The 57,553-nt window shown below is 73.8% G+C and carries 52 protein-coding genes (1 of these 52 cut by a window edge); 41 read left to right on the top strand and 11 right to left on the bottom strand.

Annotated features, from left to right (window positions below; genetic code table 11):
* Positions 1 to 909, top strand: partial view of a RelA/SpoT family protein gene (locus ACFV3R_RS26305; RefSeq protein ID WP_385588068.1) — the end only. It extends 1,599 nt beyond the left edge of the window; the window shows 909 of its 2,508 coding nt (coding positions 1,600-2,508); its start codon lies off the left edge, out of view; it ends in the stop codon at positions 907 to 909.
* 358 nt (positions 910 to 1,267) lie between these two features.
* Here the strand turns inward: ACFV3R_RS26305 and ACFV3R_RS26300 are convergent, their stop codons facing one another.
* Both ACFV3R_RS26300 and ACFV3R_RS26295 read right to left on the bottom strand, forming a co-directional pair.
* The gene (locus ACFV3R_RS26300; protein WP_385588064.1) at positions 1,268 to 2,497 is read right to left on the bottom strand and encodes a DUF349 domain-containing protein; all 1,230 of its coding nucleotides are present in this window, start codon (positions 2,495 to 2,497) and stop codon (positions 1,268 to 1,270) included.
* A gap of 347 nt (positions 2,498 to 2,844) precedes the next feature.
* On the bottom strand, positions 2,845 to 3,693 hold the full coding sequence (locus tag ACFV3R_RS26295) for a peptidylprolyl isomerase (protein WP_385588061.1): 849 nt from the start codon (positions 3,691 to 3,693) through the stop codon (positions 2,845 to 2,847).
* 197 nt (positions 3,694 to 3,890) lie between these two features.
* Between ACFV3R_RS26295 and ACFV3R_RS26290 the strand changes: the two genes are divergently transcribed.
* The 4 genes from ACFV3R_RS26290 (at position 3,891) to ACFV3R_RS26275 (ending at position 8,402) form a co-directional block, all read left to right on the top strand.
* Positions 3,891 to 4,610, top strand: coding sequence for an MBL fold metallo-hydrolase (locus ACFV3R_RS26290; RefSeq protein WP_385588058.1), 720 nt, complete (start codon positions 3,891 to 3,893; stop codon positions 4,608 to 4,610).
* 13 nt (positions 4,611 to 4,623) lie between these two features.
* Positions 4,624 to 5,886 carry a histidine--tRNA ligase gene (gene hisS / locus ACFV3R_RS26285; RefSeq protein WP_385588055.1) on the top strand — a complete coding sequence of 421 codons (1,263 nt, stop codon included), beginning with the start codon at positions 4,624 to 4,626 and terminating at the stop codon, positions 5,884 to 5,886.
* A gap of 228 nt (positions 5,887 to 6,114) precedes the next feature.
* A complete protein-coding gene (locus tag ACFV3R_RS26280) occupies positions 6,115 to 6,768 on the top strand; it encodes a vitamin K epoxide reductase family protein (protein WP_385588053.1) in 654 nt (217 codons plus the stop codon).
* A gap of 92 nt (positions 6,769 to 6,860) precedes the next feature.
* The gene (locus ACFV3R_RS26275) at positions 6,861 to 8,402 is read left to right on the top strand and encodes a replication-associated recombination protein A (RefSeq protein WP_385588051.1); all 1,542 of its coding nucleotides are present in this window, start codon (positions 6,861 to 6,863) and stop codon (positions 8,400 to 8,402) included.
* Positions 8,403 to 8,478: 76 nt separating this feature from the next.
* Here ACFV3R_RS26275 and ACFV3R_RS26270 read toward each other — a convergent pair whose 3' ends face one another.
* Positions 8,479 to 9,240, bottom strand: a complete 762-nt coding sequence (locus tag ACFV3R_RS26270) for a DUF2470 domain-containing protein (RefSeq protein ID WP_385588049.1) — start codon at positions 9,238 to 9,240, stop codon at positions 8,479 to 8,481.
* Between the two features lie 186 nt (positions 9,241 to 9,426).
* On the opposite strand from ACFV3R_RS26270, the gene rpsD reads away from it, so the two are divergent.
* Entirely contained in the window at positions 9,427 to 10,038 is a 612-nt protein-coding gene (rpsD, locus tag ACFV3R_RS26265) for a 30S ribosomal protein S4 (protein ID WP_385588046.1), read from the top strand.
* 204 nt (positions 10,039 to 10,242) lie between these two features.
* Here rpsD and ACFV3R_RS26260 read toward each other — a convergent pair whose 3' ends face one another.
* Entirely contained in the window at positions 10,243 to 12,396 is a 2,154-nt protein-coding gene (locus ACFV3R_RS26260; protein WP_385588043.1) for an ATP-binding protein, read from the bottom strand.
* Positions 12,397 to 12,953: 557 nt separating this feature from the next.
* On the opposite strand from ACFV3R_RS26260, the gene ACFV3R_RS26255 reads away from it, so the two are divergent.
* The 15 genes from ACFV3R_RS26255 (at position 12,954) to ACFV3R_RS26185 (ending at position 28,425) form a co-directional block, all read left to right on the top strand.
* Entirely contained in the window at positions 12,954 to 13,403 is a 450-nt protein-coding gene (locus tag ACFV3R_RS26255) for a DUF948 domain-containing protein (RefSeq protein WP_385588168.1), read from the top strand.
* A gap of 8 nt (positions 13,404 to 13,411) precedes the next feature.
* Entirely contained in the window at positions 13,412 to 13,780 is a 369-nt protein-coding gene (locus ACFV3R_RS26250; RefSeq protein ID WP_385588041.1) for a hypothetical protein, read from the top strand.
* Positions 13,780 to 16,449 carry an alanine--tRNA ligase gene (gene alaS / locus ACFV3R_RS26245; RefSeq protein WP_385588038.1) on the top strand — a complete coding sequence of 890 codons (2,670 nt, stop codon included), beginning with the start codon at positions 13,780 to 13,782 and terminating at the stop codon, positions 16,447 to 16,449. Before ACFV3R_RS26250 ends, alaS begins: the two co-directional genes overlap by 1 nt.
* 3 nt (positions 16,450 to 16,452) lie before the next feature.
* The gene (gene ruvX, locus ACFV3R_RS26240) at positions 16,453 to 16,917 is read left to right on the top strand and encodes a Holliday junction resolvase RuvX (RefSeq protein WP_385588035.1); all 465 of its coding nucleotides are present in this window, start codon (positions 16,453 to 16,455) and stop codon (positions 16,915 to 16,917) included.
* A gap of 124 nt (positions 16,918 to 17,041) precedes the next feature.
* On the top strand, positions 17,042 to 18,970 hold the full coding sequence (gene mltG, locus ACFV3R_RS26235) for an endolytic transglycosylase MltG (protein WP_385588032.1): 1,929 nt from the start codon (positions 17,042 to 17,044) through the stop codon (positions 18,968 to 18,970).
* A complete protein-coding gene (locus ACFV3R_RS26230; RefSeq protein WP_385588029.1) occupies positions 18,951 to 19,790 on the top strand; it encodes a shikimate dehydrogenase in 840 nt (279 codons plus the stop codon). The genes mltG and ACFV3R_RS26230 overlap by 20 nt, the downstream gene beginning before the upstream one ends.
* Before the next feature lie 112 nt (positions 19,791 to 19,902).
* Positions 19,903 to 21,087 carry a chorismate synthase gene (gene aroC, locus ACFV3R_RS26225; RefSeq protein WP_385588026.1) on the top strand — a complete coding sequence of 395 codons (1,185 nt, stop codon included), beginning with the start codon at positions 19,903 to 19,905 and terminating at the stop codon, positions 21,085 to 21,087.
* A 5-nt stretch (positions 21,088 to 21,092) separates the two neighbouring features.
* Positions 21,093 to 21,620 (top strand): shikimate kinase, encoded by a 528-nt coding sequence (locus ACFV3R_RS26220; RefSeq protein ID WP_385588023.1) that lies wholly within the window; start codon positions 21,093 to 21,095, stop codon positions 21,618 to 21,620.
* Entirely contained in the window at positions 21,617 to 22,711 is a 1,095-nt protein-coding gene (gene aroB, locus ACFV3R_RS26215; protein WP_385588020.1) for a 3-dehydroquinate synthase, read from the top strand. Before ACFV3R_RS26220 ends, aroB begins: the two co-directional genes overlap by 4 nt.
* Positions 22,712 to 22,842: 131 nt before the next feature.
* On the top strand, positions 22,843 to 23,280 hold the full coding sequence (aroQ, locus tag ACFV3R_RS26210; RefSeq protein ID WP_385588017.1) for a type II 3-dehydroquinate dehydratase: 438 nt from the start codon (positions 22,843 to 22,845) through the stop codon (positions 23,278 to 23,280).
* A gap of 262 nt (positions 23,281 to 23,542) precedes the next feature.
* Entirely contained in the window at positions 23,543 to 24,463 is a 921-nt protein-coding gene (locus ACFV3R_RS26205) for an AAA family ATPase (RefSeq protein WP_385588015.1), read from the top strand.
* Between the two features lie 105 nt (positions 24,464 to 24,568).
* Complete coding sequence (locus ACFV3R_RS26200) at positions 24,569 to 25,678, top strand: aminopeptidase P family protein (protein WP_385588012.1); 1,110 nt, start codon at positions 24,569 to 24,571, stop codon at positions 25,676 to 25,678.
* 66 nt (positions 25,679 to 25,744) lie between these two features.
* Positions 25,745 to 26,311: an elongation factor P gene (efp, locus tag ACFV3R_RS26195; RefSeq protein ID WP_385588009.1), complete on the top strand. Its 567-nt coding sequence runs from the start codon at positions 25,745 to 25,747 to the stop codon at positions 26,309 to 26,311.
* Positions 26,312 to 26,313: 2 nt separating this feature from the next.
* On the top strand, positions 26,314 to 26,745 hold the full coding sequence (nusB, locus tag ACFV3R_RS26190; protein ID WP_385588006.1) for a transcription antitermination factor NusB: 432 nt from the start codon (positions 26,314 to 26,316) through the stop codon (positions 26,743 to 26,745).
* Between the two features lie 192 nt (positions 26,746 to 26,937).
* Positions 26,938 to 28,425, top strand: coding sequence for a pyridoxal phosphate-dependent decarboxylase family protein (locus ACFV3R_RS26185; protein WP_385588003.1), 1,488 nt, complete (start codon positions 26,938 to 26,940; stop codon positions 28,423 to 28,425).
* Positions 28,426 to 28,483: 58 nt separating this feature from the next.
* Here the strand turns inward: ACFV3R_RS26185 and bldD are convergent, their stop codons facing one another.
* Positions 28,484 to 28,984 (bottom strand): transcriptional regulator BldD, encoded by a 501-nt coding sequence (gene bldD / locus ACFV3R_RS26180; RefSeq protein WP_385588000.1) that lies wholly within the window; start codon positions 28,982 to 28,984, stop codon positions 28,484 to 28,486.
* A gap of 261 nt (positions 28,985 to 29,245) precedes the next feature.
* Here bldD and pyrR point away from each other — a divergent pair, with 261 nt between their 5' ends.
* The 14 genes from pyrR to ACFV3R_RS26110 all read left to right on the top strand — a co-directional run bounded on the left by pyrR (position 29,246) and on the right by ACFV3R_RS26110 (position 46,274).
* Entirely contained in the window at positions 29,246 to 29,839 is a 594-nt protein-coding gene (pyrR, locus tag ACFV3R_RS26175; RefSeq protein ID WP_385587997.1) for a bifunctional pyr operon transcriptional regulator/uracil phosphoribosyltransferase PyrR, read from the top strand.
* Between the two features lie 92 nt (positions 29,840 to 29,931).
* Positions 29,932 to 30,912, top strand: coding sequence for an aspartate carbamoyltransferase catalytic subunit (locus tag ACFV3R_RS26170; protein WP_385587994.1), 981 nt, complete (start codon positions 29,932 to 29,934; stop codon positions 30,910 to 30,912).
* Positions 30,909 to 32,195, top strand: coding sequence for a dihydroorotase (locus ACFV3R_RS26165; RefSeq protein ID WP_385587991.1), 1,287 nt, complete (start codon positions 30,909 to 30,911; stop codon positions 32,193 to 32,195). The genes ACFV3R_RS26170 and ACFV3R_RS26165 overlap by 4 nt, the downstream gene beginning before the upstream one ends.
* Positions 32,196 to 32,206: 11 nt before the next feature.
* On the top strand, positions 32,207 to 32,833 hold the full coding sequence (locus ACFV3R_RS26160) for a hypothetical protein (RefSeq protein ID WP_385588165.1): 627 nt from the start codon (positions 32,207 to 32,209) through the stop codon (positions 32,831 to 32,833).
* Positions 32,830 to 33,993, top strand: coding sequence for a glutamine-hydrolyzing carbamoyl-phosphate synthase small subunit (carA, locus tag ACFV3R_RS26155; RefSeq protein WP_385587988.1), 1,164 nt, complete (start codon positions 32,830 to 32,832; stop codon positions 33,991 to 33,993). The genes ACFV3R_RS26160 and carA overlap by 4 nt, the downstream gene beginning before the upstream one ends.
* Complete coding sequence (carB, locus tag ACFV3R_RS26150; RefSeq protein WP_385587985.1) at positions 33,986 to 37,297, top strand: carbamoyl-phosphate synthase large subunit; 3,312 nt, start codon at positions 33,986 to 33,988, stop codon at positions 37,295 to 37,297. Before carA ends, carB begins: the two co-directional genes overlap by 8 nt.
* 277 nt (positions 37,298 to 37,574) lie before the next feature.
* Positions 37,575 to 38,684: a quinone-dependent dihydroorotate dehydrogenase gene (locus ACFV3R_RS26145; protein WP_385587982.1), complete on the top strand. Its 1,110-nt coding sequence runs from the start codon at positions 37,575 to 37,577 to the stop codon at positions 38,682 to 38,684.
* Entirely contained in the window at positions 38,681 to 39,568 is an 888-nt protein-coding gene (gene pyrF / locus ACFV3R_RS26140) for an orotidine-5'-phosphate decarboxylase (RefSeq protein WP_385587979.1), read from the top strand. Before ACFV3R_RS26145 ends, pyrF begins: the two co-directional genes overlap by 4 nt.
* A 190-nt stretch (positions 39,569 to 39,758) precedes the next feature.
* Entirely contained in the window at positions 39,759 to 40,082 is a 324-nt protein-coding gene (locus ACFV3R_RS26135; RefSeq protein WP_385587976.1) for an integration host factor, read from the top strand.
* Between the two features lie 38 nt (positions 40,083 to 40,120).
* Positions 40,121 to 40,744, top strand: coding sequence for a guanylate kinase (gene gmk / locus ACFV3R_RS26130; protein ID WP_385587973.1), 624 nt, complete (start codon positions 40,121 to 40,123; stop codon positions 40,742 to 40,744).
* A gap of 36 nt (positions 40,745 to 40,780) precedes the next feature.
* On the top strand, positions 40,781 to 41,056 hold the full coding sequence (rpoZ, locus tag ACFV3R_RS26125; RefSeq protein WP_385587970.1) for a DNA-directed RNA polymerase subunit omega: 276 nt from the start codon (positions 40,781 to 40,783) through the stop codon (positions 41,054 to 41,056).
* 189 nt (positions 41,057 to 41,245) lie between these two features.
* On the top strand, positions 41,246 to 42,475 hold the full coding sequence (gene coaBC / locus ACFV3R_RS26120; protein ID WP_385587967.1) for a bifunctional phosphopantothenoylcysteine decarboxylase/phosphopantothenate--cysteine ligase CoaBC: 1,230 nt from the start codon (positions 41,246 to 41,248) through the stop codon (positions 42,473 to 42,475).
* Positions 42,476 to 42,805: 330 nt separating this feature from the next.
* Positions 42,806 to 44,014 (top strand): methionine adenosyltransferase, encoded by a 1,209-nt coding sequence (gene metK, locus ACFV3R_RS26115; RefSeq protein WP_385587964.1) that lies wholly within the window; start codon positions 42,806 to 42,808, stop codon positions 44,012 to 44,014.
* Between the two features lie 124 nt (positions 44,015 to 44,138).
* Positions 44,139 to 46,274: a primosomal protein N' gene (locus ACFV3R_RS26110; RefSeq protein WP_385587961.1), complete on the top strand. Its 2,136-nt coding sequence runs from the start codon at positions 44,139 to 44,141 to the stop codon at positions 46,272 to 46,274.
* Between the two features lie 232 nt (positions 46,275 to 46,506).
* Here the strand turns inward: ACFV3R_RS26110 and ACFV3R_RS26105 are convergent, their stop codons facing one another.
* Positions 46,507 to 47,031 carry a hypothetical protein gene (locus ACFV3R_RS26105; RefSeq protein ID WP_385587958.1) on the bottom strand — a complete coding sequence of 175 codons (525 nt, stop codon included), beginning with the start codon at positions 47,029 to 47,031 and terminating at the stop codon, positions 46,507 to 46,509.
* 289 nt (positions 47,032 to 47,320) lie between these two features.
* Here ACFV3R_RS26105 and fmt point away from each other — a divergent pair, with 289 nt between their 5' ends.
* The 5 genes from fmt to ACFV3R_RS26080 all read left to right on the top strand — a co-directional run bounded on the left by fmt (position 47,321) and on the right by ACFV3R_RS26080 (position 52,255).
* On the top strand, positions 47,321 to 48,253 hold the full coding sequence (gene fmt / locus ACFV3R_RS26100; RefSeq protein ID WP_385587955.1) for a methionyl-tRNA formyltransferase: 933 nt from the start codon (positions 47,321 to 47,323) through the stop codon (positions 48,251 to 48,253).
* Between the two features lie 132 nt (positions 48,254 to 48,385).
* A complete protein-coding gene (locus ACFV3R_RS26095; RefSeq protein ID WP_385587952.1) occupies positions 48,386 to 49,819 on the top strand; it encodes an RsmB/NOP family class I SAM-dependent RNA methyltransferase in 1,434 nt (477 codons plus the stop codon).
* A 47-nt stretch (positions 49,820 to 49,866) separates the two neighbouring features.
* Positions 49,867 to 50,538, top strand: a complete 672-nt coding sequence (gene rpe / locus ACFV3R_RS26090) for a ribulose-phosphate 3-epimerase (protein WP_385587949.1) — start codon at positions 49,867 to 49,869, stop codon at positions 50,536 to 50,538.
* A 234-nt stretch (positions 50,539 to 50,772) separates the two neighbouring features.
* Positions 50,773 to 51,762 carry a sugar-binding transcriptional regulator gene (locus ACFV3R_RS26085; protein WP_385588161.1) on the top strand — a complete coding sequence of 330 codons (990 nt, stop codon included), beginning with the start codon at positions 50,773 to 50,775 and terminating at the stop codon, positions 51,760 to 51,762.
* A gap of 67 nt (positions 51,763 to 51,829) precedes the next feature.
* Entirely contained in the window at positions 51,830 to 52,255 is a 426-nt protein-coding gene (locus ACFV3R_RS26080) for a barstar family protein (protein ID WP_385587946.1), read from the top strand.
* A gap of 175 nt (positions 52,256 to 52,430) precedes the next feature.
* Here ACFV3R_RS26080 and ACFV3R_RS26075 read toward each other — a convergent pair whose 3' ends face one another.
* The 5 genes from ACFV3R_RS26075 to gvpO all read right to left on the bottom strand — a co-directional run bounded on the left by ACFV3R_RS26075 (position 52,431) and on the right by gvpO (position 55,537).
* Positions 52,431 to 52,883 (bottom strand): gas vesicle protein K, encoded by a 453-nt coding sequence (locus ACFV3R_RS26075; RefSeq protein ID WP_385587943.1) that lies wholly within the window; start codon positions 52,881 to 52,883, stop codon positions 52,431 to 52,433.
* A 20-nt stretch (positions 52,884 to 52,903) separates the two neighbouring features.
* Positions 52,904 to 53,122, bottom strand: a complete 219-nt coding sequence (locus ACFV3R_RS26070; protein WP_385587940.1) for a gas vesicle protein — start codon at positions 53,120 to 53,122, stop codon at positions 52,904 to 52,906.
* On the bottom strand, positions 53,119 to 53,979 hold the full coding sequence (locus ACFV3R_RS26065) for a GvpL/GvpF family gas vesicle protein (RefSeq protein WP_385587937.1): 861 nt from the start codon (positions 53,977 to 53,979) through the stop codon (positions 53,119 to 53,121). Before ACFV3R_RS26065 ends, ACFV3R_RS26070 begins: the two co-directional genes overlap by 4 nt.
* Positions 53,976 to 54,497, bottom strand: coding sequence for a gas vesicle protein (locus ACFV3R_RS26060; protein WP_385587934.1), 522 nt, complete (start codon positions 54,495 to 54,497; stop codon positions 53,976 to 53,978). The genes ACFV3R_RS26065 and ACFV3R_RS26060 overlap by 4 nt, the downstream gene beginning before the upstream one ends.
* Before the next feature lie 113 nt (positions 54,498 to 54,610).
* Complete coding sequence (gvpO, locus tag ACFV3R_RS26055; protein ID WP_385587931.1) at positions 54,611 to 55,537, bottom strand: gas vesicle protein GvpO; 927 nt, start codon at positions 55,535 to 55,537, stop codon at positions 54,611 to 54,613.
* Between the two features lie 430 nt (positions 55,538 to 55,967).
* On the opposite strand from gvpO, the gene ACFV3R_RS26050 reads away from it, so the two are divergent.
* Positions 55,968 to 57,431, top strand: coding sequence for a GuaB1 family IMP dehydrogenase-related protein (locus tag ACFV3R_RS26050; RefSeq protein WP_385587928.1), 1,464 nt, complete (start codon positions 55,968 to 55,970; stop codon positions 57,429 to 57,431).
* Positions 57,432 to 57,553 lie beyond the last annotated feature (122 nt).

Genomic DNA, 57,553 nt, shown 5'->3' with positions numbered 1-57,553 from the left:
AACGGCCGTCTGGTGCCGCTGGAGTCCACCCTGGACAACGGCGACACCGTCGAGGTCTTCACCTCCAAGGCGTCCGGCGCCGGCCCGTCCCGCGACTGGCTCGGCTTCGTCAAGTCGCCGCGGGCCCGCAACAAGATCCGCGGCTGGTTCTCCAAGGAGCGCCGCGACGAGGCGATCGAGCAGGGCAAGGACTCCATCGCGCGCGCCATGCGCAAGCAGAACCTGCCCATCCAGCGGATACTGACCGGCGACTCCCTGGTCACCCTCGCCCACGAGATGCGCTACCCCGACATCTCCTCGCTCTACGCGGCGATCGGTGAGGGCCACGTCGCGGCCCAGGGCGTCGTGCAGAAGCTGGTGGAGGCGCTGGGCGGGCAGGACGAGGCGAGCGAGGACATCGCCGAGTCCACCCCGATCCGCCACCGCTCCAAGCGGCGTTCCAACGCCGACCCCGGGGTGGTCGTCAAGGGTGTCGACGACGTCTGGGTCAAGCTCGCCCGCTGCTGCACGCCGGTGCCGGGCGACCCGATCATCGGCTTCGTCACCCGCGGCAACGGCGTCTCGGTGCACCGCGCCGACTGCGTCAACGTCGACTCCCTCTCGCGGCAGCCCGAGCGCATCCTGGAGGTCGAGTGGGCCCCCACCCAGTCCTCGGTCTTCCTGGTCGCCATCCAGGTCGAGGCGCTGGACCGCTCCCGGCTGCTCTCGGACGTCACCCGCATCCTGTCCGACCAGCACGTCAACATCCTCTCGGCCGCGGTGCAGACCTCCCGTGACCGGGTGGCGACCTCCCGCTTCACCTTCGAGATGGGCGACCCCAAGCACCTGGGGCACGTGCTGAAGGCGGTGCGCGGCGTGGAGGGCGTCTACGACGTGTACCGGGTGACGTCGGCGCGTCGGCCGGCCTGAGGGGTCCTTGCCATATGCCCGCCCGGGCCGCGTGGTCTGGCACCGCACCTCGCGGCATTGCCAAAAAGCCCTGGTAGCTCCGCTACGAGGACTCTCCGGCGCCTTGCGATGCACGGCACCGGACCACGCGACCTCATCGGACGCTCATCTTGCAAGGACCCCTGAGGGCTGCGCCGGGCCGGCGGGCAGGGGCGTGCGAGGTGGCGGCGCGCTCGTCCGCCTCACCCGCCCGGGACGCACCGGAGCCCCGCCCGCCGGCCGGGCCCGCGGCACCGCCCGCCGGACCGGTCCGCAGACGACGGTCGGCCCCGCCGCGCGTGTTCCGCGCGGCGGGGCCGACCGTCACTGACGGGGGCCGTCAGCCCCCGAACTCCTCCAGACCCTTCAGCGCCTGGTCCAGCAGGGCCTGGCGGCCCTCGAGCTCACGGCTGAGCTTGTCGGCCTTGGCGTCGTTGCCGGACGTCCGTGCCGCGTCGATCTGCCGCTGCAGCCTGTCGACCGCGTCCTGCAACTGCCCCGTCAGACCGGCCGCGCGGGCCCGGGCCTCCGGGTTGGTCCGCCGCCACTCGTTCTCCTCGGCCTCCTGCAGGGCACGCTCCACCGCGTGCATGCGCCCCTCCACCTTCGGGCGGGCGTCCCGCGGGACGTGGCCGACGGCCTCCCAGCGCTCGTTGACCGAGCGGAACGCGGCGCGCGCGGCCTTCAGGTCGGTGATCGGCAGCAGCTTCTCGGCCTCCTCGGCCAGCTCCTCCTTGCGCGTGAGGTTCTCCTGCTGCTCGGCGTCGCGCTCGGCGAACACGGCGGCACGCGCCTGGAAGAAGACGTCCTGCGCGCCCCGGAAGCGGTTCCACAGGTCGTCCTCGTGCTCGCGCTGCGCGCGGCCCGCGGCCTTCCACTCCTGCATCAACTCGCGGTAGCGCGCGGAGGTCGCGCCCCAGTCCGTCGAGTTCGACAGCGCCTGCGCCTCCGCGACGAGCCGCTCCTTGGTCTTCCTGGTCTCCTCGCGCTGCGCGTCCAGCGAGGCGAAGTGGGCCTTGCGCCGCTTGGAGAAGGCGGAGCGGGCGTGCGAGAAGCGGTGCCACAGCTCGTCGTCGGACTTGCGGTCCAGCCGGGGCAGGCCCTTCCAGGTGTCCACCAGCGCCCGCAGCCGCTCACCGGCCACCCGCCACTGCTCGCTCGCCGCCAGCTCCTCGGCCTCCGCGACGAGCCGTTCCTTGGCCTCCTTGGCCTCGGCCGTCTGCTTGGCCTTCACGGCCTTGCGCTCCTCCCGGCGGCTCTCGACCGTGCCGAGGAGGTCGTCGAGCCGCTTGCGCAGCGCCTCCAGGTCGCCGACCGCGTGGTGCTCGTCGACCTGTTGGCGCAGGTGGTCGACGGCCGCCTGGGCGTCCTTGGCCGACAGGTCGGTGGTCTTCACCCGGCGCTCGAGGAGGCCGATCTCCACGGCCAGCCCCTCGTACTTGCGCTCGAAGTAGGCCAGTGCCTCCTCGGGAGACCCGGCCTGCCACGAGCCGACGACCTTCTCGCCGTCGGCGGTACGCACGTACACGGTCCCCGTCTCGTCGACGCGGCCCCACGGGTCGCTGCTCACAGCGCCTCCTCCACATGATGCCGACGCGGGGCGCGCACGCCCCCGGGCATCGTCCACGGTTTCCGTCCGGCGGGACCTCGGCCCCGTCCGGTTCCGACGGCCGGTGACGGGCGGTTGCTGCGCCCGCGGGTGGAGCCGTCGAAGCAAGGCACCCTACACAACGCCAATCTAGGCGAGAGGGAGGCCGCCTGTCCGCACCGGGCGGCCTCGGATTTCCCACAGCGCGCGGGGCGCGTCGCCGGGGGACGCGCCGGCGTGCGCCCGGCCGCCCGGGTGGCGCGCCCCGAACGGCACGAGGGGGCGCCGGTGGGACGGCGCCCCCTCGTGCAGCGGCCCGCGCCGCGGCGTCAGCCCTTGTCGACCGTCGCCTTGTTGATGACCACCGTCGCGTTGGGCGCGGTGTTCATCGTCTGCGGGTCGGCGGCGGCACCGGCCTTGGCGATCTTCTGGAGGACGTCCATGCCCTTGGTGATCTTGCCGAACGGCGTGTAGTCCGCCGGCAGCGGGCTGTCCTTGTAGACGAGGAAGAACTGGCTGCCACCGGAGTTGCGGCCCTGCTTGGTCTGCGGGTTGTAGGTGTTGGCCATCGCGAGCGTGCCGGCCGGGTACGTGCCGCCCTTGATCTCCTTGGCCTTCAGGTTCTCGTCCGGGATGGTGTAACCGGGGCCGCCGGTGCCGGTGCCCGTGGGGTCACCGCACTGCAGGACGTAGATCCCCTGGTCGACCAGACGGTGGCAGGGGCTGTGGTCCAGGAAGTGCTTGCCGGTGAGGAAGTCGAAGGAGTTCACGGTGTGCGGCGCGTTCTTCGCGTCCAGCGCCGCGTCGATCTCGCCGCAGGTGGTCTGCAGCTTCATCGTGTAGGAAGCCGACTTGTCGATGTTCATCGCCGGCTCCTTCTTCCACTGCGCCTTGGAGACCTTGCCCGCGGCGGGCTTGGCGCAGGGGTCGTGGACCTTCTTCGTCGCCGAGGCGGACGGCGTGGCCGAGGGGGCGTCCGCGGCCTGGTCCTTCGCCGAGTCGTCGACGAGGTGCCCCGCGGCCCAGGCCGCGGCGCCGCCCGCCAGCACGACTGCGAGGGCCGCCGCGATGATCACGTTGCGTCGCTTGGCGCGGCGCCGGGCCTCGGCCCGCCGCTGGAGCTGCCGCTCGTACTTCTGCCGGGCAAGCTGCTTACGCCGCTGATCGCTGCTGGTCACCGGGCGTTCTCCTTGTGTCCTGGGGGCATGCGCCGAACCGACCGGGTCGAGTTATGGGCCGTACCGTATACGGGTTCGCTGTGCTCGTGGTGCCGCCGGTAGGCTGAGGAGTCCTGAGAATCCCCCCGGCCCGCCCCTGCCGCACCGCGCACGGCACCCGGAGGGACAGACCGCCGACCGACAGGTAAGGGACGAACGTGCTGATTGCCGGGTTCCCCGCCGGGGCCTGGGGGACCAACTGCTACCTGGTCGCCCCCGCCGCCGGCGAGGAGTGCGTGATCATCGACCCCGGCCACCAGGCCACCGAGGGCGTCGAGGAGACACTGCGCAAACACCGCCTCAAGCCCGTCGCCGTCCTCCTCACCCACGGCCACATCGACCATGTCGCCTCCGTGGTGCCCGTCTGCGGCGCGCGGGACGTCCCCGCCTTCATCCACCCCGAGGACCGCTTCATGATGAGCGACCCGGAGAAGGCGCTGGGCCGGTCCCTCGGTGCGCAGCTCATGGGCGAGCTGACGGTGGGGGAGCCCGACGACGTGCGGGAGCTGACCGACGACACGCGGCTCCAGCTCGCCGGACTGGATCTCACCGTCGCGCACGCGCCCGGCCATACCAAGGGGTCGGTGACGTTCAGGATGCCCGAACAGGCGGACGTGCCGCCGGTGTTCTTCTCGGGCGACCTGCTCTTCGCCGGCTCCGTCGGACGCACCGACATGCCCGGCGGCGACCACGCCGAGATCCTGCGCTCGCTGGCCCGGGTGTGCCTGCCGCAGGACGACGTGACCGTGGTCCTGTCCGGACACGGCCCCCAGACGACCATCGGCCGGGAGCGCGCCACCAACCCCTACCTGCGGGAAGTGGCCGCCGGCCTCGGAGACGACGCCGGCGCCGGCGCCCCTCCACGACGAGGATTGTGACGAGACTTCTCCCGTGAGCACCTTCCAGGCCCCCAAGGGCACCTACGACCTGATCCCGCCGCACTCCGCGACCTACCTCGCCGTCCGGGACGCCATCGCCGCACCCGTGCGGCGCGCCGGCTACGGCTACGTCGAGACCCCCGGTTTCGAGAACGTGGAGCTGTTCGCGCGCGGCGTCGGGGAGTCCACCGACATCGTCACCAAGGAGATGTACGCCTTCGAGACCAAGGGCGGCGACCGGCTCGCCCTGCGCCCCGAGGGCACCGCCTCAGTCCTGCGCGCAGCCCTCCAGGCCGGTCTGCACAAGGGCGGGAACCTGCCGGTCAAGCTCTGGTACTCCGGCTCCTACTACCGCTACGAGCGTCCGCAGAAGGGGCGCTACCGCCACTTCTCGCAGGTGGGCGCCGAGGCCATCGGCGCGGAGGACCCGGCGCTCGACGCCGAGCTGGTCATCCTGGCGCACGACGCCTACCGCTCGCTCGGCCTGCGCGGCTTCCGCATCCTGCTCAACTCGCTGGGCGACGCGAAGTGCCGTCCCGTCTACCGCGCGGCCCTCCAGGAGTTCCTTCGCGGCCTCGACCTCGACGAGGACACCCGGCACCGCATCGACGTCAACCCGCTGCGCGTCCTGGACGACAAGCGGCCGGCCGTGCGCAGCCAGCTCGCCGACGCCCCGCTCTTCCGCGACCACCTCTGCGAGGACTGCCGCGCCTACCACGCGCAGGTCCGCGAGCTGCTGACCGCGGCCGGCATCGCCTTCGAGGACGACCCGACGCTGGTGCGGGGACTGGACTACTACACCCGGACCACCTTCGAGTTCGTCCACGACGGCCTGGGCTCGCAGTCCGCGGTCGGCGGCGGCGGGCGCTACGACGGCCTGTCGGAGATGATCGGCGGCCCGGCGCTGCCCTCGGTCGGCTGGGCGCTCGGCGTGGACCGCACGGTCCTGGCGCTGGAGGCGGAGGGCATCACGCTGGAGCTGCCCGCCAGCACCGACGTCTACGCCGTGCCGCTGGGCGAGGAGGCCCGGCAGGTGCTGTTCGCCCAGGTCACCGAGTTGCGGCGGGCGGGGGTCGCCACCGACCTCGCCTACGGCGGCAAGGGCCTGAAGAACGCCATGAAGTCCGCCAACCGCTCCGGCGCCCGGCTGGCGCTGGTCGCCGGTGAGCGCGACCTCGCCGAGGGGCTCGTCCAGCTCAAGGACCTGACCAGCGGCGAGCAGCGGCCGGTCGCCCTGGACGCGCTGGTGGACGAGGTGCGCAAGGCGCTCGACTGAGCGGCACCGCCACTGCCCGCGGGCCCGGCCGGAAACCTCCGGCCGGGCCCGTCCCGTGTCTCCCCGGGCCCCGGAGCCGTTGTCCGGGCGTGGGGTTTTCTTTGTCCACAGCCCCGGTGAGCACGCACCGGCTTGCGGCACAATGAAGAGCGCCGGGCGGTCGGCCCGCCGGGCGCACAGCCCCGCCCTGACAGCCCTGTGCACGAGTCCTCCCACGGAGACGGCGATATGACGACGACAGCGGTGGACGAGATGTCCTCCCTGGACGACGAAGGTCGGCCCGGCGAGTCCGCCGAGCCCGCACGACGGTTCGGCGCGGGCCGGGCGTACGCGCTGCTGCTGGTGATCACCGGTGCCCTCGGCATCCTGGCCGCGGCGGTCATCACCCTCGACAAGGAGGAGCTGCTGACCAACCCGAACTACCACCCGGCCTGCAGCCTCAACCCCGTCGTGTCCTGCACGGACGTGATGAAGAGCTGGCAGGCAGGTGTCTTCGGCTTCCCCAACCCGCTCGCCGGGCTGGTCACCTTCGGCTGTGTCGTCGGCATCGGCATGGGGCTGCTGGCCGGCGCCCGCTACGCCCGCTGGTACTGGATCGGGCTGAACACCGGCACCCTGCTGGGCACCGCGTTCTGCACCTGGCTGATGATCCAGGCGCTCTACGACATCAACGCCCTGTGCCTGTGGTGCTGCCTGACCTGGGCCGTGACCATCGCCATGTTCTGGTACACCACCGTCCACAACATCAAGCACGGCATCCTGCGCGTCCCGGCCGGGGTGCGCAGCGCGGTGGTGGAGTTCCACTGGGTGGTCCCGGTGCTGTGGTACGCGCTGATCGGTCTGCTGATCCTCACCAACTGGTGGTCCTTCTGGACGTCCTGACCGGCGCCGGGCACCACCGCCGTCCGCCTCCGGGCAGGGCGTACCCACCCGCCGGTCCCGGGGCTGTCGGTGGCGCCCGCTAGGTTGGGAGGGTGGAACCCGACCTGTTCACCGCCGCAGCCGAAGAACGTCAGAGCACCGAGCCGGGAGGCGCCCCCCTCGCGGTGCGGATGCGGCCCCGGACGCTGGACGAGGTGGTCGGCCAGCAGCACCTGCTCAAGCCCGGCTCGCCCTTGCGGCGGCTGGTGGCCGAGGCCGGCGGGGGACCGGCCGGGCCTTCGTCCGTCTTCCTGTGGGGCCCGCCCGGCACCGGCAAGACCACCCTCGCCCACGTCGTCAGCCAGGCCACCAACCGGCGCTTCGTGGAGCTGTCGGCGATCACCGCCGGGGTGAAGGAGGTACGCGCCGTCATCGACGGGGCGCGGCGGGCCTCCGGCGGCTACGGCAAGGAGACCGTCCTCTTCCTCGACGAGATCCACCGGTTCAGCAAGGCGCAGCAGGACTCGCTGCTGCCGGCGGTCGAGAACCGCTGGGTCACCCTGATCGCCGCCACCACCGAGAACCCCTACTTCTCGGTGATCTCCCCGCTCCTCTCCCGCTCCCTGCTGCTGACGCTGGAGCCGCTGAGCGACGAGGACGTCCGGGGCCTGTTGCAGCGCGCGGTCGCCGACGAGCGCGGCCTGGCCGGTGCCGTCTCCCTGCCGCAGGACACCGAGGACCACCTGCTCCGGGTGGCCGGCGGGGACGCCCGGCGCGCGCTCACGGCCCTGGAGGCCGGCGCGGGCGCGGCACTGGACAAGGGCGAGGCGGAACTGACCCTCGCCACCCTGGAGGAGTCGGTCAACCGTGCGGCGGTGAAGTACGACCGCGCCGGTGACCAGCACTACGACGTGGCGAGCGCGCTGATCAAGTCGATCCGGGGCTCCGACGTCGACGCGGCGCTGCACTACCTGGCCCGCATGATCGAGGCAGGCGAGGACCCGCGCTTCATCGCGCGGCGGCTGATGATCTCCGCCAGCGAGGACATCGGGCTCGCGGACCCCAGTGCGCTGCAGACGGCCGTGGCGGCGGCCCAGGCGGTGGCGCTCATCGGCTTCCCGGAGGCCCGCATCACCCTCAGCCAGGCCACCATCGCGCTGGCGCTGGCCCCCAAGTCCAACGCCGCCTACCTGGCGATCGATGCGGCCCTCGCGGACGTCCGCGCCGGCCACGCAGGCCCCGTCCCCGCACACCTGCGGGACAGCCACTACCAGGGCGCGACCAGGCTCGGCCACGGCCAGGGCTACCAGTACCCGCACGACCTGCCCGGCGGTATCGCGGCGCAGCAGTACGCCCCGGACGCCGTCCACGGCAGGCAGTACTACACCCCGACCCGCTACGGCGCCGAGGCGCGGTACGCAGACGTGACGGACCGGGTCCGGGCCCGGCTGCGCGGGGAGCCGCTGCCCCCGGCACCGACCCCGCCCGCGACCGCAGCCGCGACCGAGGCGCCGGTGGCAGCCCGGAGCCAGGCCCCCGCGGGGCCCGCCGCGGCAGGAGCGGAGCGAGCCGGCGGCGGTGAGGGCAGGGACCGGGACGCGGCGGCGGACCAGGGCCCGGCGGAGTCCGGAGCCCAGGCGGCGTCCGGGGAGTGACCACGGGGCGGGGAGTGACCGGTGGGCCGGGAGCGACGGCCTGCCCCGGCCTCACGTCGTGGCAGAGCCCGCCGCCTCAGGCCGTGGCAGCGGCCTCGAAGAGGCGGTGCATGGCGCGCCGCAGCCCGGTGAGGTCCGTCACCGGCTCGGGGAAGTCGAAGCGCGCGTCGAAGAGGGGCTGCCGGCCGTCGGTGAAGCGGACCCGTAGCCCGAGGCGGTCCAGAGCCACCGGCACGGCGTCGCCCTCCGTCCCGCACACCGCCCAGGACCGCTCGCCCAGCAGCGAGCAGAGGCTGCCGACGTCCTGGCCGTGGTGGGCGTACAGGTGCTGGAGGAGCTCCGCCTCGTGGGCGGCGAACGGGTCGGGGGCGGCCTCGGCGAAATCCTCGGGCTCCACGGTCTCCGCGCCCCACAGGTCGTCCACGGTGGCCTCGCCGACCTCCAGGCGCAGGATCGTCCAGGGCGCCACCGCCGCACCGCCGTCGACCGCGGCTTCGGGCACCATGTCCAGCAGCTCGCCGACCGGTGCGCGCTCGGCGAGCAGCTGTACTGCCTGCGCGCGCTCGGCCGCCGGGAGCGGGGTGAGCCAGCCGGCGATCCAGGCCCGCCCGCGGATGCGGTGGGGGACGGAGACCGGCGCGACGTCCGTGAGTTCCATCACGGCTGTGAGGTCGTCGTCCTTCGCGCGGAGGGCGGCGCGGGCCGCCGGGCACGAGGAGGGAACCACCAACAGCACGTCCGCGGAGGGGGTGAGGGCCCAGCAGCGGGGTCCGAAGGCCCCGTCGCAGCCGCCCGGGGAGGCGTCCTCGGGGACGCCGGGGACGCTCAGCGAACCCATACCATGGAATTCGAGGAGAGTTCGTACGCGCTCAGCGGCTGTCGGCTGCTGGGCGTCTTCCACGGGACGCGGCTGATCCGTCCCTGTGTACCCGGTTGCACTGGTCACGGAACTCCCTGGTCGAGACATGCGTCCTCCTCCGCGCTAAGGTAAGCCTCACCTAACTTACATGGAGGTCTGTTCCCCGTGAACCAGTCGCGTCCCAAGGTCAAGAAGTCGCGTGCGCTGGGCATCGCCCTGACGCCCAAGGCGGTCAAGTACTTCGAGACCCGTCCCTACCCGCCCGGCGAGCACGGCCGTGGCCGCAAGCAGAACAGCGACTACAAGGTCCGGCTGCTGGAGAAGCAGCGGCTGCGCGCCCAGTACGACATCAGCGAGCGCCAGATGGCGCGTGCCTACGACCGCGCTCGGAAGGTCGATGGCAAGACGGGCGAAGCCCTCATCGTCGAGCTTGAGCGCCGTCTGGACGCGCTCGTCCTGCGGTCCGGCCTGGCCCGCACCATCTACCAGGCGCGCCAGATGGTCGTGCACGGTCACATCTCGGTCAACGACCGCAAGGTCGACAAGCCGAGCTTCCGCGTCTCCCCCGGTGACGTGGTGATGGTCCGCGAGCGCAGCCGCGAGAAGCACCCCTTCCTCGTGGCCCGCGAGGGCGGTTACGCCCCCGACGGCGAGACCCCGCGCTACCTGGAGGTCAACCTCCAGGCGCTGGCGTTCCGCCTCGACCGCGACCCGAACCGCAAGGAGATCCCGGTCATCTGCGACGAGCAGCTCGTCGTCGAGTACTACGCACGCTGACCGAGCCAGGTTCCACCCCGCCGACGCAGTCAGCGACGGGTCACCTCCGGCCGCGCCCGCAAGCAGGTGGGCGCGGCCCGGTGGTCTCCGGGCCCGGCCGTGGGCCGGTCTCCGTGCGGCGCGGGCGCACCCGCGCCCACCCGGTCGGCCGCGTCCCGCACCTGCGTACGCCCCACGGTGCGCCGCCTCCCGTACCACCGGGCCTCACTTCCCCTTGGGGGCGTCCAGTCCGTCCGGCGCGTTCTGCTCCCGAGCCATTACCGGGCCGGCCGACCCGGCCTCCCGCGGACCCGAGAGGACCGCGCTGCACAGCACCCGCGCCACCGTCTCGTCCAGGTCCAGCCGTCGGCCCTCGGCCCGGCACTCCTCGTAGCGGCGCTCGCCCAGCCGTTGCAGCGCCCGGTCGCGGCAGAGCTGGTGCGGCCGGTTGAAGTAGCGCGAGCCGAACAGCGGCAACCCGACCGAGGGCCAGATCCGCTCCGCCGCCCCCTGGAGCACCGCCGCCTCCTCCGCCGCGGCCCGCTCGCCGCCCGGTGCGGCCACCCCGTCGTCCAGGGTCACCAGTGCCAGCAACTCGATGGCCAGCACCGCCCCCAGCAGGTCGTGGAAGGCGTGGTCGACGGTGAGGGACTCCACCAGCAGGGAGCGGGCCCGCGCCATCTCGCCCCGGGACCACGCGGCGAAGGCCAGGACGAACAGGGCGTAGGCAGCCGTCCAGCGCTCGCCGTGGTCCTGACAGACCTCCTGCACCTCCCGGCACAGCTGCTCGGCCCCCGAAAGGTCGTCCTGGAAGACCAGTGCCAGCGCCAACTCCACCTGCCCCATCAGGACGTTGCTGTTGAGCTCCCCGATGCGCCGGTAGTCGGCCAGCGCCTCCCGCAGCAGCCGCTCCGCCCCCGGCATGTCGTCGCTGAGCAGCGCCAGGCACCCGGTGCGGTGCAGGCCGTAGGCGGCGGCCCGCTCGTTCCCGCTGTGGAGCGCCGCCACCCGGCACTCCTCCAGCGCCGCCACCGCGCCGAGTGCGTCGCCCTGGATCACCGCCACGTAACCGGCCACCCACAGCGCCTTCAGCCGTGCCTCGTCGCGGTGTCCCCGCACCGCGAGCGCCCGGCCCAGCCAGTGGCGTCCCTCGGCGAGCCTGCCGCAGCCCACCCAGTGGAACCAGAGCGTCCCCGCCAGGTACTGGCCGAGGTAGGCCTCCTCCGCGTCCGCCAGGCAGTTCTCCATCGCGAGCCGCAGGTTGGGCATCTCGACGTCGACCCGGGCGGCGACCTCGGTCTGCCGCGGACCGAACCAGTCCAGCTCGCAGGCGGTGGCCAGCCCCACGTACCAGTCCCGGTGCCGTCGCCGCAGTCGCGCGTCGTCGTCCGTCAGCTCCAGCCACGAGGCGCCGTAGGCCCGGACGGTGTCCAGCATGCGGAACCGCAGCCCCGCTGGCCCGGTCGTCCGGGTCAGCAGGGACTGCGCCGCCAACTCCTCCAGGACCTCCAGCACTTCGTGCGCCGGCAGTTCCGCCCCGGAACAGACGTACTCCGCCGCCGAGAGGTCGAAGTCGCCGGCGAACACCGACAACCGCGCCCACAGCAGCCGCTCCCGCGGCTCGCACAGCTCGTGGCTCCAGCCGATCGCCAGCCGCATCGTCCGGTGGCGGGGGAGGGAGCCGGCGGCGCCGCCGGTCAGCAGCCGGAAGCGGTCGTCGAGCCGGTCCAGGACCTGGCGGGCGGACAGGGTGCGCAGCCGGCCCGCGGCCAGTTCGAGCGCCAGCGGCAGTCCGTCCAGCCGCCGGCAGATCTCCAGCGCCGCCGCGCGCTCCGGCCCCTGCGCCGGGAAGCCGGTCACGACGCGCGCGGCCCGGTCGGTGAGGAGTTCGAGGGCGTCCGCCTCCGCCAGCGGCGGCACCACCACGTCGACCTCGCCCGCGAGCCCCAGCAAGCACCGGCCCACGGCCAGCACCCGCAGCCGCGGCAGGCGCCGCAGCAGGTGGTCCGCCAACTCCGCGCAGGCCTGCGCCACCTGCTCGAACCCGTCGAGGACGAGGAGGACCTCGCGGCCGCGCAGATGGTCGACGAGCACCTCGGCGGGCGGCCGGTCGGTGTTGTCGGCCAGCCCCAGCGCCCTGGCCGCGGCGTGCGCCACCACCCCCGGGTCTCGGACGGCCGAGAGGTCGACGCGCCACACCCCGTGCGGGAACCGGTCCTGGACGCCGAACGCCGCCCACCGGGCCAGCCGTGACTTGCCGACGCCGCCCGGCCCCGTCAGCGTCACCAGGCGCGAACGTTCCAGGTCCTCGGCGAGCGCGGCGGTCTCGGCCCGCCGCCCCACGAAACGCCCGAGGGCCACGCCGAGATCGCCCGGCACGTGCAGGACCCGTCCCTCCGGTTCGCCGTCCGCCCCTTCGCCTGCCGCGTCCCCGCCGACGGGCGTCCCCGGCGTTTTGCGGCCGGGCTCCCGGTGCGTCGAGCGGCGGCTGCGGACAGCGGCCGCTCGATCGCCCTCACCGGCCCGCTCGCGCAGCCCCCCGGCGGGGGAGGCACGTTCCTGCGGACCGCCGTGGCGGGGCAGCGCGTCGTCGTCGGCCGGGGCCGGCGGAGCATCGGGGGGACATGCGGGCCTGGGAACGTGGCGCGGGGAGCGTCGCATGGCACACGGAGCGTACTCGCAGGTACGCGGACCGTACAATCGCGCGGTGGGGCGCCGCTGTTCCGGACCGCCGCGCGTGTGGTCGGCGGGGCCCGGCGCGGTAGGGTCGTCAGTCCTGGAACCTGTGGTGGAGGAGCGGGACGCGCGGTGGCCGGAAGGCTGCCGTCCGGCATCCGCGGGGGCGGCCTTCCGGTACCGGAAGCAGCTGCCGGCCCCGGTCCTTCCGCGGCGGTGTCCCGTCCCCGACGTCCCTCGAAGAGAAAGCGGTGCCCGACGTGACCGGTGGTGAGGTGGCCGGGATCCTCGTGGCCGTCTTCTGGGCGATCCTCGTGTCGTTCCTCGCCGTCGCGCTGGCGAGACTGGCACAGACGCTCAGGGCGACGACGAAGCTGGTCTCGCGCGTGTCCGAACAGGCCGTCCCGCTGCTGGCCGAGGCCTCGGCGACGGTGCGCTCGGCACACAGCCAGCTCGCCCGCGTCGACGCGATCACCGCGGACGTCCAGGAGGTCACCGCCAACGCCTCCGCCCTCTCCTCCACGGTCTCCTCCGCGTTCGGAGGCCCGCTGGTGAAGGTCGCGGCCTTCGGCTACGGCGTGCGCCGGGCGCTGGGCCGCAAGGACGCGTCCGGGCCGCCCGAGCCCCCACGAGAACGCCGCCGGGTGGTGGTGGGCCGCTCCGTGCCCGCCGCACGACGAGGGCGGCGCAACCGCCGAACCGAGGACTGATCACAGGCATGTTCCGCCGCGCTTTCTGGTTCACCACCGGCGCCGCCGCCGGCGTGTGGGCCACCACCAAGGTGCACACCAAGCTCCGCAGGCTCCAGCCCGACTCGCTCGCGGCACAGGCCGCGGACCGGGCACTGGCCGCCGGCGCGCGCGTCCGTCGATTTGCGGTGGACGTACGGACGGGAATGGCGGACCGTGAGGAACAGCTTCACGAGGCGCTCGGCCTGCGGGAGGCGGAGCCGGCACGCCGGTTGCCCGCACGCCCGCAGCCGGTGCCCGGTACCGCGCGACTCGGCTCCCACCAGGGGCCCCGCGGCATCGAGCGACACGAGAACACCGGTGAGACCACCGGCCGGAAGAGGAATGAGGACCACTGATGGAGTCGGCTGAAATCCGCCGCCGCTGGCTGAGCTTCTTCGAGGAGCGTGGGCACCTGGTCGTGCCGTCGGCGTCGCTCATCGCGGACGACCCGACCCTGCTGCTGGTCCCCGCGGGCATGGTGCCGTTCAAGCCGTACTTCCTGGGCGAGGTCAAGCCGCCCGCCCCGCGCGCCACCAGCGTGCAGAAGTGCGTGCGCACGCCGGACATCGAGGAGGTCGGCAAGACCACCCGGCACGGCACGTTCTTCCAGATGTGCGGCAACTTCTCCTTCGGCGACTACTTCAAGGAAGGTGCCATCAAGCTCGCCTGGGAGCTGCTCACCTCCTCGGTCGCCGACGGCGGCTACGGCCTCGACCCCGAGCGCCTGTGGATCACCGTCTACCTCGACGACGACGAGGCCGAGCGGATCTGGCGCGAGGTGGTCGGCGTCCCCGCCGAGCGCATCCAGCGCCTGGGCAAGAGCGAGAACTACTGGTCCATGGGCGTCCCCGGGCCCTGCGGCCCCTGCTCGGAGATCAACTACGACCGCGGCCCCGAGTTCGGCGTCGAGGGCGGTCCGGCCGTCAACGACGAGCGCTACGTGGAGATCTGGAACCTGGTCTTCATGCAGTACGAGCGCGGTGCCGGCGAGGGCAAGGAGGACTTCCCGATCCTCGGGGAGCTGCCCAGCAAGAACATCGACACCGGCCTCGGCCTGGAACGCCTCGCCATGATCCTGCAGGGCGTCCACAACATGTACGAGACGGACACCCTGCGGGCCGTCATCGACCGCGCCACCGAGCTGTCCGGCGTGCGCTACGGCGCCGCCGAGAACAGCGACGTCTCGCTGCGCGTGGTCGCCGACCACATGCGCACCTCCGTCATGCTCATCGGCGACGGTGTCGTCCCCGGCAACGAGGGCCGCGGCTACGTGCTGCGCCGCATCATGCGCCGCGCCGTGCGCAACATGCGGCTGCTGGGCGCCACCGGCCCGGTCGTCGGCGAACTCGTCGACACCGTCGTCAAGACCATGGGCCAGCAGTACCCCGAGCTGCTGACCGAGCGCCGGCGCATCGAGACGGTGGCGCTCGCCGAGGAGAACGCCTTCCTCAAGACGCTGAAGTCCGGCACCAACATCCTGGACACCGCCGTCAGCGACACCAAGGCCGCCGGCGGCTCCGTCCTCCCGGGCGAGAAGGCCTTCCTGCTCCACGACACCTGGGGCTTCCCCATCGACCTCACCCTCGAGATGGCCGCCGAACAGGGCCTCTCGGTGGACGAGGAGGGGTTCCGCCGCCTGATGAAGGAGCAGCGCGAGCGCGCCAAGGCCGACGCCCGTGCCAAGAAGTCCGGCCACGTCGACCTCTCCGCCTACCGTGAGGTCGCCGACGCAGCCGGCACCACCCACTTCACCGGCTACAGCTCCACCGAGAACGAGGCAGCCGTCGTCGGCCTGCTCGTCAACGGCGCGAGCGCCCCCGCCGCCGCCGAGGGGGACGAGGTCGAGGTCGTCCTGGACCGCACCCCGTTCTACGCCGAGGGCGGCGGCCAGCTCGCCGACACCGGCCGGATCAAGCTGGACACCGGCGCCGTCGTCGAGGTCCGCGACGTGCAGCAGCCGGTCCCGGGCGTCATCGTGCACAAGGGCGTCGTGCAGGTCGGTGAGGTCGTCCTGGGCGCCACCGCCTACGCCGCCATCGACGTCACCCGCCGCCGCGCCATCGCCCGCGCCCACAGCGCCACCCACCTCACCCACCAGGCGCTGCGCGACGCCCTCGGGCCGACCGCCGCCCAGGCCGGCTCGGAGAACTCCCCGGGCCGCTTCCGCTTCGACTTCGGCTCGCCGACGCCCGTGCCGGGCGCCGTCCTCACCGACGTCGAGCAGAAGATCAACGAGGTGCTGGCCCGCGAACTCGACGTCCGGGCCGAGGTCATGTCCATGGACGACGCCCGCAAGCAGGGCGCCATCGCCGAGTTCGGCGAGAAGTACGGCGACCGGGTCCGCGTCGTCACCATCGGCGACTTCTCCAAGGAGCTGTGCGGCGGCACCCACGTGCACAACACCGCCCAGCTCGGCCTGGTCAAGCTGCTCGGCGAGTCCTCCATCGGCTCCGGCGTGCGCCGCGTGGAGGCCCTGGTCGGCGTGGACGCCTACAAGTTCCTCGCCCGCGAGCACACCGTCGTCTCCCAGCTCACCGAGCTGGTCAAGGGACGCCCCGAGGAGCTGCCGGAGCGCATCTCCGGTGTGCTGACCCGGCTGCGGGACGCCGAGAAGGAGATCGAGCGGTTCCGCGCCGAGAAGGTGCTCCAGGCCGCCGGGGGCCTCGCCGCCGGCGCCCGCGACGTGCGGGGGGTGGCGCTCGTGGCCGCCCAGGTCCCCGACGGCACCACCGCCGACGACCTGCGCACCCTGGTGCTCGACGTCCGCGGCCGCATCCCGTCCGACCGTCCGGCCGTCGTCGCCCTGTTCAGCGTGGCCGGCGGTCGTCCGCTGACCGTCGTCGCCACCAACGAGACCGCCCGCGAGCGGGGCCTGAAGGCCGGCGACCTGGTCCGCGCCGCCGCCAAGGCCCTCGGCGGCGGAGGCGGCGGCAAGCCGGACGTGGCCCAGGGCGGTGGCCAGAACCCCGAGGCCGTCCCGGAGGCCCTCCAGGCCGTCGAGCGCCTCGTGACCGAGGCGGCCTGAGCCGTGCGACGCGGAAGGCGCATCGCCGTCGACGTCGGGGACGCCCGGATCGGGGTCGCCTCGTGCGACCCCGACGGGGTCCTCGCCACCCCGGTGGAGACCGTGCCGGGACGCGACGTCCCGGCCGCCCACCGGCGGCTGGCCGCCATCGTCGCCGAGTACGAGCCACTGGAGGTCGTGGTCGGGCTGCCCCGCTCCCTGAAGGGGACGGAGGGCCCGGCCGCGGCGAAGGTGCGCGCGTTCGCCACCGAGATGGCCCGCACACTCGCGCCGGTGCCGGTGCGGCTGGTCGACGAACGTATGACAACCGTCACCGCGGCCCAGGGGCTGCGGGCCTCCGGCGTACGGTCCAAGAAGGGCCGCTCGGTCGTCGACCAGGCGGCTGCCGTGGTCATCCTGCAGAGCGCACTGGAGACCGAGCGGGTCTCCGGTCAGGCACCAGGTGAACCGGTCCAGCCGGTGACCTGAGGGCGGTACGGTAACGTCTCGCGCGACGGGGCCGGGAACACGGACGGCCCCCGGTGCAGGAAGAGGCCGCGCACGGGCTGAGGTGCCCGGGTGACCGCGCGGGCCTCGCGGCCCTAGGGGATCGATGACTGAGTACGGCCGAGGCTACGGCCATGAACCGTGGCACCCGGAGGACCCCCTCTACGGGGACTCGGGGAACTACGGCGGCCAGGGCGTCCCCCGGGCACCGTCCCACCAGCAGCACCCGCAGGCCGGCCACCAGGCCGACCCCTACGGCCCCCCGGCCGACGGCACCGCCCAGCCCGGCCAGGGCTACCCCGGCCAGGACCACCTGGGCCAGGGCACCTACTACGGCCAGGGCTGGGGCGGCGACCCGCACGGCACCGGCGAACTCCCGATGGACCCCGGCGGCTGGCAGGGCCACCCGTCCTACCCCGCCCAGCCGGCACACCCCGGCGGGCACCACCCCGGGCCCGGCTACCAGGACCCCGGCTACGCCTACGACCCGTACGCGGCCGAGCGGCCCGCCGAGCCCTACGGTGCCGACCCCTACGGCCCCGGCCACGACGCCTACCACCCCGGCGCGGACGCCTACGCCGCCGGGCCCGACGCGTACGGCCGGCACCCGCAGGCCGCCGGACCGGAGACCGCGCAGTTCCCCCACGTCCCGCAGCAGGACGGCCCGCACGGCGGCTGGGACGGTGCGCCCGGTCACGGGCAGTGGCAGGGCGGCGAGGACGGCCACGGACAGTGGGCGGACCCGGACGGCGACCCGCACGGCTGGGCGACCGACACCGGCGAGCACGTCCCCGGCCCCCGCCGCGGCACCCCGGCGGCCACCCCCGGCGACGCCTTCTTCGACGACGGCACCGAGGGCCACGCGGCCTTCGGGGACCACGACCCGGAGCCCGCGGACCCGGACGAGGACGAGGACGGCGACGGCGGACGGCGCGGGCGCCGCGGCGGCGGCAGGCCCAAGCGCCGCAGCGGCCTGGCCTGCCTGACCATGAGCGCCGTACTGGTGGCCGGCGTCGGCGTGGTCGGCTGGTTCGGCTACGACTTCTACCAGACCCACTTCGCCCCGCCCCCGGACTACGAGGGCTCCGGCTCGGGGTCGACGCAGGTCGAGATCCCCGACGGCGCCTCCACCGGCGACATGGGCCGCGTCCTGGAGAAGGCCGGCGTCGTCAAGAGCTCCCAGGCCTTCGTGGCGGCGGCGACCGACAACCCCAAGGGCAACACCATCCAGCCCGGCGCCTACAACATGCACAAGCGGATGTCGGGCGCCGCCGCGGTGAGCCTCATGCTGAACCCGACCAGCCGCAACGGCCTCACCGTCCCCGAGGGCACCCGCAACGCGGGGATCTACAAGCTCATAGACGCCAAGCTCAAGGTGAAGCCCGGCACCACGGCCTCGGTGGCCAAGGAGGACGCCGACAAGCTGGGCCTCCCCTCCTGGGCGGAGCCCGGCCCCGACGTCATGGACCCGCTGGAGGGCTTCCTCTGGCCCTCGACGTACAGCGTCGGCGACCACGCGACACCCGAGTCGGTCCTCAAGGACATGGTCTCCCGGGCCAAGGCCAGCTACACCCGGTACGACCTCGCAGGCCAGGCATCCAAGCTCGGCCTGGACTCGCCCCGCGACCTCGTCACCGTCGCCAGCCTGGTCCAGGCGGAGGGCAAGACGGACGAGGACTTCCGCAAGATGGCGGAGGTCGTCTACAACCGGCTCAAGCCGACCAACACCGACACCAACCAGAAGCTCCAGTTCGACTCGACCTACAACTACCTCAAGGGCCAGTCGAACATCGACATCAGCGAGCGGGAGATCAACTCCGATCAGAACCCGTACAACACCTACACCCACCGGGGACTCCCGCCCGGCCCGATCGACAACCCGGGCCAGGAGGCGCTCAAGGCCACCCTCGCCCCGACGCACGACGGCTGGCTGTACTTCGTGGCGACCGACGGCATGAACAAGACGGAGTTCGCCAGGACCCACTCCGAATTCCTCCGGCTCAAGGAAAAGTTCGATGACAGCTCCGGCCACTGAAACGCGGCACGCCGCCGTCCTCGGTTCGCCCATCGCCCACTCCCTCTCCCCGGTGCTGCACCGCGCGGCCTACGCCGAACTCGGCCTGGCCGACTGGGAGTACGGCCGCCACGAGGTGACCGAGGAGGCCCTGCCCGGCTTCCTGGCGGAACTGGACGCGTCCTGGTTGGGGCTCTCGCTGACGATGCCGCTCAAGCGGGCCGTCATCCCGCTGCTGGACGAGGTCAGCGACACCGCGAGGGCCGTCGAGGCCGTCAACACCGTGGTGTGGACGGCCGACCGCCGCCGCGTCGGCCACAACACCGACGTGCCCGGCCTGGTCGCCGCACTGCGTGAGCGCGGTGTCACCGGCGTGCCGCACGCCGCCGTCCTCGGAGCGGGCGCCACCGCCGGGTCCGCGGTCGCCGCGTTGGCCCGCGTGGGCGTGGCCGAGGTCACCGCCTACGTGCGCAGCGACGCCCGGGCCGAGGAGATGCGCGGCTGGGGCGAGCGGCTCGGCGTCCCGGTGCACACCGAGCCGTGGCGGCGGGCCGCCGAGGCGCTCACCGCCCCCCTGGTGATCGCCACCACGCCGGCCGGCGCCACCGACGAGCTCGCCGAGGCCGTGCCCGAGCGGCCAGGCACCCTCTTCGACGTGCTCTACGAGCCCTGGCCGACCCCGCTCGCCGCGGCCTGGACCAAGCGCGACGGGGTGCTGCTGGGGGGTCTGGACCTCCTGGTGCACCAGGCCGTCCTCCAGGTCGAGCTGATGACCGGCCGCTCCCCGGCGCCGCTCGCCGCCATGCGGGCCGCCGGACAGCGGGCGCTCGCCGGCCGCTGACCACCGCCTGGGGCCGACGCCCCGAGGTCCCGTTCCGTGGACTGCCGCACGGGCCCACCCCGCCGACATGGGAGGATCGGGGAAACATCCCAGGCGCACACGAGGAGCACCGTTGAGCAGGTTGCGTTGGCTGACGGCGGGGGAGTCGCACGGCCCCGCACTGGTGGCGACGCTGGAGGGCCTTCCGGCCGGCGTACCGATCACGACGGACATGGTGGCCGACGCCCTGGCGCGCCGCCGTCTCGGCTACGGCCGCGGTGCCCGGATGAAGTTCGAACGCGACGAGGTCACCTTCCTCGGCGGCGTGCGCCACGGCCGCACCCTCGGCTCCCCGGTGGCCGTCATGGTCGGCAACACCGAGTGGCCCAAGTGGGAGAAGGTGATGGCCGCCGACCCGGTCGACGAGGCGGAGCTGGCCGAACTCGCCCGCAACGCCCCGCTGACCCGGCCCCGCCCCGGCCACGCAGACCTCGCCGGCATGCAGAAGTACGGCTTCGACGAGGCCCGCCCGGTGCTGGAGCGCGCCTCGGCGCGGGAGACCGCCGCCCGGGTGGCGCTCGGCGCGGTGGCCCGCTCCTACCTGGAGCGCACCGCCGGCATCGAGATCGTCAGCCACGTCGTGGAGCTGGGCGCCGCCAAGGCCCCCTACGGCGTGCACCCCAAGCCCTCGGACGTCGAGCGGCTGGACGCCGACCCGGTGCGCTGCCTGGACGCCGCCGCGAGCCAGGCGATGGTCGCCCAGATCGACCAGGCCCACAAGGACGGCGACACCCTCGGCGGCGTCGTCGAGGTCCTCGCCTACGGCGTGCCCGTCGGCCTCGGCTCCCACGTGCACTGGGACCGCCGGCTGGACGCACGCCTGGCGGGTGCGCTCATGGGTATCCAGGCCATCAAGGGCGTCGAGGTCGGCGACGGCTTCGACCTCGCCCGGGTGCCGGGGTCCCGCGCCCACGACGAGATCGTCCCCAGCGAGCACGGCATCCGCCGGGTCTCCGGCCGCAGCGGCGGCACCGAGGGCGGCCTGACCACCGGCGAGCTGCTGCGGGTCCGGGCCGCGATGAAGCCCATCGCCACCGTGCCGCGGGCGCTGCGCACCGTCGACGTCGCCACCGGCGAGGAGTCCGCCGCCCACCACCAGCGCTCCGACGTGTGCGCCGTGCCGGCCGCCGGCATCGTGGCCGAGGCCATGGTGGCGCTGGTGCTGGCCGACGCGGTGGCGGAGAAGTTCGGCGGCGACAACGTGGCCGAGACCCACCGCAACGTCACCTCCTACCTCGAACACCTGGCGATCCGGTGAGCGGCGTGGACCAGGTCCGCCCCCGCCCGCTCGTCGTCCTGGTCGGGCCCATGGGCGTCGGCAAGTCGACGGTCGGCGCGCTGCTCGCCCAGCGGCTGGGCGTGGGCTTCCGCGACACCGACGCGGACATCGTCGCCGCCGCCGGCAGGGAGATCTCCGACATCTTCGTCGACGACGGCGAGGAGCACTTCCGGGCGCTGGAGCGCGAGGCGGTGGCCGCGGCCCTCGCCGCCCACGACGGGGTACTGGCCCTGGGCGGCGGCGCGATCCTCGACGCCGGCACCCGGGAGCTGCTGGCCGGCCTGCCGGTGGTCTTCCTCGACATGGGCGTCGGCGAGGCCGTGCGGCGCGTCGGACTGGACTCGCCGCGTCCGCTGCTGGTGGTCAACCCCCGGCAGCGGTGGCGGCAGCTCATGGAGGAGCGCCGCCCCCTCTACACCGAGGTCTCCCGTGCCGTGGTGGGCACCGAGGGACGGACCCCCGAGGAGGTCGCTGCGGCCGTCCTCGACGCATTGGAGCTGAAGGACGCATGACGAGCGAGCAGGTCACCCGGATCCAGGTCGGCGCCACGGCGGGTGCGGACGCCTACGAGGTGCTGGTCGGCCGGCAGCTGCTGGACGAGCTGCCCGCGCTGATCGGTACCGAGGCGCAGCGCGTGGCGGTGCTCCACCCGGAGGCGCTGGCGGCGACCGGCGAGGCCCTGCGTGAGGACCTCGCGGCCCAGGGCTACGAGGCCGTCGCGATCCAGCTGCCCAACGCCGAGGAGGCCAAGACCGTCGAGGTCGCCGCGTACTGCTGGAAGGCGCTGGGGCAGACCGGCTTCACCCGCAGCGACGTGATCGTCGGCGTCGGCGGCGGGGCCACCACCGACGTGGCCGGCTTCGTCGCGGCCTCCTGGCTGCGCGGCGTGCGGTGGGTCGCGGTCCCCACCACCGTGCTCGGCATGGTGGACGCCGCCGTGGGCGGCAAGACCGGCATCAACACCGCCGAGGGCAAGAACCTGGTCGGCGCCTTCCACCCGCCGGTCGGCGTCCTGTGCGACTTGGCGGCGCTGGACTCGCTCCCCGTCCACGACTACGTCTCCGGCCTGGCCGAGGTCATCAAGGCCGGGTTCATCGCCGACCCCGCCATCCTCGACCTCGTCGAGTCCGACCCGGAGGGCGCCCGGCGCGCCGACGGGCCGCACACCGCCGAGCTGATCGAGCGTGCCATCCGGGTCAAGGCCCGCGTCGTCTCCGAGGACCTCAAGGAGTCGGGGCTGCGCGAGATCCTCAACTACGGCCACACGCTGGCGCACGCCATCGAGAAGAACGAGCGCTACAAGTGGCGGCACGGCGCCGCGGTCTCCGTCGGCATGGTCTTCGTCGCCGAGCTGGGCCGCATCGCCGGACGGCTGGACGACGCGACCGCCGACCGGCACCGGTCCGTCCTCGGCTCGGTGGGCCTGCCGCTGACCTACCGCGGCGACCAGTGGCCCAAGCTGCTGGAGAACATGAAGGTCGACAAGAAGTCCCGCGGCGACCGGCTGCGGTTCATCGTCCTGGACGGCCTGGCCAAGCCCACCGTGCTGGAGAGCCCCGACCCGGCGATGCTGCTGGCCGCGCACGCCGAGATCGCCGAGTGACCACCGTCCTCGAACGGTGACCGGGGCGGTGTCCGCCGGCCCCCGCCGCCACGGCGGGCCCGCGGACACCGCCTTGCAGCGGTGCCCACCGCATCCCACCCCCTGCCCCCCTGCCACTACGAGGTGTCCCCATGACCCGCCGCGTGTTCGTCCTCAACGGCCCCAACCTCGGCCGGCTCGGCTCCCGGGAGCCCGACGTCTACGGCGCGACGAGCTACGCCGGCCTCGTCGAGCAGTGCACCGTGCTCGGCAAGGAGCTGGGCCTCGACGTCGAGGTCCGCGAGACCAACGACGAGGGCGAGCTGGTGCGCTGGCTCCACGAGGCCGCGGACGGCGCGGTACCCGTCGTCATCAACCCCGGCGCCTTCACCCACTACTCCTACGCGATGCGGGACGCCGCGGCACAGCGCACCGCCCCGCTGATCGAGGTCCACATCTCCAACCCGCACGCCCGTGAGGAGTTCCGCCACACCTCGGTGATCTCCGCGGTGGCCAGCGGCACGGTCGCGGGCTTCGGCATCGGCTCCTACCGGCTCGCGCTGCGGGCGCTGGCGGAGGAGCTGGACTGACCCGGTCCCGCGCCGGTGACGCCCCCTCAGGCGGCGGCCCCCCGCCGCAGGCCCCGTGAGGGGCCGTCACCGTGCCCGGCCTCCCGCGTCCCACGGCGGGTTCCGGCCCCTGCGGGGCGACCGCGCTCCCACTGAGCCGGTGGGGAACGGTACCGTTCGCTGTGCCCCTCAGCGTGCCGCCGAAGGGCCCCGGCCCGCGGCGACGTGTCCTCCCGACGCCGGCCGGCACACGTTCCGCCACGCACGAGACGGAGAGCCACCGATGCAGGACGCAGTGGGGCCCTCGCAGCCGCCGGGTTACCGGGCCGCACCCGGCCCGGGAACCCCGCCCGCCGGGCACTGGGGCCAGAGCGCCGAGCAGCCGGCTCCGCACGCCCACCACGCCGGGCACCCCCCGGTGCCGCCGCACCGTCCCGGCCCGCCGCAGGCCCCCGCCGTCCCGCCGCAGCACCCCGCACCGCAGCCGCCCGTCCCGGGCGGGTCACCTGCCGGTGCCTGGCCGGGCCACGGCTACCAGGGGCCGCCGCCGCAGGCCGGCGAGCAGACCGGCCACCTGGCGCTGCCGCCGGGCGCACTGGTGGACCTGCCCAGCCCCCAGCCGGACGCGACGGTGCCGGACGTCGCGCACGCCGCGGTCGCCGTCCTGCTGATAGGGCCCGCCGGCGCCGGCAAGACCAGCGTCGCCCGGCACTGGGCCGACCTGCGGCGGGTGCCCACCGCGCACATCAGCCTCGACGACGTCCGCGAGTGGGTCCGGGCCGGCTTCGCCGACCCGCAGGCCGGCTGGAACGAGCACTCCGAGGCCCAGTACCGGCTGGCCCGCCGCACCTGCGGCTTCGCCGCCCGCAACTTCCTGGCCAACGGCATCTCCTGCATCCTGGACGACGCCGTCTTCCCCGACCGCCCCGTGGTCGGCCTCGGCGGCTGGAAGCGGCACGTCGGTCCGGGGCTGCTGCCGGTGGTGCTGCTGCCCGGGCTGGAGATCGTCCTGGAGCGCAACGCCCGGCGCAGCGGCAACCGTAGGCTCTCCGACGAGGAGGTCGCCCGCATCCACGGCCGGATGGCCGGCTGGTACGGCTCCGGACTGCCCATCATCGACAACTCCTCCCACGACGTGGCGACCACCGCGCGCATGCTCGACGAGGTCGTGGCCCGCAGCCTGGCCTCCCCGCCGAGCTGGTGAGAAAGGCCCGGCCGGCCGCCGTCCGGCGGTGAGGTACGCCGAGCGGGTCACCCTGGCGGCGGCTCCCGGACGGCCCCCGCACGGGCACGCACATAGGCTCGCCACATGTCCGAGCTGTACGCGGTCAGACGCGCGCGACTACGGGACCGGTGCGCCGCCGTGGGCAGCGCCGCGGCACTCGTCTCGCGTCCCGCCAACATCCGGTACCTCACGGGGTGTGCGCCGGCCGGCGCCGCCCTCCTGGTGCACGAAGGGGACGACACCCTGCTGTGCCCGAGCCCCCCGACCGGGGAGCCGTCCGAAGGGCGCCCGGCCGAGGACCTGCGGGTCAGCGTCCTGCCCTCGGCGCCCGGCGGCGACCCGGTGGTGGCCGCCGCGGAGTACGCCGCGCGGGCCGGCGCGGACTCGGTGGCGGTCGAGGAGCACCACCTCACGGTGGCCCGCCACCGCACCATCTCCCTGGTCGTGCCCAGGCTGCGCCTGGACGACCTGGGCTGCGCGGTGGAGACGCAGCGGCTGGTCAAGGACGAGGACGAGATCGCCTGCCTGCGCATCGCGGCGGAGATCGCCGACCAGGCCCTGGGGGAGCTGCTGGAGTCGATCCTGGTCGGCCGCACCGAGCGGCACCTGGCGCTGGAGCTGGAGCGCCGGCTGGTGGACCACGGCGCGGACGGGCCGGCCTTCCCCACCTCGGTGGGCACCGGGCCGCACTCGGGGCGGCCCGGTCACGTCCCCACCGACCGGCGGGTCGAGGAAGGCGACTTCCTGTCGGTGAACGTGGGGGCGAACTACCGCGGCTACCGCTGCGAGATCGGGCGGACCTTCGTCATCGGCTCCACCCCCGCGGACTGGCAGATCGAGTTGTACGATGTCGTCTTCGCCGCTCAGCGGGCCGGCCGGCAGGCGCTGGTGCCGGGCGTGGAGTGCCGGGAGGTGGACCACGCGGCGCGTACCGTGCTGGAGGGCGCGGGGTACGGTGCGGGTCTGGGGCCGCGCACCGGTCACGGTGTGGGGCTCGAAATCGACGAGGACCCCCAGTTGTCCCCCGCGGCCATGGGTAAACTGGACGCTTGCGTGCCGGTCACCGTCGCTCCGGGGGTCCACCTTCCGGGTCGGGGCGGGGTCCGCATCGACGACACACTCGTCGTCCGTCCCGAGACGGACGGCGGGCCAGAGCTACTCACGATCACGACCAAGGAGCTGCTCGCACTGTGAGCCGGAGGTTCACCGCGGACTCTTCTTGCGTTCCCACCCAGCTGTAGTCCAGGAGATTCCGCAACCGTGGCATCCACGAACGACCTCAAGAACGGCCTGGTGCTCAAGCTCGAAGGCGGCCAGCTCTGGTCCGTCGTCGAGTTCCAGCACGTCAAGCCCGGCAAGGGCCCGGCCTTCGTCCGCACCAAGCTGAAGAACGTGCTCTCCGGCAAGGTGGTGGACAAGACCTTCAACGCCGGTGTGAAGGTCGAGACGGCCAACGTCGACAAGCGCGGGATGCAGTTCTCGTACATGGACGGCGACTACTTCGTGTTCATGGACATGGACACCTACGACCAGCTCCACGTCGACCGCAAGACCGTCGGCGAGGCAGCGAACTTCCTCCTCGAGGGCTTCGAGGCGGTCGTGGCGCAGCACGACGGCGAGGTGCTCTACGTCGAGCTGCCGGCCGCGGTCGAGCTCGTCATCAAGGAGACCGAGCCCGGCGTCCAGGGCGACCGCTCCACCGGCGGCACCAAGCCGGCCACCCTGGAGACCGACTACGAGATCCAGGTCCCGCTCTTCATCACCACCGGTGAGAAGATCAAGGTCGACACCCGCTCCGGTGAGTACCTCGGCCGGGTGAACAGCTAACCGTGGCTGCCCGCAACAAGGCCCGCAAACGCGCGTTCCAGATCCTCTTCGAGGCCGACCAGCGGGGTGCCGACGTGCAGACCGTCCTGGCCGACTGGATGCGCCACGCGCGGACCGACCCCCGACAGCCGCCGGTGAACGAGTACACCATGCAGCTCGTCGAGGGCTACGCCGCCCATGTCACCCGCATCGACGAGCTGATCGCCACCTACGCGGTCGGCTGGACGATGGACCGCATGCCGGTCGTCGACCGCAACATCCTCCGGCTCGGCGCCTACGAGCTGCTGTGGGAGGAGGAGACTCCGGACGCCGTGGTCATCGACGAGGCGGTGCAGCTGGCCAAGGAGTTCTCCACGGACGACTCCCCCTCCTTCGTCAACGGTCTGCTGGGACGGCTGAAGGACGTGGGGCCCAAGGCACGCCGCGAGGCGTGAGCCGGGCGCCGGTCCCGCGAGGACGCGCACCACACCGACCAGGCCCGGGACGGAACCACCACACGGTTCCGTCCCGGGCCTGGTGCATGTCCGCACGGGTCGCCTAGCGTGCCGCAGTGATCAGAAGGGGCCCGGGCGCCGCCCTGCCGGGCGACGTCCCCGGGCCCCGCGGGCGCGGCGACGGGAGAGTGGATGAGCGGGCAGGACACACCGGCGGCGCGGCAGGAGGCGGCCGGGGAGCCCGCCGGCGGGGCCGCGATACTACGCCGGCTCGCGGAGCTGCGGGCGGCGGACCTGCCGGTCCGCGGGGGACGGACCATGGCGTACGTCTACGACGCGGGGCTGCCGGAACTGGAGGAGCTGGCCGCGGCCGCGCACCAGGCCTTCGCCGGGGTCAACGGGCTGGACATGACGGCCTTCCCCAGCGTCGTCACCCTGGAGAACGACGTCGTGGCCCGGGCCGCGGCGCTGCTCGGCGGCGGCCCGGCAAGTGCCGGCACCTTCACCAGCGGCGGCACCGAGAGCTGCCTGCTGGCCGTCCTCACCGCCCGCGAGCACGCCCGGTCCACCCGTGGCGTCACGGCACCGGAGCTCGTCCTGCCGGTCACCGCGCACCCGGCCTTCCACAAGGCGGCGAAACTGCTGGGCCTGCGGGTCGTCAGCGTCCCCGTCGACCCGCAGACCTTCCGGGCCCGCCCCGCCGGAGTGGCTGCGGCGCTCACCGACCGCACCGCCCTGGTGGTGGTCTCGGCGCCCTCCTACGCCCACGGAGTGGTCGACCCGGTGGGCGAGGTCGCCGCCCTCGCGGCCGGGCGGGGGGTGCTCTGCCACGTCGACGCCTGTATCGGCGGCTGGTACCTGGGACACCTGCGCGGTGCGGAGGTGGTCCCGGTGCCCGATTTCGACCTCTCGGTGCCGGGCGTCACCTCACTCGCGGTGGACCTCCACAAGTACGCCTACACGCCCAAGGGCGCCTCGGTGCTGCTCTTCGCCGACGCCGGGCTGCGCCGCCACGGCTGGTTCGCCCACGCCTCCTGGCCGGGCTACCCGGTCGTCAACGCCACCTTGCAGGGCACCAAGCCGGCAGGTCCGCTGGCGGCGGCCTGGGCGGTGCTGCGGTACCTCGGCACCGACGGCTACCGGGACCTGGCGCTGCGGGTGCACCGTGCCGTGCAGGAGATCACCGAGGGGGTGGGGCGGATCCCGGGGCTGCGGGTCCTGGGGCGCCCGGACGCCTCACTGGTGGCCGTCGCCTCCGACGACCCCGGCCTGGACGTCTTCGTCGTCGCCGACGAGCTGCGGGGCAGTGGCTGGTACCTCCAGCCGCAACCGGCCTTCGGTGTCTCCCCGGCCAACCTCCACCTGACGGTCACGGCGGCGGCTGCGGGGGCGGAGGCGGTGCGGAGCCTGCTCACCGAGCTGGCGGCGGCCGTGGCACGGGCCCGCAGCCACGGGCCGGTGCGGGTGGACCCGGCCCTGCCGGCGGCGGCCGCCGGACTGGACCCGGAGACGATGACCGACCAGGAGGTGGCGGCGGCGCTCACGCTGGCCGGCGTCGGTGCCGACGGGACGCTGCCGCAGCGCATGGCGCCCGTCCTCGCGGTGCTCCAGGCACTCCCGCCGCGGCTGGCCGAACGGCTGCTGCCGGAGGTCGTCGGGGCGCAGTACCGCACCCGCTGATCCGGACGGCGGGCGGGGCGGTTTCCACCGCCCGCCGGTCGCGGGGTGCCGCGGTCGCTCAGACCTCTTCGTGCTGGACGGCGCGGCGCGCGTCGGCGCCGAGCACGCCCCAGCTGATGAGCTGCTCGGTCAGCACCGAGGGCGACTGGTCGTAGATGACGGCGAGGGTGCGCAGGTCGTCCTGGCGGATCGAGAGCACCTTGCCGTTGTAGTCGCCGCGCTGGCTCTGGATGGTGGCCGCGTAGCGCTGCAGCGGGCCGGCCTTCTCCGCGGGCACGGTGGCCAGGCGCTCCAGGTCCAGGACGAGCTTCGGCGGCGGCTCGGCCGCGCCGCCGGGGGTCGTCCCCGGGAGCAGCTCCTGGACCGGCACGCCGTAGAAGTCGGCCAGTTCGGCGAGGCGCTGGACGGTCACCGCGCGGTCGCCGCGCTCGTACGACCCGACCACCACGGCCTTCCACCGGCCCTGGGACTTCTCCTCGACGCCGTGGAGGGAGAGGCCCTGCTGGGTGCGGATGGCGCGGAGCTTGGCCCCGAGCTGCTTGGCGTATTCGCTGGACATAAAGCTCCCCGGACGCTGGAACATGTGCGGGCTCCGCCGCGTGGCTGGTAACTCACCGTAAGGTTACGCAGCGTAACCTCCATCCGTCAAGCTGAACGAGGCATGCCAGTGGTGGGGCAGGGCCGTGCGAGCTGCGCACATGCCCCTGATACGGTTGACGCGTCGAGGTCCGGCATGAGGCTTCCGGTCTCTTGTGGCCCGCGACACCCCAGACGTCCTTTAAGAGCCGTCCCGTGAGGCGGAGAAGGAGGTCCGTTTCGTATGGACGCACCCAGCAGTACCGATCACGCGGGCGCCGCAGCGCCCCGGCCCGTGCTCGAGGGCCCCGACATCGCCCGGATGCTCACCCGCATCGCCCACGAGATCGTCGAACGCGCCAAGGGCGCCGACGACGTGGTGCTCCTGGGCATCCCCACCCGCGGCGTCTTCCTCGCCCGGCGGCTCGCCGCGAAGCTTGAGGAGATCACCGGCCGCGCCGTGCCCGTCGGCTCCCTCGACATCACCATGTACCGCGACGACCTGCGCCTGGGCCCGGCCCGCACGCTGGCCCGCACCGACATCCCCGGCGACGGGGTCGAGGGCCGGCTCGTGCTGCTCGTGGACGACGTGCTCTTCTCGGGCCGCACCATCCGCGCCGCGCTCGACGCGCTCGGCGACATCGGCCGCCCCCGCGCCGTGCAGCTCGCGGTCCTCGTCGACCGCGGCCACCGGGAACTGCCCATCCGCGCCGACTACGTCGGCAAGAACCTCCCCACGTCGCTGCGGGAGACGGTCAAGGTCCAGCTCGCCGAGGAGGACGGCCGCGACGCCGTGCTGCTCGGAGTGAAGCAGACCGCCCCGACCGGCGAGCGCTAGCCACCGACACCCCGCCCGGCACCGCCGGGTGGATCGGCATGCCCACGCGCCGGACAATCCCGCCCGACTTCACCCACCTACGGAGAAACCGGATGATGCGTCACCTCATCTCGGCCGCCGACCTCACCCATGAGGACGCCGTCCTCATCCTCGACACCGCCGAGGAGATGGCCCGGGTGGCGGACCGGCCCATCAAGAAGCTGCCCACGCTGCGCGGCCGCACCGTCGTCAACCTCTTCTTCGAGGACTCCACCCGCACCCGGATCTCCTTCGAGGCCGCGGCGAAACGTCTCTCCGCGGACGTCATCAACTTCTCCGCCAAGGGCTCGTCGGTCTCCAAGGGCGAATCGCTCAAGGACACCGCGCTGACCCTGGAGGCCATGGGCGCCGACGCCGTCGTCATCCGCCACCACGACTCCGGCGCCCCGCACCGCCTGGCGACCTCGGACTGGATCGGCGGGTCCGTCGTCAACGCCGGCGACGGCACCCACGAGCACCCCACCCAGGCCCTGCTGGACGCCTTCACCATGCGCCGCCACATCGGCAGCGGGAAGGACCTCGCAGGCCGCCGCGTCACCATCGTCGGCGACATCCTCCACAGCCGGGTCGCCCGCTCCAACGTCCACCTGCTCGGCACCCTGGGCGCACACGTCACCCTGGTCGCCCCGCCCACCCTGCTGCCCGTCGGCGTGGAGTCCTGGCCCTGCGAGGTCTCCTACGACCTGGACCGGGTGCTGGCCGGCTCCGACGCCGTGATGATGCTCCGGGTACAGCGGGAGCGGATGAACGCCGCGTTCTTCCCCACCGAGCGCGAGTACGCCCGCCGCTACGGCCTGGACGGCGACCGCATGGCCCGCATGCCGGAGCACGCCGTCGTCATGCACCCCGGCCCCATGAACCGCGGCATGGAGATCACCGCCGAGGTCGCCGACTCGCCCCGCTGCACCGCGGTCGAACAGGTCACCAACGGCGTCTCCATCCGCATGGCCGTCCTCTACCTGCTGCTCGGCGGCAACGAGTCCGCCCTGAGCGCCCCCGCCGAACCCCGCGCCACCGAGGAGAACAACCGATGAGCAAGACCCTGATCCGCGGTGTGAAGCCGCTCGGCGGTGAGCCCACTGACGTCCTGATCGACGGCGAAAGCATCGCCGCCCTCGGCCCGGACCTCGCCGCGGACGGCGCCGAGGTGGTCGAGGCGGCCGGCCAGGTGCTGCTCCCCGGCCTCGTCGACCTCCACACCCACCTGCGCGAGCCCGGCCGGGAGGACTCCGAGACGGTCCTGACCGGCACGAAGGCCGCCGCCGCGGGCGGCTACACCGCCGTCCACGCCATGGCCAACACCTTCCCCGTCGCCGACACCGCCGGCGTCGTCGAGCAGGTCTGGCGCCTGGGCCGCGAGTCGGGCTACTGCGACGTGCAGCCGGTCGGCGCCGTCACCGTCGGCCTGGAAGGGCGCCAGCTCGCCGAGCTCGGCGCCATGCACGACTCGGCCGCCGGCGTGAAGGTCTTCTCCGACGACGGCAAGTGCGTCCACGACGCCGTCATCATGCGGCGCGCCCTGGAGTACGTGAAGGCCTTTGACGGCGTCGTGGCCCAGCACGCCCAGGAGCCCCGCCTGACCGAGGGAGCCCAGATGAACGAGGGCCTGGTCTCCGCCGAACTCGGGCTGGGTGGCTGGCCGGCCGTGGCCGAGGAGTCGATCATCGCCCGGGACGTGCTGCTCGCCGCCCACGTCGACTCCCGCGTCCACGTCTGCCACCTCTCCACCGCGGGCTCCGTGGAGATCGTGCGCTGGGCCAAGTCCAAGGGCTGGAACGTCACCGCCGAGGTCACCCCGCACCACCTCCTCCTCACCGACGAGCTGGTCCGCTCCTACAACCCCGTCTACAAGGTCAACCCGCCGCTGCGCACCGAGGCCGACGTGCACGCGCTGCGCGAGGCGCTCGCCGACGGGACCATCGACTGCGTCGCCACCGACCACGCCCCGCACCCCCACGAGGACAAGGACTGCGAGTGGGGCGCCGCGGCCATGGGCATGGTCGGCCTGGAGACCGCGCTCTCCGTGGTGCAGCACACCATGGTGGAGACCGGGCTGCTGGACTGGGCGGGCGTCGCGGACCGGATGTCCTTCCGGCCCGCCGCCATCGGCCGCCTCGCCGGGCAGGGCCGCCCCCTGGCCGTCGGCGAGCCCGCGAACCTGACCCTCCTCGACTCCGCTTACCGTGGAGTCGTGGACCCCGCGGGCTTCGCCTCCCGCAGCCGGAACACCCCCTACCAGGGGCGTGAGCTGCCGGGACGCGTCATCCACACCTTCCTGCGGGGCCGTGCGACGGTCGTCGAGGGGAAGTTGACGTGAGCGTTCCACAGATCGCGGCGGCCCTGCCGCGGGCGGCGGCGCAGCACTCCGCGCCCGTCACCGACTGGCCCGCCCGCATCGGCTGGGTCGTGGGGCTGGTCCTGGTGGTGGCACTGGTCTACTGGCTGATGCGCCAGGGCTGGAAGTGGCGGCAGACGGTGCAGAGCGACATCCCCGACCTGCCCGCGCCCCCCGAGCACACCGGTGAGCCGCTCCTCACGCTGAGTGGCCGCTACCACGGCTCGACCACCGCCGGGCAGTGGCTGGACCGGATCGTCGCCCACGACCTGGGCGTCCGCAGCCGGGCCGAGCTCACCCTCGACGCGAGCGGCCTGACCGTGCTGCGGCCCGGCTCCCGCGACTTCCACATCCCCGCCGAGCGGCTGCGCGGCGCCCGCCTGGAACGCGGCATCGCCGGCAAGGTGCTGCCCGAGGGCGGCCTCCTCGTCGTCACCTTCAGCCACGGCGACCGGCTGGTCGACTCCGGATTCCGCTCCGACGACGCCGGCGAGCACCCGGCCTGGGTGCGCGAGGTCGACCGGCTCAGCCCCGAACACTTCACCCTCCCCGATTCCGGCACCCCCGCCGGGGCGCGCGGGAAGACATCCGAGAACGCACCGAAGGAAGGCGCACGATGACCACCTCCGCCCCGGGAGCCACGCGGGCCCCCGCCGTACTCGTCCTGGAGGACGGCCGCATCTTCCGCGGCCGTGCCTACGGGGCCGTGGGGGAGACCTTCGGCGAGGCCGTGTTCTCCACCGGCATGACCGGCTACCAGGAGACGCTGACCGACCCCTCCTACCACCGCCAGGTGGTCGTCATGACCGCCCCGCACATCGGCAACACCGGCGTCAACGACGAGGACCCCGAGTCGGCGCGCGTCTGGGTCGCCGGCTACGTGGTGCGCGACCCCGCACGCACCCCCTCCAACTGGCGCTCGGTACGCACCCTGGACGACGAGCTCGCCGCCCAGGGCGTTGTCGGCATCTCCGGTGTCGACACCCGCGCCCTCACCCGCCACCTGCGCGAACGCGGTGCCATGCGCGTCGGCATCTTCTCCGGCGAGGCCCTCACCACCGAGGCCGGCGCCCGTGTCGACGACACCGCGCTGCTCGCCAAGGTCCGCCAGGCACCCGAGATGGCCGGCGCCGACCTCTCCGCCGAGGTCGCCACCAAGGCCGCCTACGTGGTGCCCGCCATCGGCGAGAAGAAGTTCACCGTCGCCGCCGTCGACCTCGGCATCAAGGGAATGACCCCGCACCGCATGGCCGAGCGCGGCATCGAGGTGCACGTGCTGCCGGCCACCGCCACCGCCGAGGACATCTACGCCGTGGGGCCCGACGGTGTGTTCTTCTCCAACGGCCCCGGCGACCCGGCCACCGCGGACGCCCCCGTCGCCGCCATGCGCGGCGTCCTGGAGCGCGGCACCCCGCTCTTCGGCATCTGCTTCGGCAACCAGATCCTCGGCCGCGCCCTCGGCTTCGGCACCTTCAAGCTGAAGTACGGCCACCGCGGCATCAACCAGCCGGTCCAGGACCGCGCCACCGGCAAGGTCGAGGTCACCGCGCACAACCACGGCTTCGCCGTCGACGCCCCGCTCGACCGCGTCTCCGACACCCCCTTCGGCCGGGCCGAGGTCTCCCACGTCTGCCTCAACGACAACGTGGTGGAGGGACTCAACCTCCTCGACCGCCCCGCCTTCAGCGTCCAGTACCACCCCGAAGCGGCGGCAGGACCGCACGACGCCGCCTACCTGTTCGACCGCTTCGTCACCCTGATGGAGGGCCAGCGTGCCTAAGCGCACCGATATCCAGTCCGTCCTGGTCATCGGCTCCGGCCCGATCGTCATCGGCCAGGCCGCGGAGTTCGACTACTCCGGCACCCAGGCATGCCGCGTCCTGAAGGCCGAGGGCCTGCGCGTCATCCTGGTCAACTCCAACCCGGCGACGATCATGACCGACCCGGAGATCGCCGACGCCACCTACGTCGAGCCGATCACCCCGGAGTTCGTCGAGAAGATCATCGCCAAGGAGCGCCCCGACGCGCTGCTGCCGACCCTCGGCGGCCAGACCGCGCTCAACACCGCGATCTCCCTCGACACCGCCGGAACCCTGGAGAAGTACGGCGTCGAGCTGATCGGCGCGAACGTCGAGGCGATCAACAAGGGTGAGGACCGCGACCGGTTCAAGGAGGTCGTGGAGGAGGTCCGCCGCAAGATCGGGCACGGCGAGTCCGCGCGCTCCTACATCTGCCACTCCATGGACGACGTCATGAAGGGCGTCGAGGAGCTCGGCGGCTACCCCGTCGTCGTCCGCCCCTCCTTCACCATGGGCGGCGCCGGCTCCGGCTTCGCCCACGACGAGGAGGAGCTGCGCCGCATGGCCAGCACCGGCCTCACCCTCTCGCCGACCACCGAGGTGCTCCTGGAGGAGTCCATCCTCGGCTGGAAGGAGTACGAGCTGGAGCTGATGCGCGACAAGAACGACAACGTGGTCGTCGTCTGCTCGATCGAGAACTTCGACCCGATGGGCGTCCACACCGGTGACTCGATCACCGTCGCCCCGGCGATGACGCTCACCGACCGCGAGTACCAGGTACTGCGTGACGTCGGCATCGCGATCATCCGCGAGGTCGGCGTCGACACCGGCGGCTGCAACATCCAGTTCGCCGTCAACCCCGTCGACGGCCGGGTCATCGTCATCGAGATGAACCCGCGCGTCTCCCGCTCCTCCGCGCTCGCCTCCAAGGCCACCGGCTTCCCGATCGCCAAGATCGCCGCCCGCCTGGCCGTCGGCTACACGCTGGACGAGATCCCCAACGACATCACCGAGAAGACGCCGGCCTCCTTCGAGCCGACCCTCGACTACGTCGTCGTCAAGGTGCCCCGGTTCGCCTTCGAGAAGTTCCCGGCCGCCGACGCCCGCCTCACCACCACCATGAAGTCGGTCGGCGAGGCCATGGCCATCGGCCGCAACTTCCCCGAGGCGCTCAACAAGGCACTGCGCTCGCTGGAGAAGAAGGGCAGCCAGTTCGCCTTCACCGGCGACCCCGGTGACAAGGGCGCCCTGCTGCTGCGCGCCGAGATGCCCACCGACGGCCGCATCAACACCGTCATGCAGGCCATCCGCGCCGGCGCCACCCAGCAGGAGGTCTTCGACGCCACGAAGATCGACCCCTGGTTCGTCGACCAGCTCTTCCTGATCCACGAGATCGCCCAGGAGATCGCCGCCGCCCCGGCCCTGGAGCCGGAGATCCTGGCCGAGGCCAAGCGCCACGGCTTCTCCGACCAGCAGATCGCCGAGATCCGCTCGACCCGCGAGGAGGTCGTGCGCGAGGTGCGCCACGCCCTCGGTGTGCGTCCGGTGTACAAGACGGTCGACACCTGCGCCGCCGAGTTCGCCGCGAAGACCCCGTACTTCTACTCCTCCTACGACGAGGAGAGCGAGGTCGCGCCGCGCGAGAAGCCGGCCGTGATCATCCTCGGCTCCGGGCCCAACCGCATCGGCCAGGGCATCGAGTTCGACTACTCCTGCGTCCACGCCTCCTTCGCGCTCAGCGACGCGGGCTACGAGACCGTGATGGTCAACTGCAACCCGGAGACCGTCTCCACCGACTACGACACCTCCGACCGGCTCTACTTCGAGCCGCTCACCCTCGAGGACGTCCTGGAGGTCTACCACGCCGAGGCGGCGGCCGGCCCTGTCGTCGGCGTCGTCGTCCAGCTCGGCGGCCAGACCCCGCTGGGCCTGGCGCAGGCCCTCAAGGACAACGGCGTGCCCATCGTCGGCACCTCGCCGGAGGCCATCGACCTCGCCGAGGAGCGCGGCGCCTTCGGCCGGGTGCTCGCCGAGGCCGGCCTGCCCGCCCCCAAGTACGGCACGGCCTTCTCCTACGCCGAGGCCCGCACCATCGCCGCCGAGATCGGCTACCCGGTCATGGTCCGGCCGTCCTACGTCCTGGGCGGCCGCGGCATGGAGATCGTCTACGACGAGGCCAGCCTGGAGCAGTACCTGGAGCGCCACGCCGGCCTGATCGACAAGCACCCGGTGCTCATCGACCGCTTCCTCGACGACGCCATCGAGATCGACGTGGACGCGCTCTACGACGGCGAGGAGCTCTACCTCGGCGGCGTCATGGAGCACATCGAGGAGGCCGGCATCCACTCCGGCGACTCGGCGTGCGCCCTGCCCCCCATCACCCTGGGCGGCTTCGACATCAAGCGGCTGCGGGCCTCCACCGAGGCCATCGCCCGCGGCGTCGGGGTGCGCGGACTGATCAACATCCAGTTCGCGATGGCCGGCGACATCCTCTACGTCCTGGAGGCCAACCCGCGCGCCTCGCGGACCGTGCCGTTCACCTCCAAGGCGACCGCCGTGCCGCTGGCCAAGGCCGCCGCCCGCATCTCGCTGGGCGCCACCGTCGCCGAGCTGCGCGCCGAGGGCATGCTGCCGAAGACCGGCGACGGCGGCACCCTGCCGCTGGACGCGCCGATCTCCGTCAAGGAGGCCGTGATGCCCTGGTCGCGCTTCCGCGACACCTCGGGCCGCGGCGTGGACACCATCCTCGGCCCGGAGATGCGCTCCACCGGCGAGGTCATGGGCATCGACACCGTCTTCGGCACGGCGTACGCCAAGTCGCAGGCTGGCGCCTACGGGGCGCTCCCGCTGCGGGGCCGCGCCTTCGTCTCGGTCGCCAACCGCGACAAGCGCTCGATGATCTTCCCGGCCCGGGAACTGGTCGCGCACGGCTTCGAGCTGCTGGCCACCTCCGGCACCGCCGAGGTCCTGCGCCGCAACGGCATCAACGCCACCGTGGTGCGCAAGCAGAGCGAGGGCGAGGGCCCCAACGGCGAGAAGACCATCGTCCAGCTCATCCACGACGGCCAGGTCGACCTGATCGTCAACACCCCCTACGGCACCGGTGGCCGCCTGGACGGCTACGACATCCGCACGGCCGCCGTCGCGCGCTCCGTGCCGTGCCTGACCACCGTGCAGGCGCTGGCCGCAGCGGTGCAGGGCATCGAGGCGATGTCCGGCGGCGAGGTCACGGTCCGCTCCCTCCAGGAGCACGCCGCCCACCTCACCGCCGCCCGCCTGGCGTAAGGGGTCCTTGCCATATGCCCGCCCGGGCCGCGTGGTCTGGCACCGCACCTCGCGGCGTTGCCGAAAAGCCCTGGTAGCTCCGCTACGAGGACTCGACGGCGCCTTGCGATGCACGGCACCAGACCACGCGACCTCATCGGACGCTCATATGGCAAGGACCCCTGACAGGGCGCGCGGCACCGGCCGGGCGGGGGAGACGCTTCCCCGCCCGGCCGGTGCGCGCCGCCCGCCGCCCCCGCTCCCGCAGGCCCACCCCGCCGGAAGGCACCCCTCCGCGATGTACCGACTCCTCTTCCACGCCCTCTTCCGGCGGATGGACCCCGAGAAGGCCCACCACCTGGCCTTCGGCTGGATCCGCCTCGCCGCCCGCACCCCCGTGCTGCGCACCCTCGCCGCCGCCGTCCTCGCGCCCCGCCACCGGGAGCTGCGCGTCGAGGCGCTCGGCCGCCGCATGCACGGCCCCTTCGGCCTGGCCGCCGGCTTCGACAAGAACGGCGTCGCGATCGACGGCATGGCGATGCTCGGCTTCGACCACGTCGAGATCGGCACTGTCACCGGCGAGCCGCAGCCCGGCAACCCCAGGAAGCGCCTGTTCCGGCTCGTCCCCGACCGCGCGCTCATCAACCGGATGGGCTTCAACAACGACGGCTCGGCAGCGGTGGCCGCCCGCCTGGCCGCCCGCCGGCCCGTCATGGCCACCACCCTCGGCGTCAACATCGGCAAGACGAAGGTGGTGCCCGAGGCGGAGGCGGTCGGCGACTACGTCACCTCCGCCGAGCGGCTCGCCCCGCACGCCCACTACCTCGTCGTCAACGTCTCCTCGCCGAACACACCCGGCCTGCGGAACCTCCAGGCCGTCGACCACCTGCGGCCGCTGCTCACCGCCGTGCGGGAGGCGGCCGACCGCACGGTCACCGACCGGCACGTCCCGCTCCTGGTCAAGATCGCCCCCGACCTCGCCGACGAGGACGTCGACGCGGTGGCCGACCTCGCACTGGAACTGGGCCTGGACGGCATCATCGCCACCAACACCACCATCGCCCGCGAGGGCCTGGGCCTGCGGTCCGCGTCCAGCCTGGTGGCGGAGACCGGCGGCCTGTCCGGCGCGCCCCTCAAGGAGCGCTCGCTTCAGGTGCTGCGCCGGCTGCACGCACGGGTCGGGGACCGCATCACGCTCGTCGGCGTCGGCGGCGTGGAGAGCGCCGAGGACGTCTGGGAGCGCATCCTGGCCGGCGCCACCCTGGTCCAGGGCTACAGCGCCTTCATCTACCAGGGGCCCTTGTGGTGCCGCCGCCTGCACCGCGGCCTCGCGGACCTGCTGCGCGAGAGCCCCTACGCCACCCTCGCCGAGGCCGTCGGCGCCGAAGCCCGGAAGGTGAACCCGTGACCACCGCCCCCCTCCCCTTCGGCGCCCGGCTGCGCGCCGCCATGGACGCCCGCGGGCCGCTGTGCGTCGGCATCGACCCGCACGCCTCGCTCCTCACCTCCTGGGGTCTGAGCGACGACGTGGCCGGGCTGGAGCGGTTCGCGCGCACCGTGGTGGAGGCGCTGGCCGACCGCGTCGCGGTGCTCAAGCCGCAGTCCGCGTTCTTCGAGCGGTTCGGCTCGCGCGGCACGGCGGTGCTGGAGGACGTGGTCGCCCAGGCGCGCGCGGCCGGCGCCCTGGTGCTCATGGACGCCAAGCGTGGCGACATCGGCTCCACCATGGCCGCGTACGCCGCCACCTACCTCGACCCGGCCTCGCCCCTGTTCAGCGACGCCGTGACGGTCAGCCCGTACCTGGGCTACGGGTCCCTGCAGCCCGCGGTGGACCTGGCGCGGGAGCACGGCGGCGGCCTGTTCGCGCTGGCGCTCACCTCCAACCCCGAGGGGCGGGAGGTCCAGCATGCGGTGCGCGGCGACGGACGCAGCGTGGCCGCGACCGTCCTGGACCACCTGCGCGAGGAGAACGCCCGGGAGGCCGCGGAGGTCCCGGCGGCCACGGGCCCCTCCGCGCCGCTGGGCTCCTTCGGCGCGGTGGTCGGCGCGACGCTCGGTGACCTCTCGGCGTACCCGCTGGGGATCGGCGGGCCGCTCCTGGCGCCGGGCATCGGGGCCCAGGGCGCCACGCCCGCCGACCTGCCCGCGGTCTTCGGGGCTGCGGTGCGCGAGGTCGTCCCCAGCGTGAGCAGGGGGGTGCTGCGGCACGGTCCGGGGGTGGCGGCACTGCGGTCGGAGGCGCAGCGGTGGGCCGACGAGGTGCGCGCAGCGGCCGTACAAGAGGGACATTAGTAGCGAAATCTCCCAGTCGGCCACAGCTGACCAGGACTTTTCCTCTTTTCTCGCTGACTCCGGCCGCCTTGGCCGCTAGTCTCCGAGCAGAGCACTGCACGTAAGCGCGTTGCTCGTTGCTCCGCTTAGGCGGTGCGACTAGGTTCCAACGGTCCGTATCCGACAGTTCGACATCCGAGGTGACGTAGGCGTGGCTCTTCCGCCCCTTACCCCTGAACAGCGCGCAGCCGCGCTCGAGAAGGCCGCCGCGGCTCGCCGGGAGCGCGCCGAGGTCAAGAATCGACTGAAGCACTCCGGGGCATCCCTGCACGAGGTCATCAAGCAGGGGCAGGAGAACGAGGTCATCGGCAAGATGAAGGTGTCCGCCCTCCTGGAGTCCCTGCCGGGCGTCGGCAAGGTCCGCGCCAAGCAGATCATGGAGCGTCTGGGGATCTCCGAGAGCCGCCGTGTGCGCGGTCTCGGCTCGAACCAGATCGCCTCTCTGGAGCGGGAGTTCGGAAGCACCGCTTCCTGAGTTCTCCGCCACCCCCGGGAAGCTGGAATAATCGCGGCATGAGTGCAGCAGTGCCCCACGGCGCGGGCGACCCCGACGCCGCGCGGGAGGTCCCCCCAGCCCACCCGGTCAGGCAGCCGCGGCTGACCGTGCTCTCCGGCCCCTCGGGGGTGGGCAAGAGCACGGTCGTCGCGCATCTGCGCAAGGTGCATCCCGAGATCTGGCTCTCGGTCTCCGCCACCACGCGCACCCCCCGGCCCGGCGAGCGCCACGGCGTCCACTACTTCTTCGTCGACGACGAGGAGTTCGACAAGCTGGTCGCCAACGGCGAACTGCTGGAGTGGGCCGAGTTCGCCGGCAACCGCTACGGAACCCCGCGCCAAGCCGTCCTGGAGCGGCTGGAGTCCGGTGAGCCGGTGCTGCTGGAGATCGACCTCCAGGGCGCCCGGCAGGTCCGGGAGTCCATGAACGATGCCAGGCTGGTCTTCCTCGCCCCGCCGAGCTGGGACGAGCTGGTCCGCCGTCTCACCGGCCGCGGCACCGAGGCCCCCGAGGTGATCGAACGCAGGCTCCAGGCGGCCCGCACCGAGCTGGCGGCCGAGCCCGAGTTCGACACCACCCTTGTCAACACCTCCGTCGAGGACGTGGCCCGCGAGCTGCTAGCCTTGATGGAAGTTCTGTGAACGCACGACAGACTCCACCCCTTCGGAAGGCAGAGAGTGTCCTCTTCCATCACCGCGCCCGAGGGCATCATCAATCCGCCGATCGATGAGCTGCTCGAAGCCACCGACTCGAAGTACAGCCTGGTCATCTACGCCGCCAAGCGCGCGCGCCAGATCAACGCGTACTACTCGCAGCTCGGTGAGGGCCTCCTTGAGTACGTGGGTCCGCTCGTCGACACCCACGTCCACGAGAAGCCGCTGTCGATCGCACTGCGCGAGATCAACGCGGGTCTGCTGACCTCCGAGGCCGTCGAGGGCCCGGTCACCCAGTAGCACCGCGCGGGGAAGCGCCCCGCGCGCACTCACCACGGGCCTGGCGGCGCGACCGCCGGGCCCGTGGTGTGTCATGGGTGGGTCGACCGGCAACGGCGACGCAGGCCGCGACAGGGGCCGCCCACCGGGTGGCCGTCGCAGGTGGTCCGGATACGAGCCGGCGGGGCCGGCAGGCGGGGAGAGGCGAGGATGGACGAGCGGGAGCAGAGCGGGCAGGCGCAGGCGGCGCCGTCCGTCGTGCTGGGCGTGAGCGGGGGCATCGCCGCCTACAAGGCGTGCGAGCTGCTGCGGCGGTTCACCGAGTCCGGCCACGACGTCCGGGTGGTGCCGACCGCCGCCGCGCTGCACTTCGTGGGCGAGGCCACCTGGGCGGCGCTGTCCGGCAAGCCCGCCACCACCGAGGTGTGGGAGTCCGTCCACGAGGTGCCGCACGTGCGCATCGGCCAGCAGGCCGACCTGGTCGTGGTCGCCCCCGCCACCGCCGACCTGCTGGCCCAGGCGGCCCACGGCCTCGCCCACGACCTGCTCACCAACACCCTCCTGACCGCCCGGTGCCCCGTGGTCTACGTCCCGGCCATGCACACCGAGATGTGGGAGAACCCGGCGACCCAGGAGAACGTCGCGACCCTGCGCCGCCGCGGCGCCCTGGTGCTGGAGCCGGCCGTCGGCCGCCTGACCGGCGCCGACACCGGCAAGGGCCGGTTCCCCGACCCCGCCGAGATCTTCGCCTTCTGCCGGACGGTGCTCGCCCGCGGCACGGCCGTCCAAGACCTGGCCGGACGCCATGTGGTCGTCAGCGCCGGCGGCACCCGTGAGCCGCTGGACCCGGTCCGCTTCCTCGGCAACCGCTCCTCCGGCCGGCAGGGGTACGCCCTGGCCGCGACCGCGGCGGCGCGCGGCGCACGGGTCACGCTGCTGGCCGCCAACGCCGACCTGCCCGTCCCGGCCGGGGTGGAAGTCCGTCCGGTCGGCACCGCGGTGCAGTTGAGGGAGGCCGCCCTGGCGGCGGCCGCGGACGCCGACGCCGTGGTGATGGCCGCAGCCGTCGCCGACTTCCGGCCCGCGACCTACGCCACCGGGAAGATCAAGAAGCGGGAGGGGCAGGAGCCGGAGCCCGTGGCGCTGGTGCGCAACCCCGACGTCCTGGCGGAACTCGCGGCCGAGCGCCGCCCCGGCCGGGTGGTGGTGGGCTTCGCCGCGGAGACCGACGACGTCCTCGCCAACGGCCGCGCAAAGCTCCGGCGCAAGGGCTGCGACCTGCTGGTGGTCAACGAGGTGGGAGCGGAGAAGACCTTCGGGGCCACCGAGAACGAGGCCGTGATCCTCGCCACGGACGGTACCGAGACCCCGGTGCCGCACGGGCCGAAGGAGGCACTGGCGGACCGGGTCTGGGACCTGGTCGCCGCACGTCTGGGCTGAGCCGCGGGAAGGGCGGCGGGAGCGCCCGGGAGCAGCCCGCGGCGCCCGGACCCCGGTCCGCGCCCCGGTGGGGCGCCCGGCCCCGGCGAGATCGCCGACCGCCCCCCGACGCCACCGTTCCCCTCGCGTCACCACGGTCGGAGCCGCGCGATCGGGCAGGATACGGACCACGACGCGGCTGTGGCGCAGGCCACGCGACTCCCGGAGTTCGAGACCGTGTGCCGCAACGCCACACATGACCGATAAACTGGCCGCTGGAACGGGCCGGGCGCAGCTCCCGGCCTGTCTGCTCATGATCAGCCAGCAGCCGCTGCAACCCCAGGGAGCGATGTGTCCCGCCGTCTGTTCACCTCGGAATCCGTGACCGAGGGTCACCCTGACAAGATCGCTGACCAGATCAGCGACACGATCCTCGACGCCCTCCTGAAGGAGGACCCGGCCTCCCGGGTCGCCGTCGAGACGCTCATCACCACCGGCCAGGTCCACGTGGCCGGCGAGGTGACCACGAAGGCCTACGCCGACATCCCCCACCTGGTGCGCGACAAGATCCTGGACATCGGCTACGACTCCTCGAAGAAGGGCTTCGACGGCGCCTCCTGCGGCGTCTCGGTGTCCATCGGGTCGCAGTCCCCGGACATCGCCCAGGGCGTCGACACGGCGTACGAGAACCGTGTGGAGGGCGACGAGGACGAGCTGGACCGGCAGGGCGCCGGCGACCAGGGCCTGATGTTCGGGTTTGCGTGCGACGAGACCCCCGAGCTCATGCCGCTCCCGATCTACCTGGCGCACCGCCTCTCGCGGCGCCTGTCCGAGGTGCGCAAGAACGGCACCATCCCCTACCTGCGCCCCGACGGCAAGACCCAGGTCACCATCGAGTACGACGGCCACAAGGCGGTCCGGCTCGACACGGTCGTGGTCTCCACGCAGCACGCCGCCGACATCGACCTGGACTCGCTGCTCGCTCCCGACGTCCGCGAGTTCGTCGTCGAGCACGTCCTGGCCCAGCTCCTCGAAGAGGGCATCAAGCTGGAGACCGAGGGCTACCGCCTGCTGGTCAACCCGACCGGCCGCTTCGAGATCGGCGGCCCCATGGGCGACGCCGGCCTGACCGGCCGCAAGATCATCATCGACACCTACGGCGGCATGGCCCGGCACGGCGGCGGTGCGTTCTCCGGCAAGGACCCGTCCAAGGTCGACCGGTCCGCCGCCTACGCCATGCGCTGGGTCGCCAAGAACGTCGTCGCAGCGGGCCTGGCCGCCCGGTGCGAGGTCCAGGTCGCCTACGCCATCGGCAAGGCCGAGCCGGTCGGTCTGTTCGTGGAGACCTTCGGCACCGCGACCGTCGACACCGACAAGATCGAGCAGGCCATCGCCGAGGTCTTCGACCTGCGTCCGGCCGCGATCATCCGCGACCTGGACCTGCTCCGCCCGATCTACGCCGAGACCGCCGCCTACGGCCACTTCGGCCGCGAGGAGGCCGGCTTCACCTGGGAGCGCACCGACCGCGTCGACGCCCTGCGCGCCGCCGCCGGCATCTGAGCCCCCGGCGCACCACGGGTACGGCCCCGCCACCTCCGCGGAGGTGGCGGGGCCGCCGTGCGTGGTGGTCCCGCCGGGCACCGGCGGTCCCGGTGATGTCGGTCCCCTCTGGTAGACCTGAGGTGTGAGCAGCGAGAACGGGCGGTCACCGGGAGCGGAGGGGGAGCAGCTCGCCCTCATCCGGGAGAGCGTGCGGCGGGCCAGGACCGACCCCGCCAGGCCCCGTACCTGGCGCGGCGCTGCGCTCGCCGCCGAGCTGCCGGTGGCCCGGGTGGTGGTCAACAAGGGCGTGCTCCACCTCGACCGCTACTTCGACTACGCGGTCCCCGCCGACATGGACGCCGACGCCCGGCCCGGCGTCCGCGTCCGCGTCCGGTTCGGCGCCGGCTCCCACACCGTGCGTGAGGGGCGGCGCGAGGGCGGCCGGCTCATCGACGGCTTCATCGTGGAGCGGCTCGCCGAGTCCGACTACGTGGGGCCGCTCGCCGCCCTCGCCCAGGTCCTCTCGCCGGAACCGGTCCTCACCCCGGAACTGCTCGCCCTGGCCCGGGCGGTCGCCGACCGCTACGCCGGCTCCCTCGCCGACGTCCTGCAACTGGCGATCCCGCCCCGCAACGCCCGCGCCGAGTCCAGGCCCTCACCCGAGCCGCTGCCCCCTCCGGAGCTGCCGGAGCCCGGGACCTGGCGGCGCTATCCCGAAGGGCCCGCGTTCCTGACGGCGCTGGCCCGGGGCGCCGGCCCGCGGGCGGTGTGGACGGCGCTCCCCGGCCCCCACTGGCCGGCCGAGACCGCCACCGCGATGGCCGCCACCCTGGCCGGCGGTCGCGGCGCCCTGACGGTGCTGCCCGACGGCCGCGCCGTGGAGCGCCTGGACGAGGCGCTCACCGCCCTCCTCGGCCCGGGCCGGCACGTGGTGCTGACCGCGGAGTCCGGGCCGGAGAAGCGCTACCGGCAGTGGCTGGCGGTGCGGCGGGGGTCGGTCCGGGCCGTCGTCGGCACCCGCGCCGCCATGTTCGCCCCCGTCCGCGACCTCGGCCTCGTCGCGCTCTGGGACGACGGCGACGCCGCCCTCAGCGACCAGCAGGCCCCGCAGCCCCACGCCCGCGAGGTCCTGCTGCAACGCGCCCGCACCGAGGGCGCGGGTCTCCTGCTCGGCGGCCACACCTGCACCACGGAGGCCGCCCAGCTCGTGGAGACGGGCTTCGCGCGTCCGCTGACGGCCCCCCGCGAGGTGGTCCGCGCCGCCGCCCCGCTGGTCCGCACGGTCGGTGAACTCGACGAGGTCAGGGACGCCGCGGCCCGCGCGGCCCGGCTGCCCAGCGTGGCCTGGGAGGCTGCCCGCGAGGGGCTGCGGCACGGCCCGGTGCTGGTCCAGGTGCCGCGCCGCGGCTACGTCCCCCGGCTGGCCTGCGAACGCTGCCGGGAGGCGGCGCGCTGCTCGGCCTGCGCCGGGCCGCTCCAGGCCCGCGACTCGGGGGACCTGCTCTGCGGCTGGTGCGGCCGGACCGAGGAGCGCTGGCAGTGCCCCGAGTGCGGCGGGCGGCGGCTGCGGGCCACCGTCGTCGGGCACCGCCGCACCGCGGAGGAGCTCGGCCGCGCCTTCCCCGCCGTCCCGGTCCGCACCTCCGGCCGCGACCACGTCCTGAGCACCGTCCCGGCCTCACCCGCCCTGGTCGTCTCCACCCCGGGCGCCGAACCGGTCGCCGAGGGCGGTTACGCCGCGGCGCTCCTGCTGGACGGCTGGGCGCTGCTGGGCCGGCCCGACCTGCGCGCCGGCGAGGAGGCGCTGCGGCTGTGGATGACGGCCGCAGCACTGGTGCGCGGCGCCGAGGAGGGCGGCACGGTCGTGGTCACGGCCGCCCCCGAACTCCGCCCCGTGCAGGCCCTCGTGCGCTGGGACCCGGCCGGTCACGCCGTCCGGGAACTGGCCGACCGCGCCGAACTCGGCTTCCCGCCGGTCTCCCGGATGGCCTCGGTGACCGGGCGTCCCGCGGACGTCGCCGACCTCCTGTCGGGCGCGCGGCTGCCGGACGGAGCGGAGGTCCTCGGGCCGGTGCCGCTGACCCCGCCTCCGTCCGGCAGTCCGCGGCGGCCGGGGGACCCGCCGCCGGGGGAGAGCTGGGACCGTGCGCTGGTCCGGGTCCGGCCGGGGCAGGGCGGAGCGCTGGCCGCCGCGCTGAAGGAAGCGGTGACGGCCCGACTGGTGCGGCGCGAGGGCGGCGCGGTCCGCGTGCGGGTGGACCCGCCCGACCTCGGATGACGGCCGGTCACCGGCGACCCGGGGCCCGAACGGTCGTGGCCGCCACCCCGGCGCGTGCGCCGCGGCGTGCCTCTCGGCGGGGCTGAGACACCGGGCACAGCCGCTGCCGGTGAGCGGGGGCCGTACCGGTCGCGCACACCTGACCGGGGCCCGGCTGTCCGAAGCGTGTCAGGTGGCGGGCAGGGCCGCGGGACGCGGCACGGGAGGGCGGGACCCGAGGGGCCTGACGCCCTCAGCCGTTGCGGGGCCCGGGGAGCACGCCCGAGCGGGGTTCCTCGCGGAGCAGCCCCGAGGGCTGACCGGGAACCGTGCGGGCGGCTGGCACGCTCGGCGTCACGGCCGGCCCGGCGACCTTCGCCGCGGTCGCCTCCGCGGTCTGGGTGGCCGCCCCCTCGCCGCCGCCCGCCGTCGTCCGCCGTGCGCCGTACCGGCGGTGCACGGCCTGCTTGGTGACCCCGAGGGCGGAGCCCACCGCGTCCCAGGAGAAGCCGAGCGAACGGTCGAACTCCACCGCGGCAGTCACCAGCGTCTCCACGCTGTCCCGCAGTTCCTGGGCGAGCCGGACGGTGGGCGCCGGCGCCCGCCCGTAGACGACGAAGCCCGCTGCGGGGCCGGTACGCCGGGGCCGGTAGACGTTGCCGAGCTGGGCGGTCAGGGTGCGCAGGGCGTCCACCTGCCGTCGTACCCGCTCGATGTCCCGCACCAGAAGTTGCAGGCTGGCACGTGCCTGGGCGTCGTGGGTTGCGTGGTCGGCCATGGGTGAGCCTCTCGAACCGGCAGAAGGGATGGTCTGGTCTGGTACATCGCCGTCCCGGCGCGGGCCCGACACGGTCAATGCCGATTGACCAACGCGGCACCCGCGTGGATGGTCACGCCCGGGGGCGCGGTGGGGGCGCACCGGCCGCGCCGCGGAGCGTGCCGCTCTCCGCGCGCCCCGTGGTGGCGGGCCGCGGTGCCGGAGCGGGCACTCCCGCACCGCTCCGCCCCCGCGCCGGCTCGTAGACTGGTCCGCCGCCAGCAGCCCGAGAGAGGTAGTGCGCCAACACATGAGGCTCGTCTTCGCCGGCACCCCCGAGGTCGCCGTACCCGCCCTGGACGCCCTGATCGCCTCCGACCGGCACGAGGTGGTGGCGGTGGTCACCCGCCCCGACGCCCCCGCAGGCCGCGGCCGGCGCCTGGTCGCCAGCCCCGTCGCCGAGCGGGCCGCGGAGGCCGGCATCGAGGTCCTCAAGCCCGCGCGCCCCCGCGACCCCGACTTCCAGGCCCGGCTGCGGGAGATCGCCCCCGACTGCTGCCCGGTCGTCGCCTACGGCGCGCTCATCCCCAAGGACGCCCTGGCCATCCCCGCCCGCGGCTGGGTCAACCTCCACTTCTCGCTGCTCCCCGCCTGGCGCGGCGCGGCACCCGTCCAGCACGCCGTCCTGGCCGGCGACGAGGTCACCGGCGCCACCACCTTCGAGCTGGAGGCGGGCCTGGACTCCGGCCCGGTCTACGGCGTGGTGACCGAGGAGATCCGCCCCACCGACACCAGCGGCGACCTGCTCACCCGGCTCGCCTTCGCCGGGGCGGGCCTGCTCGCCGCCACCATGGACGGCATCGAGGACGGCACCCTGCAGCCGAAGCCGCAACCCGCCGAGGGCATCACCCTCGCCCCCAAGATCGAGGTCGCCGACGCCCAGGTCGACTGGCAGGCCCCGGCCCTCCGCGTCGACCGGCTGGTCCGTGCCTGCGCACCGGCGCCGGGCGCCTGGACCACCTTCCGCGGCGAGCGGCTCAAGCTCACCGACGTCGTCCCCGTGCCGGACCGCACCGACCTCGCCCCCGGCGCCCTGGCGGCCGGAAAGAAGTCCGTCCTGGTCGGCACCGGCAGCCACGCCGTGGAACTGCGGTGGGTCAGGCCGCAGGGCAAGAAGCCGATGGCGGGCGCCGACTGGGCCCGGGGCACCCGCATCACCGAGGGCGAACGGCTCGGCGACTGACCGCGCCGGCGGCGGAGGTCACCGGCACTGGCCGGTCCGCGCCCCCGGCGTAGGCTGGGGGCTTGCCGGTGCCGCCGTCCTGGCCCGGCCGCACCACCGACACCCACCAGCCATCCCGGAGCACCTTTTCCCGTGAGCGCCCCCTCCCGTCGCCCCCACCGGCCCTACCGGCGTCCCAAGAAGGACCCCGTCCGCATCCTGGCCTTCGAGGCGCTGCGGGCCGTCGACGAGCGGGACGCCTACGCCAACCTGGTGCTCCCCCCGCTGCTGCGCAAGGCCCGGGACGCCGGGGAGATCGACGGCCGTGACGCCGCCCTCGCCACCGAGCTGGTCTACGGCACCCTCCGCCGTCAGGGCACCTACGACGCGATCATCGCCGACTGCGTGGACCGCCCGCTGCGCGAGGTCGACCCGCCGGTGCTCGACGTCCTCAGCCTGGGCGCACACCAGCTGCTGGGCACCCGCATCCCCACCCACGCCGCGGTCAGCGCCACCGTCGAACTGGCCAGGGTGGTCCTCGGCGACGGCCGCGCCAAGTTCGTCAACGCCGTACTGCGCCGCATCGCCGCCGACGACCTCGACGGCTGGCTGGACCGCGTCGCGCCGTCCTGGGACGAGGACCCCGAGGAGCACCTCGGCGTCGTCCACTCCCACCCCCGCTGGATCGTCTCCGCACTGTGGGACGCGCTCGGCGGGCCGCGCGCCGGGATCGAGGACCTCCTCGAAGCCGACAACGAACGCCCCGAGGTCACCCTCGTCGCCCGTCCCGGCCGTTCCACCCCCGAGGAGCTGACGGCCGCCGTCGGCGAGGAGGGCGCGCTGCCCGGCCGCTGGTCGCGGTACGCGGTGCGGCTCGGCGAGGGCGGCGACCCGGGCCGGCTGGACGCGGTGCGCGAGGGCCGGGCCGGTGTGCAGGACGAGGGCAGCCAGCTCGTCGCTGCGGCGCTCGCGAGCGCCCCGCTGGAGGGCCCCGACACCCGCTGGCTGGACGGCTGCGCGGGCCCCGGCGGCAAGGCGGCCCTGCTGGCCGCCCTCGCCGCCGAGCGCGGCGCCCACCTGCTCGCCTCCGAGAAGCAGCCCCACCGCGCCGGGCTCGTCGCCCGCTCGCTGGCCGGCAACCCGGGCCCGTACGAGGTGATCACCGCGGACGCCACCCGCCCCCCGTGGCGCCCCGGCTCCTTCGACCGCGTCCTCTTCGACGTGCCCTGCACCGGCCTCGGTGCGCTCCGCCGCCGCCCCGAGGCCCGCTGGCGCCGCCGCCCCGAGGACCTCGCGGGCTTCGCCCCGCTCCAGCGCGAACTGCTGCGGCAGGCGCTGCGCGCGGTCCGCGTCGGCGGCGTCGTCGGCTACGCCACCTGCTCCCCGCACCTGGCCGAGACCCGCGCCGTGGTCGACGACGTGCTGGCGGGCCGTGGCGCTGCCGGCGAGGAGAAGGCCGAGTTCCTCGACGCCCGCCCGCTGTTCCCCGGCGTCCCCGCGCTCGGCGACGGCCCCGACGTCCAGCTCTGGCCGCACCTGCACGGCACCGACGCGATGTACCTCGCGCTGCTGCGCCGGACCGCGTGACCACCACCGCCCCCGCGCCGCCACCGGGGCATTGACATACTGGCCCCATGGCCTTGATCAACCCCAGCATCCTGTCCGCCGACTTCGCCCGCCTCGCGGAGGAGGCGAAGGCCGTCGAGGGCGCCGACTGGCTCCACGTCGACGTCATGGACAACCACTTCGTGCCCAACCTGACGCTCGGCGTCCCCGTCGTGGAGTCGCTGCGCAAGGCGACGGACACGCCCCTGGACTGCCACCTGATGATCGAGGACCCCGACCGGTGGGCACCGGCCTACGTGGAGGCGGGCGCCGGCTCGGTCACCTTCCACGCCGAGGCCGCCGCCGCGCCGGTGCGGCTCGCCCGCGAGATCCGCGCCAAGGGCGCCCGGGCCGCGATGGCCCTGAAGCCGGCCACCCCGATCGAGCCGTACGAGGACCTGCTCCCCGAACTCGACATGCTGCTGGTCATGACCGTGGAGCCGGGCTTCGGCGGCCAGGCCTTCCTCGACATCATGCTGCCCAAGATCCGCCGCACCCGGGAGCTCATCTCCCGCCACGGCCTGCAGATGTGGCTCCAGGTGGACGGCGGCGTCTCGGCGTCCACCATCGAGCGGTGCGCCGAGGCGGGCGCCGACGTGTTCGTCGCGGGCTCGGCCGTCTACGGGGCGGACGACCCGGCGGCGGCGGTGCGCGGGCTGCGGGAGCAGGCGGAGAAGACCGCCACGTCCTGCCGGCACTGACCACCGCCCGTTCCTTCGCGGGCCCTCGGGCCGGTCACGGCCCGCACGGGGCCCGGCGCGGCCGGTGACCAGGCCGTCCGCGGACCGGGCGGATCGCGGGCGGCCACGGGAAGTTCCGCTGCTGCTCGCCGTCCGTGGTCCCCGCCGACTTCGGGTTTCTGGAAGGATGGCGGGGAAGCGATCAGCCGTGGAGTAGGGGAGATTCTCGTGGTAGCCAGCCGCCCGCAGTCCGGGATGGGCCCCGCCGAGCTGGTGCAGGCCGCGGCGATGGCCCGTCGCTTCTACCTGGAGGGCAAGTCCAAGATCCAGATCGCCGAGGAGTTCGGGGTCAGCCGCTTCAAGGTCGCGCGGGTGCTGGAGACGGCCCTGGAACGGGATCTGGTCCGCATCGAGATCCGCGTCCCGGCCGAACTGGACGCCGAGCGTTCCGACGCCCTGCGCGCCCGCTACGGTCTGCGCCACGCGGTCGTGGTGGAGTCCCCGGAGGACGCCGCGGTCGACGCGCCGGACCCGGAGAACCTCGGCGAGGTCGCCGCCGGCCTGCTCGGCGAACTCGTCCACGAGGGCGACGTGCTCGGGCTGGCCTGGGGCCGCTCGACCATCCACATGGCCGCGGCCCTCCAGCACCTCCCGCCGTGCACGGTCGTCCAGCTCACCGGCGTCTACGACGCGGGCACCACCGACCGCGGCTCGGTCGAGGCGGTGCGCAGGGCCGCGGAGGTCTCCGGCGGTGAGGCGCACCCCATCTACGCCCCGATGCTGCTGCCCGACGCCGGCACCGCGAAGGCGCTGCGCGGCCAGACCGGCATCGCCCGGGCCTTCGAGTACTTCGACGAGGTCACCGTGGCCTGCGTGTCCATCGGCTCCTGGGAGCCGGGCATCTCCACGGTCTACGACATGCTCGGCGAGGACGAGCGGGAGACCTACCGGTCGCTGGGGGCCGCCGCGGAGATGTCCGCGCACCTCTTCGACGCCGAGGGCCGCCGCATCGGCCGCGACCTGGGCGAGCGCTGCATCACCGTGGAGGCCGACCGGCTGCGCCGCATCCCGGAGGTGGTGGCCATCGCGGGTGGCCGCCGCAAGGCCGAGGCGATCGGCGCGGTACTGCGCTCCGGGCTGGTGACCAGCCTCGTCACCGACACCGCCGCCGCCGACCACCTGCTCGCCGAGACCGGCCCCGGACCGCGTCCGGCCCTCGACCGCGCCGACCCGGACGGCGAGTGAGCCCCGCCCCGGAGGCGGGCCCGCGCCTCCGCACCCGCGCCCGCACCGCCCCCGGGGCGGTGCGGCGATGACCACGCCCGTGCCCAAGCCCCTCGCGGCCGTCCTGGCCGGCCGCACCCCGGCCGGTGTGCTGACCTGGCCCGCGGGCCGGGCCGCCGCCGAGGCCGTGGAGCTGGCCCGTGACGCCGGCTGGCGGGCCACCCTGCTGGACCTGCGCCGGGTCGCCGACAAGCCCGCCTTCATGGACGCCTGCGCCCGCGCCCTGCACCTGCCCTCCTGGTTCGGCCGGAACTGGGACGCCCTCGCCGACTGCCTCCGCGACCTTTCCTGGTGCCCCACCGAGGCCGGCCGCCTCCTGGCCGTCCGCGGCTGGCAGGACTACGCGAAGGCGGAGCCGGGGGAGTGGGCCCTGTGGGAGGGCGTCCTGGTGGAGGCCGTGGCCTACTGGCGGGACACCCCCACGGGCCTGGCCGTGGTCCTCGCCCGCGAGTAGCCCCGGCCCGCACCGGTCGACGTCCTGCGGGCCGCGGGACGAGCGGACTCCCGGCCTGCGGTGTCGCGGCCCGCGGTGGTCCGGCCGGTGCGCCGTCCGCCCGGGGCACGCCTTCCGCCGCCGGGCGCCGCGGCTTCGGACGGTCTTCCCCGCCCCCGGGCCGCCTCCGGCGTCCTCAGTCCCTGGGCAGGAGGCTGCCCAGCGGGCCCAGGTCGAGGTTGAGGTCCTCCATCGTCAGGCCGTAGCGGTCGCACAGCTCCGTCATGCGGTCCTTGAGGATCATGAGGGTCAGACCGATGCGCTCCTCCTGGTCCTCCGTCAGGTCCTCCTGGTCCACCCGGTGCAGGGCGGTGCGCTCCATGAGCTGGCGGAGCAACTCGACGATGGTCAGCACGAGTTTGATCAGGTCGCGCTCGACGGTGTCCGGGTCGGTGCTCAGCCGGGAGGCTGCCGACCCCGGTGCGGCCTGCGGGTCGTCGAAGAGCCCGGCCGCGGCGGCGGGCAACAGGTCGAAGGCCGGGCGCAGCCGCTCGGCGTCCCCCGGGGCGGGCGCGCCGCGGGTGTCCGCGGCACCGCCGCCGTCGGCCGCTGCTTCGGGCGGTGCCGGCTGACCGGCGTCGGGTCGCATGTCCGGGCCTTCCACGGCGCTCACCACGGCGCCGGTTCGTCGGGGGTGATGGAGTGGATGACGGCACGCAGGTTGATGTGGACGAGGTCCACGTCCGCGATGGAGAGCACCAGGTCGCCGGTGAGGACCGCGCCGCCGGTGAGCAGCCGGTCCAGCAGGTCGATCAGGGCGACCTGCCGGCCTGCGAGCGGCGACTCCTCGTCCTCGGGCACGGCCGGCTCCGGCCAGGCGCTGCTCATGAGGCGTCCGCCGGGCCCGGCTCGGGCGGGGTGGCGAAGGAGTACGGTGCCCACGGCCCTGTGACCTGAACGGACACTCCTTCCACACCCTCCGCGAGGCCCGCCATGCGGGCGCGGAACTCCTCGATGCGGTCGTCCGGGACGAGGTAGGCCTCGTTGCACACGTTCTCCGCCGCCCCGCCCGGTCCGGCGGGTGCGCTGCCCGAGGCCGCCGGGCCCTGCTGCGGCCGGTGGGCGACCCTGCCCACCGCGAGACCCTCGGCCGCCTGCGGGACGCGCGCGGCAACGGTGCCGGCCGCCCGGTGGATGTCACGGCGGCCGTTGCGCTGTGCCCGGCGCCGCCGCAGGTAGGAGCGGCCCGGCGAGGTGTCGCCGCCCACTGCGGGCTCCGGTGCCGGGTCCTGCTCGGCCGGTGCGTGGGCGTAGACCTTCACGCCCCACTCCCGGTGGCCCTCCAGGCGTCGCAGCAGGCCGTGGAAGACCTCTGCGCGCGCCCGCAGCATCTCTGCCACCCGCGTGTCGTCGAGGTAGACGGTGGCCAGCCGCATCGGCAGCACCGTCGCGTGCCGGCCGGCGCCGGCCACCACCGCGTCGTGGCCGCGGGCGAGCAGCTCCAGCCGCTCCATGTCCTCCAGCTGCCTGCGCAGGCCCGCCTCGTCGAAGTCGCGGGCGGGGACCGCGGAGACCAGCGCGCCCAGGCCGTCGGCGGTCACCACGTGCAGTGGTTCACCGAAGAGCCCCGGGACCTGCGCGGCGGCGGCGTCCAGTGCCTCGCCGGCCGGCCCCACCGCGTAGAGGTAGCGGCTGGTGTCCGGGGCTCCGGCCGCCGGGGGAGCGGGGGTCGTGCGCTCGGTCAACGGTCCTCGTCCTCTCTCGCGCGGCGCCCGCCGCGGTCACCGGCCGCCTGCTCACCTCGGTCCTCCTCGTCGACGGGTTCCTCGCCCGCCGTGCCGCCCTCGACCACCGGGGCCTGACCGGCAGCGGCGTCGTCCGCGGCGGGGAGTCGCACGGCGGCCCGCAGTTCCTCCAGCTGCCTGCGCAGGAGGGCGTTCTCCTCCGCCAGCGCGTCCCGACCGCTGTGCCGCCCCATCGTCTTCGCCGGGTCCTCGCGCGTGGCGCGGGAGGACAGCGAGGGGTCGTGCTCCCACCAGTCGATGCCCATCTCCTTGGCCTTGTCGACCGAGGCGACCAGCAGCCGCAGCTTGATGGTGAGAAGTTCGATGTCGAGCAGGTTGATCTGGATGTCTCCGGCGATGACCACGCCCTTGTCCAGCACCCGCTCCAGGATGTCGGCGAGGTTGGCGGAGGAGCCCTGCGAGGCGTACGGCGATGCCGCACCGCTTCCCGCGAGGCCGCCCGTCCACGAGTCGGACATAGTGTTGCCTTCCGCTGGTCTCCGGCTCCCGCGGCGGGAGGCCGGTGGGGCCGCTGATCCGGTGGTCGCCCGGTCCGGGCCGCTCGGGGCGGGCCGGCGGCGGGCGTCGACGCTCAGCCCCGCTCGGCGTTGCCCCGGGTGTACCGGTCCACCCGCTCGTAGCCCATGAGCTCGCCCTCCTCGTCCAGCTCGACGCGGTAGGTGGCCATCAGGCTGGAGGTGTCGGGGATCTTCTCCACCTCCACGACCTCCACGTCCGCCCGCCACCCCTCCTCGGTGCGCTTCACCGAGGACACCGAGGTCGGCGGGGTCCCCGGGCCCAGCAGCTCCGCGAGCTGGAGAACGGCCTCCCGGGCGATCTGCCGCAGCCCCGGCCGCCGACGGCGCGGCTCCACGTCCTCGCGGCCACCGGCGTCGGAGGCGTCGGAGCGGCCGGAGCCCTCCCGGCCGCCCGCCCGATCGTCGGGGCCGTCGCAGTCGTCGAGGCCCTCCGATGCGGCGTCGTCCCGGTGGTTTCGGTCTTCCCGGTCCTCCCGGTCCTCCCGGTCCTCCCGGTGGTCCCGGTGGTCCCGGTCGGCGCGAGCCTGGTCCTCGGCGCCCGCACGGTTGCGGTCCTCGGCGTCCCGGCTGTCCCGCTCCTCGGTGTGCGATTCCGCACGGTCACGGGATTCCGCACGGTGACGGTCGCCGCCGTGCGAGTCCTCACGGTCACCGCCGTCCGAGGCCTTTGCGCCTGACGACCGCGAGGTCCCGGACGCCCGGGTGCCGGACCCGGGCCGTTTGTCCTCACCGCCCTCGCGCCGCTCACGCCGTGCCGTGCCGCGGTCCCCGTCCGAGGAGCCGGACGAGGGCGACGAGGAGGACGAGGAGGACGAGGAGGTCCGTGTGCGGCCCTCGCGCTGGTCCGACCGCCGTCGCGAGGGGCGCTCCGCCGAGGAGGTGCTGCCGCTGCTCCGCCGCGACGCGGTACGGCGCGGCGCCGACGACTTCTCGTCGTGGGGCGCCTCCTCGGCGGACGTTTCCTTGCTGGGGGAGGCCACGGGTTCCTCGCTCTCGTCGCGTTCGCTCTGCCGGGCCTTCGGCGGTCGGTCGGGGGCGGGCCCCGGGCCTGCTCCGACCCCTCGTAGCGGCCGGGCGGCCGCGTGGCCCGAGGTCCGCCTGCCCGGCGGTCCTGCACGTATGCACACCGCTCCCGCGCACCTCCGTCACACCTGCGCCACCGGCGGCAGGTACCGCACCGCGCCGACCGCAGCCGCCCCGGAACCGCCCCCCGGCCCCGGTCGCCGGGTGCACCGGGGCCCGGAAGCGGATGCCGCACCGCGACCCGCGCCCCGGTCCGCGACCCGCGCCCCCGGCTCGCCACCCCCGGTCCGCGACCCCCGCCCCGCCGGGTTCGTCGGATCGCACAACCGGCCTCCGACCTGGTCGGATGATCCGACTGCGCAGCGCGCGCGCCCGTATCCTGGCTGTATGCGCTTCCTGAACCCGCGGACCGGCCAGGCCGAAGAGAACCCCGCCGTGCCGTACGACCTGACGTACGACGACGTCTTCATGGTCCCGAACCGCTCGTCCGTCGGCTCCCGGCAGGGTGTCGACCTCTCCACGCCTGACGGCACCGGCACCACCATCCCCCTGGTCGTCGCGAACATGACCGCGATCGCGGGCCGGCGGATGGCGGAGACGGTCGCACGCCGCGGCGGCCTCGTCGTCATCCCGCAGGACATCCCCCTGGAGGTCGTCACCGAGGTCGTCTCCTGGGTCAAGCGCCGCCACCTGGTCTTCGACACCCCGATCGTGCTCTCGCCCGTGGCGACCGTCGCCGACGCCCTGTCGCTGCTGCCCAAGCGCGCCCACGGCGCCTGTGTGGTCGTCGAGGGCGGGCGGCCGGTGGGCATCGTCACCGAGCACGACCTGAACGGCGTCGACCGCTTCACCCAGGTCTCGGAGGTCATGAGCCGCGACCTGCTCGTGCTGGACGCCGGCATCGACGCCCGTGAGGCCTTCAACCGGCTCGACGCCGCCAACCGCAAGCTCGCGCCGGCGGTGGACGAGGAGGGCATGCTGGTCGGCGTCATGACGCGCAAGGGCGCCCTGCGCGCCACGCTCTACGCCCCGGCCGTCGACGCCGAGAACCGGCTGCGGGTCGCCGCGGCCGTCGGTATCAACGGCGACGTCGCCGGGAAGGCCAAGGCGCTCCTGGACGCGGGGGTGGACACTCTCGTGGTGGACACCGCCCACGGACACCAGGAGTCGATGATCAACGCGGTCCGCGCGGTGCGCGCCCTGGACCCGCAGGTCCCGATCGTGGCCGGCAACATCGTGGCCGCCGAGGGCGTGCGCGACCTGATCGAGGCGGGCGCGGACATCATCAAGGTGGGTGTGGGCCCCGGCGCCATGTGCACCACCCGCATGATGACCGGCGTCGGGCGCCCGCAGTTCTCCGCGGTCCTGGAGTGCGCCAGGGAGGCCCGCAAGCACGGCAAGCACGTCTGGGCCGACGGCGGTGTCCGCCACCCCCGGGACGTCGCCATGGCGCTGGCCGCCGGCGCGTCCAACGTGATGATCGGCTCCTGGTTCGCCGGCACCTACGAGTCCCCCGGCGACCTCCAGCACACCGCCGAGGGCAAGCCGTACAAGGAGAGCTTCGGCATGGCCTCGGCCCGCGCGGTGCGCAACCGCACCAGCGAGGAGTCGGCCTACGACCGGGCGCGCAAGGGCCTGTTCGAGGAGGGCATCTCCACCTCGCGGATGTTCGTCGACCCGGCCCGTCCCGGTGTGGAGGACCTCATCGACTCGATCATCGCCGGTGTCCGCAGCGCCTGCACCTACGCCGGCGCCGCCAACCTGGAGGAGTTCGCCGCGAACGCCGTCGTCGGCGTCCAGAGCGCCGCCGGGTACGCCGAGGGCAAGCCGCTCCACAACAGCTGGAGCTGACCCGCCCCGGACGCACGTCCGGGACGGACGCCGCTGGGGGGCCCCCGCCCCCCCCGCAGAAACAAAACAAAAGCAGCCGACCAAAGAAACAGAGTAAGTCTAGGTGGTGGGCGGGGGAGTAT

The organism is Streptomyces sp. NPDC059740 (assembly GCF_042733155.1).
In the GTDB taxonomy this organism is placed as follows: Bacteria; Actinomycetota; Actinomycetes; order Streptomycetales; family Streptomycetaceae; genus Streptomyces.
Note: the sequence above shows the minus strand (reverse complement) of the source record. Positions and strands in the feature narration are given on the sequence as shown.

Coding starts and splice junctions, on each gene's coding strand:
- gmk (WP_385587973.1), top strand. CDS start 40,121: ATGAGTGCAGCAGTGCCCCACGGCGCGGGCGACCCCGACGCCGCGCGG.
- ACFV3R_RS26075 (WP_385587943.1), bottom strand. CDS start 52,883: ATGCGACCCGACGCCGGTCAGCCGGCACCGCCCGAAGCAGCGGCCGAC.
- aroQ (WP_385588017.1), top strand. CDS start 22,843: ATGACCCGCCGCGTGTTCGTCCTCAACGGCCCCAACCTCGGCCGGCTC.
- ACFV3R_RS26185 (WP_385588003.1), top strand. CDS start 26,938: ATGAGCGGGCAGGACACACCGGCGGCGCGGCAGGAGGCGGCCGGGGAG.
- ACFV3R_RS26170 (WP_385587994.1), top strand. CDS start 29,932: ATGATGCGTCACCTCATCTCGGCCGCCGACCTCACCCATGAGGACGCC.
- fmt (WP_385587955.1), top strand. CDS start 47,321: ATGAGGCTCGTCTTCGCCGGCACCCCCGAGGTCGCCGTACCCGCCCTG.
- alaS (WP_385588038.1), top strand. CDS start 13,780: ATGGAGTCGGCTGAAATCCGCCGCCGCTGGCTGAGCTTCTTCGAGGAG.
- carA (WP_385587988.1), top strand. CDS start 32,830: ATGACCACCTCCGCCCCGGGAGCCACGCGGGCCCCCGCCGTACTCGTC.
- ACFV3R_RS26165 (WP_385587991.1), top strand. CDS start 30,909: ATGAGCAAGACCCTGATCCGCGGTGTGAAGCCGCTCGGCGGTGAGCCC.
- ACFV3R_RS26085 (WP_385588161.1), top strand. CDS start 50,773: ATGGGCCCCGCCGAGCTGGTGCAGGCCGCGGCGATGGCCCGTCGCTTC.
- coaBC (WP_385587967.1), top strand. CDS start 41,246: ATGGACGAGCGGGAGCAGAGCGGGCAGGCGCAGGCGGCGCCGTCCGTC.
- ACFV3R_RS26050 (WP_385587928.1), top strand. CDS start 55,968: ATGCGCTTCCTGAACCCGCGGACCGGCCAGGCCGAAGAGAACCCCGCC.
- mltG (WP_385588032.1), top strand. CDS start 17,042: ATGACTGAGTACGGCCGAGGCTACGGCCATGAACCGTGGCACCCGGAG.
- ACFV3R_RS26200 (WP_385588012.1), top strand. CDS start 24,569: ATGTCCGAGCTGTACGCGGTCAGACGCGCGCGACTACGGGACCGGTGC.
- rpe (WP_385587949.1), top strand. CDS start 49,867: ATGGCCTTGATCAACCCCAGCATCCTGTCCGCCGACTTCGCCCGCCTC.
- ACFV3R_RS26070 (WP_385587940.1), bottom strand. CDS start 53,122: ATGAGCAGCGCCTGGCCGGAGCCGGCCGTGCCCGAGGACGAGGAGTCG.
- ACFV3R_RS26205 (WP_385588015.1), top strand. CDS start 23,543: ATGCAGGACGCAGTGGGGCCCTCGCAGCCGCCGGGTTACCGGGCCGCA.
- ACFV3R_RS26250 (WP_385588041.1), top strand. CDS start 13,412: ATGTTCCGCCGCGCTTTCTGGTTCACCACCGGCGCCGCCGCCGGCGTG.
- pyrR (WP_385587997.1), top strand. CDS start 29,246: ATGGACGCACCCAGCAGTACCGATCACGCGGGCGCCGCAGCGCCCCGG.
- ACFV3R_RS26080 (WP_385587946.1), top strand. CDS start 51,830: ATGACCACGCCCGTGCCCAAGCCCCTCGCGGCCGTCCTGGCCGGCCGC.
- ACFV3R_RS26230 (WP_385588029.1), top strand. CDS start 18,951: ATGACAGCTCCGGCCACTGAAACGCGGCACGCCGCCGTCCTCGGTTCG.
- ACFV3R_RS26280 (WP_385588053.1), top strand. CDS start 6,115: ATGACGACGACAGCGGTGGACGAGATGTCCTCCCTGGACGACGAAGGT.
- ACFV3R_RS26105 (WP_385587958.1), bottom strand. CDS start 47,031: ATGGCCGACCACGCAACCCACGACGCCCAGGCACGTGCCAGCCTGCAA.
- aroB (WP_385588020.1), top strand. CDS start 21,617: ATGACGAGCGAGCAGGTCACCCGGATCCAGGTCGGCGCCACGGCGGGT.
- ACFV3R_RS26270 (WP_385588049.1), bottom strand. CDS start 9,240: ATGGGTTCGCTGAGCGTCCCCGGCGTCCCCGAGGACGCCTCCCCGGGC.
- ACFV3R_RS26145 (WP_385587982.1), top strand. CDS start 37,575: ATGTACCGACTCCTCTTCCACGCCCTCTTCCGGCGGATGGACCCCGAG.
- ACFV3R_RS26060 (WP_385587934.1), bottom strand. CDS start 54,497: ATGTCCGACTCGTGGACGGGCGGCCTCGCGGGAAGCGGTGCGGCATCG.
- bldD (WP_385588000.1), bottom strand. CDS start 28,984: ATGTCCAGCGAATACGCCAAGCAGCTCGGGGCCAAGCTCCGCGCCATC.